54 protein-coding genes (2 of these 54 running past the window's edge) are annotated in these 57671 nt (G+C 43.5%); 17 read left to right on the top strand and 37 right to left on the bottom strand.

The features are described from left to right. A protein-coding gene (locus BS614_RS18455) for a cupin domain-containing protein (RefSeq protein ID WP_074095041.1) crosses the window boundary here: on the bottom strand, positions 1–220 show its 5' portion. The gene continues 188 nt to the left of window position 1, outside the view; only the first 220 of its 408 coding nucleotides appear in the window; it begins with the start codon at positions 218–220; its stop codon lies beyond the left edge, outside the window. A gap of 200 nt (positions 221–420) precedes the next feature. Between BS614_RS18455 and BS614_RS18450 the strand changes: the two genes are divergently transcribed. Beyond that, a complete protein-coding gene (locus tag BS614_RS18450; protein ID WP_074095040.1) occupies positions 421–981 on the top strand; it encodes a TetR/AcrR family transcriptional regulator in 561 nt (186 codons plus the stop codon). Between the two features lie 160 nt (positions 982–1141). Then, positions 1142–2110 carry a DMT family transporter gene (locus tag BS614_RS18445; protein ID WP_157116125.1) on the top strand — a complete coding sequence of 323 codons (969 nt, stop codon included), beginning with the start codon at positions 1142–1144 and terminating at the stop codon, positions 2108–2110. A gap of 105 nt (positions 2111–2215) precedes the next feature. On the opposite strand, the gene BS614_RS18440 is transcribed toward BS614_RS18445, so the two are convergent. The 5 genes from BS614_RS18440 to BS614_RS18420 form a co-directional block, all read right to left on the bottom strand. After that, positions 2216–3358, bottom strand: coding sequence for a DUF4309 domain-containing protein (locus BS614_RS18440; RefSeq protein WP_074095039.1), 1143 nt, complete (start codon positions 3356–3358; stop codon positions 2216–2218). Between the two features lie 302 nt (positions 3359–3660). Beyond that, positions 3661–4794: a serine hydrolase domain-containing protein gene (locus tag BS614_RS18435; protein WP_074095038.1), complete on the bottom strand. Its 1134-nt coding sequence runs from the start codon at positions 4792–4794 to the stop codon at positions 3661–3663. Positions 4795–5010: 216 nt separating this feature from the next. Beyond that, on the bottom strand, positions 5011–5205 hold the full coding sequence (locus tag BS614_RS18430; RefSeq protein ID WP_017688524.1) for a hypothetical protein: 195 nt from the start codon (positions 5203–5205) through the stop codon (positions 5011–5013). Between the two features lie 167 nt (positions 5206–5372). Then, on the bottom strand, positions 5373–6245 hold the full coding sequence (locus BS614_RS18425) for a YitT family protein (RefSeq protein ID WP_036670902.1): 873 nt from the start codon (positions 6243–6245) through the stop codon (positions 5373–5375). 90 nt (positions 6246–6335) lie between these two features. Beyond that, positions 6336–6692: a MerR family transcriptional regulator gene (locus tag BS614_RS18420; protein ID WP_017688527.1), complete on the bottom strand. Its 357-nt coding sequence runs from the start codon at positions 6690–6692 to the stop codon at positions 6336–6338. A 111-nt stretch (positions 6693–6803) separates the two neighbouring features. Here BS614_RS18420 and BS614_RS18415 point away from each other — a divergent pair, with 111 nt between their 5' ends. Further along, the gene (locus BS614_RS18415) at positions 6804–7577 is read left to right on the top strand and encodes an SDR family NAD(P)-dependent oxidoreductase (RefSeq protein ID WP_074095037.1); all 774 of its coding nucleotides are present in this window, start codon (positions 6804–6806) and stop codon (positions 7575–7577) included. A 210-nt stretch (positions 7578–7787) separates the two neighbouring features. Here BS614_RS18415 and nspC read toward each other — a convergent pair whose 3' ends face one another. From nspC to BS614_RS18395, 4 genes are all read right to left on the bottom strand, one after another. Continuing rightward, positions 7788–8915, bottom strand: coding sequence for a carboxynorspermidine decarboxylase (nspC, locus tag BS614_RS18410; protein WP_074095036.1), 1128 nt, complete (start codon positions 8913–8915; stop codon positions 7788–7790). Between the two features lies 1 nt (position 8916). Then, entirely contained in the window at positions 8917–10155 is a 1239-nt protein-coding gene (locus BS614_RS18405; protein WP_017688530.1) for a saccharopine dehydrogenase family protein, read from the bottom strand. Positions 10156–11093: 938 nt separating this feature from the next. Continuing rightward, positions 11094–12353: a cytochrome P450 family protein gene (locus BS614_RS18400; RefSeq protein WP_074095035.1), complete on the bottom strand. Its 1260-nt coding sequence runs from the start codon at positions 12351–12353 to the stop codon at positions 11094–11096. 216 nt (positions 12354–12569) lie between these two features. Next, positions 12570–13463, bottom strand: a complete 894-nt coding sequence (locus BS614_RS18395) for a TetR/AcrR family transcriptional regulator (RefSeq protein WP_074095034.1) — start codon at positions 13461–13463, stop codon at positions 12570–12572. A gap of 237 nt (positions 13464–13700) precedes the next feature. On the opposite strand from BS614_RS18395, the gene BS614_RS18390 reads away from it, so the two are divergent. Continuing rightward, positions 13701–14348: a TetR/AcrR family transcriptional regulator gene (locus tag BS614_RS18390; protein ID WP_074095033.1), complete on the top strand. Its 648-nt coding sequence runs from the start codon at positions 13701–13703 to the stop codon at positions 14346–14348. 19 nt (positions 14349–14367) lie between these two features. Next, the gene (locus BS614_RS18385; RefSeq protein ID WP_074095032.1) at positions 14368–16692 is read left to right on the top strand and encodes an MMPL family transporter; all 2325 of its coding nucleotides are present in this window, start codon (positions 14368–14370) and stop codon (positions 16690–16692) included. Between the two features lie 117 nt (positions 16693–16809). Here BS614_RS18385 and BS614_RS18380 read toward each other — a convergent pair whose 3' ends face one another. The 4 genes from BS614_RS18380 to BS614_RS18365 form a co-directional block, all read right to left on the bottom strand. After that, the gene (locus tag BS614_RS18380; protein ID WP_074095031.1) at positions 16810–17565 is read right to left on the bottom strand and encodes a gamma-glutamyl-gamma-aminobutyrate hydrolase family protein; all 756 of its coding nucleotides are present in this window, start codon (positions 17563–17565) and stop codon (positions 16810–16812) included. Positions 17566–17754: 189 nt separating this feature from the next. Then, positions 17755–19740, bottom strand: coding sequence for a methyl-accepting chemotaxis protein (locus tag BS614_RS18375; RefSeq protein WP_074095030.1), 1986 nt, complete (start codon positions 19738–19740; stop codon positions 17755–17757). A gap of 243 nt (positions 19741–19983) precedes the next feature. After that, positions 19984–21510 carry a response regulator transcription factor gene (locus BS614_RS18370; RefSeq protein ID WP_074095029.1) on the bottom strand — a complete coding sequence of 509 codons (1527 nt, stop codon included), beginning with the start codon at positions 21508–21510 and terminating at the stop codon, positions 19984–19986. 16 nt (positions 21511–21526) lie between these two features. After that, the gene (locus BS614_RS18365; protein WP_074095028.1) at positions 21527–23290 is read right to left on the bottom strand and encodes a sensor histidine kinase; all 1764 of its coding nucleotides are present in this window, start codon (positions 23288–23290) and stop codon (positions 21527–21529) included. 206 nt (positions 23291–23496) lie between these two features. Between BS614_RS18365 and BS614_RS18360 the strand changes: the two genes are divergently transcribed. From BS614_RS18360 to BS614_RS18350, 3 genes are all read left to right on the top strand, one after another. Then, a complete protein-coding gene (locus BS614_RS18360; protein ID WP_074095027.1) occupies positions 23497–24810 on the top strand; it encodes an ABC transporter substrate-binding protein in 1314 nt (437 codons plus the stop codon). A 68-nt stretch (positions 24811–24878) separates the two neighbouring features. Continuing rightward, positions 24879–25751 carry a carbohydrate ABC transporter permease gene (locus BS614_RS18355; RefSeq protein WP_062834362.1) on the top strand — a complete coding sequence of 291 codons (873 nt, stop codon included), beginning with the start codon at positions 24879–24881 and terminating at the stop codon, positions 25749–25751. A gap of 1 nt (position 25752) precedes the next feature. Continuing rightward, the gene (locus tag BS614_RS18350; RefSeq protein ID WP_017688542.1) at positions 25753–26583 is read left to right on the top strand and encodes a carbohydrate ABC transporter permease; all 831 of its coding nucleotides are present in this window, start codon (positions 25753–25755) and stop codon (positions 26581–26583) included. 117 nt (positions 26584–26700) lie between these two features. On the opposite strand, the gene BS614_RS18345 is transcribed toward BS614_RS18350, so the two are convergent. Then, positions 26701–27405, bottom strand: a complete 705-nt coding sequence (locus BS614_RS18345; RefSeq protein WP_074095026.1) for an SDR family oxidoreductase — start codon at positions 27403–27405, stop codon at positions 26701–26703. Positions 27406–27626: 221 nt separating this feature from the next. Beyond that, entirely contained in the window at positions 27627–30041 is a 2415-nt protein-coding gene (helD, locus tag BS614_RS18340) for an RNA polymerase recycling motor HelD (RefSeq protein WP_074095025.1), read from the bottom strand. A 369-nt stretch (positions 30042–30410) separates the two neighbouring features. On the opposite strand from helD, the gene BS614_RS18335 reads away from it, so the two are divergent. The 3 genes from BS614_RS18335 to BS614_RS18325 all read left to right on the top strand — a co-directional run bounded on the left by BS614_RS18335 (position 30411) and on the right by BS614_RS18325 (position 32966). Beyond that, positions 30411–30728 carry a winged helix-turn-helix transcriptional regulator gene (locus tag BS614_RS18335; RefSeq protein WP_074095024.1) on the top strand — a complete coding sequence of 106 codons (318 nt, stop codon included), beginning with the start codon at positions 30411–30413 and terminating at the stop codon, positions 30726–30728. 146 nt (positions 30729–30874) lie between these two features. After that, the gene (locus tag BS614_RS18330) at positions 30875–31753 is read left to right on the top strand and encodes an SDR family oxidoreductase (protein WP_074095023.1); all 879 of its coding nucleotides are present in this window, start codon (positions 30875–30877) and stop codon (positions 31751–31753) included. Between the two features lie 232 nt (positions 31754–31985). Continuing rightward, positions 31986–32966 carry an aldo/keto reductase gene (locus tag BS614_RS18325; protein WP_036608033.1) on the top strand — a complete coding sequence of 327 codons (981 nt, stop codon included), beginning with the start codon at positions 31986–31988 and terminating at the stop codon, positions 32964–32966. A 75-nt stretch (positions 32967–33041) separates the two neighbouring features. Here BS614_RS18325 and BS614_RS18320 read toward each other — a convergent pair whose 3' ends face one another. The 4 genes from BS614_RS18320 to BS614_RS18305 all read right to left on the bottom strand — a co-directional run bounded on the left by BS614_RS18320 (position 33042) and on the right by BS614_RS18305 (position 36743). After that, the gene (locus BS614_RS18320; RefSeq protein ID WP_074095022.1) at positions 33042–33413 is read right to left on the bottom strand and encodes an iron chaperone; all 372 of its coding nucleotides are present in this window, start codon (positions 33411–33413) and stop codon (positions 33042–33044) included. 267 nt (positions 33414–33680) lie between these two features. Next, entirely contained in the window at positions 33681–34934 is a 1254-nt protein-coding gene (locus BS614_RS18315; protein WP_157116123.1) for a hypothetical protein, read from the bottom strand. 105 nt (positions 34935–35039) lie between these two features. After that, complete coding sequence (locus tag BS614_RS18310) at positions 35040–35513, bottom strand: HIT family protein (RefSeq protein WP_074095020.1); 474 nt, start codon at positions 35511–35513, stop codon at positions 35040–35042. 189 nt (positions 35514–35702) lie between these two features. Beyond that, entirely contained in the window at positions 35703–36743 is a 1041-nt protein-coding gene (locus BS614_RS18305; RefSeq protein WP_074095019.1) for an NAD(P)-dependent alcohol dehydrogenase, read from the bottom strand. 192 nt (positions 36744–36935) lie between these two features. On the opposite strand from BS614_RS18305, the gene BS614_RS18300 reads away from it, so the two are divergent. Then, the gene (locus BS614_RS18300; protein WP_017688550.1) at positions 36936–37349 is read left to right on the top strand and encodes a MerR family transcriptional regulator; all 414 of its coding nucleotides are present in this window, start codon (positions 36936–36938) and stop codon (positions 37347–37349) included. A gap of 93 nt (positions 37350–37442) precedes the next feature. On the opposite strand, the gene BS614_RS18295 is transcribed toward BS614_RS18300, so the two are convergent. After that, positions 37443–38021, bottom strand: coding sequence for a TetR/AcrR family transcriptional regulator (locus BS614_RS18295; protein WP_074095018.1), 579 nt, complete (start codon positions 38019–38021; stop codon positions 37443–37445). A 289-nt stretch (positions 38022–38310) separates the two neighbouring features. Here BS614_RS18295 and BS614_RS18290 point away from each other — a divergent pair, with 289 nt between their 5' ends. After that, positions 38311–39234, top strand: coding sequence for an AraC family transcriptional regulator (locus BS614_RS18290; protein WP_074095017.1), 924 nt, complete (start codon positions 38311–38313; stop codon positions 39232–39234). Positions 39235–39748: 514 nt separating this feature from the next. Here the strand turns inward: BS614_RS18290 and BS614_RS18285 are convergent. From BS614_RS18285 to BS614_RS18265, 5 genes are all read right to left on the bottom strand, one after another. After that, positions 39749–40771 (bottom strand): NADH:flavin oxidoreductase/NADH oxidase, encoded by a 1023-nt coding sequence (locus BS614_RS18285; RefSeq protein WP_074095016.1) that lies wholly within the window; start codon positions 40769–40771, stop codon positions 39749–39751. A gap of 112 nt (positions 40772–40883) precedes the next feature. Next, complete coding sequence (locus BS614_RS18280; RefSeq protein WP_074095015.1) at positions 40884–41228, bottom strand: rhodanese-like domain-containing protein; 345 nt, start codon at positions 41226–41228, stop codon at positions 40884–40886. Between the two features lie 51 nt (positions 41229–41279). After that, positions 41280–41924, bottom strand: coding sequence for an SDR family oxidoreductase (locus tag BS614_RS18275; RefSeq protein ID WP_074095014.1), 645 nt, complete (start codon positions 41922–41924; stop codon positions 41280–41282). Between the two features lie 137 nt (positions 41925–42061). Beyond that, on the bottom strand, positions 42062–42487 hold the full coding sequence (locus BS614_RS18270) for a MarR family winged helix-turn-helix transcriptional regulator (RefSeq protein WP_036608058.1): 426 nt from the start codon (positions 42485–42487) through the stop codon (positions 42062–42064). 186 nt (positions 42488–42673) lie between these two features. Beyond that, entirely contained in the window at positions 42674–43702 is a 1029-nt protein-coding gene (locus tag BS614_RS18265) for an ABC transporter substrate-binding protein (protein WP_084174590.1), read from the bottom strand. Positions 43703–43913: 211 nt separating this feature from the next. On the opposite strand from BS614_RS18265, the gene BS614_RS18260 reads away from it, so the two are divergent. Then, positions 43914–44726, top strand: coding sequence for an undecaprenyl-diphosphate phosphatase (locus BS614_RS18260; RefSeq protein WP_074095013.1), 813 nt, complete (start codon positions 43914–43916; stop codon positions 44724–44726). 87 nt (positions 44727–44813) lie between these two features. On the opposite strand, the gene BS614_RS18255 is transcribed toward BS614_RS18260, so the two are convergent. Both BS614_RS18255 and BS614_RS18250 read right to left on the bottom strand, forming a co-directional pair. Then, complete coding sequence (locus BS614_RS18255) at positions 44814–45992, bottom strand: MFS transporter (RefSeq protein WP_074095012.1); 1179 nt, start codon at positions 45990–45992, stop codon at positions 44814–44816. Between the two features lie 144 nt (positions 45993–46136). Further along, positions 46137–46994 carry an arginase family protein gene (locus tag BS614_RS18250; protein WP_074095011.1) on the bottom strand — a complete coding sequence of 286 codons (858 nt, stop codon included), beginning with the start codon at positions 46992–46994 and terminating at the stop codon, positions 46137–46139. Between the two features lie 105 nt (positions 46995–47099). Here BS614_RS18250 and BS614_RS18245 point away from each other — a divergent pair, with 105 nt between their 5' ends. Further along, complete coding sequence (locus BS614_RS18245; protein WP_074096895.1) at positions 47100–47465, top strand: winged helix-turn-helix transcriptional regulator; 366 nt, start codon at positions 47100–47102, stop codon at positions 47463–47465. A gap of 151 nt (positions 47466–47616) precedes the next feature. Here BS614_RS18245 and BS614_RS18240 read toward each other — a convergent pair whose 3' ends face one another. After that, the gene (locus BS614_RS18240; RefSeq protein ID WP_074095010.1) at positions 47617–48087 is read right to left on the bottom strand and encodes a GNAT family N-acetyltransferase; all 471 of its coding nucleotides are present in this window, start codon (positions 48085–48087) and stop codon (positions 47617–47619) included. 218 nt (positions 48088–48305) lie between these two features. Between BS614_RS18240 and BS614_RS18235 the strand changes: the two genes are divergently transcribed. Next, entirely contained in the window at positions 48306–48971 is a 666-nt protein-coding gene (locus BS614_RS18235; RefSeq protein ID WP_074095009.1) for an MBL fold metallo-hydrolase, read from the top strand. 221 nt (positions 48972–49192) lie between these two features. Here the strand turns inward: BS614_RS18235 and BS614_RS18230 are convergent, their stop codons facing one another. Beyond that, positions 49193–49816 (bottom strand): hypothetical protein, encoded by a 624-nt coding sequence (locus tag BS614_RS18230; RefSeq protein WP_074095008.1) that lies wholly within the window; start codon positions 49814–49816, stop codon positions 49193–49195. 16 nt (positions 49817–49832) lie between these two features. Then, positions 49833–50231 (bottom strand): DUF3888 domain-containing protein, encoded by a 399-nt coding sequence (locus BS614_RS18225; RefSeq protein ID WP_074095007.1) that lies wholly within the window; start codon positions 50229–50231, stop codon positions 49833–49835. Positions 50232–50498: 267 nt separating this feature from the next. Here BS614_RS18225 and metE point away from each other — a divergent pair, with 267 nt between their 5' ends. After that, on the top strand, positions 50499–52793 hold the full coding sequence (gene metE, locus BS614_RS18220) for a 5-methyltetrahydropteroyltriglutamate--homocysteine S-methyltransferase (RefSeq protein WP_074095006.1): 2295 nt from the start codon (positions 50499–50501) through the stop codon (positions 52791–52793). A 174-nt stretch (positions 52794–52967) separates the two neighbouring features. On the opposite strand, the gene BS614_RS18215 is transcribed toward metE, so the two are convergent. From BS614_RS18215 to bshB2, 6 genes are all read right to left on the bottom strand, one after another. Continuing rightward, positions 52968–53519 carry a TlpA family protein disulfide reductase gene (locus BS614_RS18215; protein WP_244898157.1) on the bottom strand — a complete coding sequence of 184 codons (552 nt, stop codon included), beginning with the start codon at positions 53517–53519 and terminating at the stop codon, positions 52968–52970. 2 nt (positions 53520–53521) lie between these two features. After that, positions 53522–54235: an ABC transporter ATP-binding protein gene (locus BS614_RS18210; protein WP_036608081.1), complete on the bottom strand. Its 714-nt coding sequence runs from the start codon at positions 54233–54235 to the stop codon at positions 53522–53524. After that, positions 54228–55049: an ABC transporter permease gene (locus tag BS614_RS18205; RefSeq protein WP_036608083.1), complete on the bottom strand. Its 822-nt coding sequence runs from the start codon at positions 55047–55049 to the stop codon at positions 54228–54230. The genes BS614_RS18210 and BS614_RS18205 overlap by 8 nt, the downstream gene beginning before the upstream one ends. A 28-nt stretch (positions 55050–55077) precedes the next feature. Beyond that, entirely contained in the window at positions 55078–55659 is a 582-nt protein-coding gene (locus tag BS614_RS18200; RefSeq protein WP_074095004.1) for a nitrous oxide reductase accessory protein NosL, read from the bottom strand. Further along, positions 55656–57044, bottom strand: coding sequence for a right-handed parallel beta-helix repeat-containing protein (locus tag BS614_RS18195; protein ID WP_244898156.1), 1389 nt, complete (start codon positions 57042–57044; stop codon positions 55656–55658). The genes BS614_RS18200 and BS614_RS18195 overlap by 4 nt, the downstream gene beginning before the upstream one ends. 317 nt (positions 57045–57361) lie before the next feature. Next, positions 57362–57671, bottom strand: the end of a protein-coding gene (bshB2, locus tag BS614_RS18190; protein ID WP_074095002.1) for a bacillithiol biosynthesis deacetylase BshB2. The gene runs 365 nt beyond the window's last position; the window shows 310 of its 675 coding nt (coding positions 366–675); the start codon falls outside the window, past its right edge — the gene reads right to left on this strand; its stop codon occupies positions 57362–57364.

Here is a 57671-nt window from a genome sequence, read left to right as displayed (position 1 = left end):
CCCCACCAGTCACTAACAACAGCTGAAATCCACCGCGATGGATATGCCAGTTATTTCTGCATCCCGGTTCAAACGTAACATTCCCAACACCCACATTCACTTTGGGATCAGCAACCAAGGATTGGAGATAACTTTGCCCTATGAAATATTGGGAAAATGCTTCGTTTTTTTCTCCTACCGGGAATATCACTCCACCTTTAACTTCTTCATGTTTAGCCATTTCATTTCCTCCAATGTGATCTTATTGATTAATCCGTCCTGCTCCTATGTTGACCTAAATATGATTACACACTTAAGTGCGATATCGCACATTTGTGTATAATATAAAATAATTGCACTGCCTCTGCAAGGATCAAATGAACCCGATCTGTGCCTTATGGCGCAACGGAACAACATTTGTGCAATTACTCTCTGGAAAGAATGGTGATTACTATCGTTTCTATCACAGATCGAAGAATACTTAAGTCTCAGGAAGCGATCAAATCCGCTTTTATCAAACTCATGAATGAGAAACCTTTTGATACCATTACGATGCAAGATATCTCTGATCATGCAAATGTCGGCCGCAGAACGATATACCATCACTATTCGGACAAATTTGACTTGCTGGATAAATTAATTGAAGAACATATCGATGAACTACGAAGATTGTGCAAGGAAGCATCCGATCTGGATTTTATAGAAAGCAATGTACTTTGGTTCGACTATTTTGAAGTTCACTATTCATTTTTCTCGGCTATGTTACTGAGTAAAGGAGCCCCTTTTTTCCGCAATCGCTTCCTGGCTCTTGTCATTGAAGAACTGGAAGATGAGGTGAATGTAACGGAGGGCAAAAATAAAGGACTAACGAAAGAAGTTATTCTTACGTTCTTTGGTACAGCAATCGTTGGTATCGTGGAATCCTATTTCACGAATGGATTTCCCCGGCAACCTCACATTGTGGCAGAACAAGTTGGGATTTTATTAGAAAGGAATCTATAACATAGACTCCGCATGAACCGTTCCTTCTTGATATTCTTACCACCTGAGGAGCGGTTTATTAATTATCATTACAAAGATTAGCGATATGTGATATGGTCAGTGAGGATATTAATAGATTCATACATACATATGTACATGAAATGTGAGGAGAAGATCGAAAGTGATAGAGAGAAATACCCTTGAGAAACCGAGTAAATTTAGTGATCCCATTTTTGTTATGCTCGTGGCAAGCCTATGTTGCTTGTTATGGGGAAGCGCGTACCCATCCATCAAACTTGGTTATATCGCGTTTAACATTCTGCCGGAAGATATTGCTTCCAAGTATGTATTTGCCGGATACCGATTTACATTGGCGGGCTTGCTGCTCTTGCTCCTGTCTCGTATCGTTAGAAAAGAGAAGCTCCAATTGTCCAGGCCGCAGTGGACAAGCCTTATCATGTTAGGTATATTGCAAACCGGTTTGCAATATATGTTTTTCTACGTTGGCGTAGCCAATACGACGGGTGTCAAAGGCTCCATTATGAACGCAACGACAACCTTTTTCAGTGTTGTTCTGGCCCATTTCATCTATAAAAACGACAAATTAAGCAGAAATAAAATCGTTGGCTGCTTGCTCGGATTCATTGGTGTAATCATCGTAAACTTCCATACGGATCTGCTTGCTTTTTCCTTTTCATTCACAGGCGAAGGGTTTGTTATTATAGCAGCACTTGTTTTTTCCGTTACGGCCCTTTACGCAAAACGTCTCACCGCTACGATTGATGTTCTGATCATAACAGGGGTCAGCCTGTTTGTTGGGGGACTGGTACTTACGCTGTTAGGTCTATCACTCGGCGGTCGGGTTACTCATTTCACCTTGGAATCCACCAGTAACTTGATCTACCTGGCCTTGCTGTCATCCGTCGCATTTTGTTTGTGGAATATGCTTCTCAAGTACAACAAGGTCGGAAGAGTGTCTGTCTATAACTTCCTAATCCCTGTGTTTGGAGCTTTATTATCAGCGTTATTCCTGGGGGAAACGATTCTTGAACTGAAAAATCTGGCTGCATTACTGTTCGTGTCGGTTGGCATTTACTTAGTCAATCGTGTGCGTTCTGTGCAAAGCTCTAATAACACTTCAATGAAATAGACTACGCGTCCCACTTTCATGGATAACAAAAAAAGCCGCTAATCAGCGGCTTTTTTTTTGTAAATGTGATTAAGCTATGCTTTCATTTCTTTACGATGCTACACCTTAATATATACTCGTAAAGTCAATCAAGTCCTCTTCTTCCTCATAGTTGAATACAATTGCGTGATTACCTAATTGGTATACCATCTCATAACCATCAACGACTTCATTGTAGTATTCTGAGGAGGGTTTCCCCATCCATATTTTCACATTCCATGGTGAAAGATTCTGCTTTTCATTGTACAAATCAAAAACGGCAATACGTGATTTGTTGGTAAGCTCGTGCATGTATGAATCAAACCCGACACCGAATTTAGAATAATAATAGACCGCTCCCCATTCCTCATTTGAACGAGAGGTTGGTTTCCCCAGCTTTTTTTGCGCATTTTGAAGCGTCATGCCAATCTTGATGTCCGTCCGGCCCGGTAATGCACCCTTTAAAGCAGCTTCCTTCAAGCTTTTCAGGTAAGCGCGATCGCCAACACCCGAGTTCGGCCAAGCTTTTGAACGGAGGTTACGCGTATCTTCCAACCGCAACTCCGATTTGTTTACATTCAACTTAAACGTATTAACTCCATAGACGAATTGAAGGTTGTTGTAATTTTTGAACTGTACTCGGGCACCTGAAAGAGTACGGATTCCATCATCTCTGCTTGCAGAGTAGGAATCGTCGATTTTTTTACCCTTATTATCGACATATGTTACACGGCGCAATTCCCCGGAACGAACAATATAGGTTTTCACCTCATTAAAATTAGAAGTTCCCCAATCGGTAATCATCAGCATGTCTGGTGTACTAGTCTCTTTGCTTTTCACAACGAAGTTCCAGGTTTGCGGCAAAATAATCGTATTCAGATCCAGTTTTGCTGCTTGGACTGTTCCGTATACTGCACCTTTTTTCAGCAAGGCTGCGCGATACGTGCCTGAATAACTCTTGTCGCCTTTTTTATTGTTTGTCCAACCATTTTCTTCGGTCAGCGTGCTCTTCTGTTCATCATAAGCGAAAATATAAACGGTGTAAGCCGTTTGTTTGGCATCACGAAGCGTAAATGAAAGCCGGCTCATACTTTCGAGCTGTTTGGCGGAGATGTGCTCTCCTTTGGCAGCGGCATTGAGTGGAAGCAGAAGCAATGCGCTCAGAACATAGCCGATTAAAGTTAGTAGGGCCAGAGAAGCCCATTTTGATTGGTGCTTAGGGTTTATCATTGTTGACTCTCCTTTGAGTAAAAAAAATAAAAATCTAGTAGCGTTTTTCTAATTTTAAACCGTGCACAATCTCAACATTCAAACAAGTAATTGCTAGCGTGTAATCTTGATCAAACTATGTAATTAATATAGGTTCATGTTCAATAGGCATATCCTCCTACTAGTACTATTTTCCTAAGAATGATAACATACCCTATCTAATAAAGAAATATATAACAATCTGAATCAATAGTTTTCCTTCCATATAACATAAAAAAGCCGCTGATCAGCGGCTCTTCAAGTAACTTCGAATACGATATGATTTACAGGCAGGAGTACACGACATTTCGTAAGCGTCGTTGAACGTATGGCTCCTGGCTATTCAGCAAATGCTGGGCATACATAACTGTAAGCTCTGAATCCGGATCAATAATAGCCATACAACCAGCAGCGCCGCTCCATCCAAATTCGCCAATTGGACTCAGTGAGCCGCTTCCTGCTTTGGAGATATGTGTGCGAACACCCAATCCATAGCCGTATCCATACATATGATCCCAGGAATAATCACCCCGAGTCATCTCGTTCAGGTGATCCGTTCGCATCAGTTCCACTGAAGCTTGTGACAAAATGCGGACGCCTTCGGGACTCGTACCACGCCCAGTAAGTGCGTTCAGAAAACGTGCATAATCACTAACGGTTGACAATAACCCAGCACCGCCGCTCTCCAGCTCGGTACCCACACGGAATCCATTACCATCCATACGTACAGCCTTTTCAAGCTCATCATTATAAGCATACTGCGGAATCAGGCGCTTCTGCTGCTCATCGTTCAGATTAAACGCTGTATCACTCATACCCAGTGGTCCGGTGATTTCGTCCCGGAGATACGTACCAAAGCTTTTACCACTGACCACTTCAATCAAGGCTCCCAGCACATCATGGCACATGCTGTAATTCCAGTGTGTTCCTGGTTCGAACAGCAACGGTTCTTTTGCAAGCGCTCTCGCGAAGTCACGTGTCGGCAATGTTCCGTCGGTTCTTTTGACAGCTTCCTGTATGCTTGGACTACCCACGTCATAGGAGAACCCGGCGGTCATGGTGAACAAATCGCGCACTGTAATGGCTCTTGTCGCCTTTTCCAGCCGAATCTCTCCGTTCGCCATCGTTTTCTTCACGGTCATATCAGCATACTCTGGCAGATAATCGGACAGTGGATCACTTAACAGCATTTCACCTCTCTCTACCAGTTGCAATCCTGCCACGCAGGTCATGATTTTGGTCATGGAGTATAGATTGAAGATCGCTCCATCACCGATAGGTGTTTTGTCTTCCAGATTGGCGTATCCATTACGATAATGGAAAACGGTATCATTTCGATGCATAACCAGCACCTCTGCCCACGGTATACGCCAGGATGTCATGCGGTCAATAAATGAAGCAAGCGGTTTAAAATCCATTTTTTCCCGTCCTTCTATGTAAAATCGTTTATCATATTGCGATGTGGTCCATATTCAATCCCACAATCGACATATTAATAATATACGACCTTTTACAACGATTGACCACCACCTATATACTCTCCTATGTGCAATTACAATACATATTCTTTGTGCATCACACTGCTCCACACGAATAAACCGATCCATGAAAGGATCGGCTTATGTTGTAACGTTTTAGACTTCGCCGCGTCTGTTCTCAACCGATTTCATACGGTTTTGATCATCTGGTACCCGGTCAACACTGAACTCTTGACCAGCTTCAACCTCGCCATGGCCTGAAATATTTCGGGAAAAATTAGTAAACTGTCTCTTTTGCTCATCCAGCTCGTGTTTTTGCTTCAACAGCTCTTGCGGGTCCTGCTTTGTCACTATGCTAACCTCCCATACATACTTGAAGTCATGCAATTTAACTCGCACTACAGAAGTTTTCCATAAGTGAGCTGGGCTTATGCATGAAGTACAAAGTATTACTATTTAACAAGTTAAACAAAAACGCGCTGGCAAGAGTATTCCTCCTGTCAGCGCGTTTTTGTATGTTAGTGAATATCTTTCTTTTTGAAATTTCCGCCTCTTACTTCAGCTACATCGTATACGACTACAAAAGCAGTTGGGTCAATTTCGTGAATGATATCTTTAATTTTACTCTCTTCCATCCTGTTAATGACACAAGTGATTTCCTTGAATTGTTCATTAGAGTAGCCACCGTAAGCCTCAGTATACGTTGCTCCACGGCCTAAGCGGTCCCGAATGGTTTCAACCATAATCTCAGGTTGATTCGTAATAATTTTAAACGTTTTGGAGCCGCTCAAGCCCTCTTCAACAATATGTATTACTTTAGAAGCAATAAAATACGCAAGTCCTGACAAGATCGCACCTTGCAGACCGAACACGGTAGAAACGACAATAAATACAAACATGTTGAGGAACAGAATGAGATCACTGGTTCCAAAAGGTACTTTTCGCGAAAGGAGTACAGCCAGCATATCTATGCCATCCAATGCGCCACCATTACGTAATGCAAGTCCCATACCAAAACCGATAATAATCCCGCCGACAACCGTAACAAGCAAGGTATCACCTTCAATGATAGTTGGTACATGGTGCATCAGACTCGTGCTGATTGCCAGTGAAGCAATACCGATAATCGAATATAACGCAAAGCTTTTTCCGATTTGCTTGTACCCGAGCCACACAAATGGAATGTTAATAATCCCGATGAGCATCCCCAGTGGTAATCCGAACAGCTGTGATCCTACGATACTCAGACCTGTGACACCACCATCTGAGACATTATTCGGGATCAATATGGCTTCGAGGCCATATGCCGTTATAAATCCCCCAATGATAATCAATAATACTTTGGAGAGAATCTTTAACTTGTTTGACTTTTGTTTTCTATTTTGATGCATTGCATTTCCCCCTTGATGAACAACCGATAAAAAACAGTCTATAATAAAAATCACTGTTTTGGCAATAGATCGTCATTTGTGTGTGTTAGTTCATTGTCCGATGAGCGCCCGATACGACGAAATTTTATGCTCAAGCATCTCATCTGCTGTGTTAAGTATGTGCATCTGTTTTTGAATCGACTCTTTATGCTCCTCCAGCAGCTTCAAACGATCCGCCGCCGTATGCTCCCCTTCCTGAAACAAGGACGCATACTTCTTAATAATAGCAATGGGCATTTGAGTCTCTTTTAATTTGATCACAAATTGCAGCCACTTCAGGTGTGACTCGTTGTATCGCCTGTCTCCACTGGCATCTCGGAGAGGAGTTACAATCTGTTCCTTCTCATAATAACGCAACGTATGTGCACTGATATGGAGTAATTCTGCCACTTCACCAATGGTATGCATGGTTAACCTCCCCTCCATTTTCCCGCTTGACTTAGAGTAAGCTCTAATCAGTATAATCAACTCGTGGTCACATCACAATAAAAAATGAAATCAGATCCAGGAGGAATTCCCATGAAATATACAGTGATTACCGGTGCCAGTTCAGGCATTGGATATGAAGCGGCTTTAGCTTTTGCAGCTCGTGGCAAAAATATAATCCTGGCAGCACGCAGAACCGATGAATTGGAGAAGTTAAAAGCAAAAGTAGCTGAAATCAATCCTGCTCTGGATGTTGTCATTCGTACAGTGGATTTGTCCATTGCCGCTAATGTGCATGAATTCTATGAGAGTCTTCAGGCTTACTCCATTGAGACGTGGATTAACAACGCCGGATTCGGAAATTTTGCTTCCGTGGGCGAACAACATCTGCCCAAGATTGAACAAATGCTTCATCTAAATATAGAAGCTCTTACGATTCTTTCTACCCTGTATGTACGTGATTATGCAGATGTTGATGGCACACAGATCATTAATATCTCCTCTGGTGGTGGATATACGATTGTAGCCGATGCAGTAACCTACTGCGCAACCAAGTTCTATGTAAGTGCCTTTACGGAAGGACTTGCGCAAGAGTTAAAAGGTAAGAACGCAGCGATGCAAGCCAAAGTTCTCGCACCGGCTGCAACCGAGACAGAATTTGCGAAACATTCCTTTAATGTAGACGAGTTTGAATATGAAGGCAGAGTTCCCAAATTCCATACGGCGGAACAAATGGCTGGATTTTTGCTGGAGTTGTACGACAGTGAAAGTGTAGTCGGCATTGTGGATGGGTTGACGTATGATTTTGAACTAAGAGAACCAATTTTTCCGTACGCTGCACGAGCAGCCTCGAAACCACAAAATTAACCCGAAAACTGAAAAGTCGAAACTGAATTCGAAACTGAACTCGAAACCGAATCACAGGAATACGGTTAGACATCATCTAACTCAGCTAATAAACATCATTAAATCTAATCGTTAAACTTCAGTTAACGTTAAAAAGGGAACCTGTCTCCAGGTTCCCTTTTTTGTATTTATTTTCAATTCTATATTAATACTTACTATATAATGAAGTAATTATGCCAGCCTCATTTTGAAATCCTGATATCCGAATTCGCGAACAACTTCGCAATCGCCGTCTTTTCTTTTGACTGCAATCGCTGGAAGCGGCATGCCATTAAACGTATTGGTTTTCACCATGGAGTAAATCGCCATGTCCTCGAATACCAGACGGTCGCCTTCTTGCAAAGGCTGATCGAATGAATAATCCCCAATCACGTCACCGGATAGACAGGTTTGTCCACCTAGGCGATACAGATGAGCCTTCTCGCCCACTTCTCCCGAACCGATCAGCGGCGGGCGATATGGCATTTCCAGCACATCCGGCATATGGCATGTAGCTGAAGTATCCAGAATGGCAATGTCCATACCGTTCTTATGGAAGTCCAGCACAGAAGTCACCAGATAACCCGCATTCAGCGCAACAGCTTCTCCCGGCTCCAGATATACTTCCAGACCATAGTCGTTCTGCATACGCTTGATGCATGCTTCCAGTCTTGGAATATCATAATCTTCACGTGTGATATGGTGTCCACCACCGAAGTTGATCCATTCCATTTGCGGCAACCATTTTCCGAACTTCTCGACAACTGCATTCAGCGTAGTCTCCAGATCGTCGGAGTTTTGCTGACACAGTGTGTGGAAGTGCAGTCCGGAGACACCTTCCAACATCTCTGCATCGAAATCCTCCAGTTTCGCGCCAAAACGCGAACCCGGAGAACACGGATCGTAGATCTCATGTCCTTCTTGGGTAGAGCATTCAGGGTTGACGCGCAAGCCGACCTTACGGCCAGCCTGAAGCGCCTTATCCTTGAATTTTGCAAGCTGTGAAAATGAATTGAAAATAATATGATCGCAGATGGAGATAATCTCGTCGATCTCTTCTGCGCGGTATGCCGGAGCAAAGACATGATTCTCTTTGCCCATTTCCTCATGGCCCAGACGCGCTTCATACAAACCGCTCGCCGTTGCACCGCTCAGGTATTCTCCAATCAGCGGATACATCGCAGTCATGGAGAATGCTTTTTGAGCCAGCACGATTTTGGCACCTGTACGCTGCATAACACCGTTCAGGATTTTCAGGTTTTTCTCGATAAGCGCCTCGTCAACAACAAAACATGGTGTCGGTAATTGCTCGAACCGCATTTTAGCGAACAAGCTCCGATTCTTTAACTTCTTCTGGCAGCTCATCAACGAGTACCGGGTTGAAGTCTTCTACCCATGGGAGGCCCCATTTGTTCAACTCTTCCATGAATGGATCCGGGTTGAACTCTTCTACATTGTATACGCCTGGTTTGTTCCATTTGCCTGTCATAACCATTGCTGCGCCGATCATAGCTGGAACGCCTGTTGTGTACGAGATCGCTTGGGAACCCACTTCTTTGTAACACTCTTGGTGATCACAGATATTGTAAACATAATATGTTTTGTCTTGACCATCTTTTTTACCTTTGAAAATACAACCGATGTTTGTTTTACCTACAGTACGTGGTCCAAGGGATGCTGGATCAGGCAGTACTGCTTTCAGGAATTGCAGTGGAATAATTTGTTTACCTTCATATTCAATAGGCTCGATTGAAGTCATGCCTACATTTTCAAGAGCTTTCAAGTGAGTCAGGTAGCTTTGACCAAATGTCATGAAGAAACGGATACGTTTCAAACCTGGCATGTTTTTTGCCAAAGATTCCAATTCCTCATGGTACAGCAGGTACATGTCTTTCTCGCCAACTTCTTTGAAGTCGTAGACACGTTTGATTTCCATCGGTTTTGTTTCGATCCATTCACCATTCTCCCAGTATCTTCCGTTCGCAGATACTTCGCGAATGTTGATCTCAGGGTTGAAGTTGGTTGCGAACGGATAGCCGTGGTCGCCGCCATTGCAGTCCAAAATGTCGATGTACTCAATTTCGTCAAAGTAGTGCTTCAGGGCATAAGCGGAGAATACGCCAGTCACACCTGGGTCAAATCCACTACCGAGCAATGCAGTGATGCCCGCTTGTTCAAAACGCTCTTTGTAATCCCATTGCCAGCTGTATTCAAACTTCGCTGTATCATGTGGCTCATAGTTCGCTGTGTCCATGTAATTTGTTTTAGTTGCAAGACAAGCATCCATGATTGTCAGATCTTGATACGGCAATGCAAGATTCATAACGATATCCGGTTTAACTTCGTTGATCAGAGCGATCAGTTCGTCAACATTGTCAGCATCAACTTGTGCTGTTGTAATTTTTGTTTTTCCGCCGTCCAGCTTGGCTTTGAGTTCATCACATTTTGATTTTGTACGACTCGCGATGCAGATTTCCTCAAAAACTTCGCTGTTTTGAACGCATTTGTGTACTGCCACGGAAGCAACGCCGCCGGCGCCGATGATTAGTGCTTTTCCCATTTTACATTCTCCTATCCCAATATGTATTTTTTTTAATTGGTTTAATACGATGACAACAAGACAACAAAAAAAGCAAGGTGAAAAATGCTCGCAATCGCGCATCATCACACTTGCTTATCGATATACATCATAAAAAAGACGTGAAGTCTCCATGACCAAAAAAGTTCACAAGAACTCCTTTGGCGGAAAGCTCCTTCATGTATATCAATATTGGATCAGAGTCTATATAGCAAATAATTCGCCTTTACCACTCTTATTGACCGTTTCACAAGTTGATGTGCAATTGCACTGGTTGTAAAGTAACCAACTTATAAAATTTGAGCTTTGAACTCAATCAATAAAGCAACGTAAGTTGCCAATCGGCGTTTGACCCGGCTGTCCGTATGGCCTTAACTTCCTGGTGAAGTGGTCAAAATTATCTGCTGGAAAGCTCTAATTCATATTGATAAATTAACTTCCCAAAATCACAGGTCTTACACTATCAGACGTTGAAAAAAAAATCAAGCAATTATCAAAAAATAATTTTTTGTCCGGATAACGACTAGGATTGAAATTGATATCCTTCGAATACTTTTAACCCTTCTGTGTTAAGTAATTCCCTTGTTACTTCAGGCTTTTGAGGACTTTTGTCAAATACTTCTTCACACGAGATCATGATGTTGCCACCAGCAATTTCAGCTAATTGATTATGGGCCGAATGGTTCGTTTCCTTCTTTGCGAGCTTGCAGAGCAATCTCAATGGCTTTATGCATGAATTGTTCATCTTTATTCATAAGGTTTACCTCCACCACAAAAATTATGTATCCCACTTTATCTTTTACATTAAGCAGTGTTCAATCCAGTAACATGTTTCTTGTTCATTCCATTCTATCATCTATACAAATAAAGAGTATGACGAAAATTCGTCATACTCCAATGGGTCGTACTAAGTTTATCTATTAAAATTTCACAGGCAATGCTGCCAATCCCTGTGATGACAAAGCAGAATGCCACTGAATCTCTTCCTGAGGAATACTGAGTTGAATATCCGGTAGCCGACGTAAAAGCGTGGTAAACGCCACGTCCCCTTCTACACGAGCAAGGGGAGCGCCAAGACACATATGGATGCCGTGTCCAAAGGCCAAATGCCGTTTTATTTTGCGTTCGATATCCAAATCTTCGGGGTCAGTGAACTGATGCTCGTCCCGATTCGCTGATTTCAGAAGGGGAATCACAACATCTCCCTTTTGAATCAATTGTCCATCCAACTCCGTGTCCTGTGTTGCATAACGAGGACCTGAAGAAGTGGCGGGTCCGTTATATCGTAGCAACTCCTCCACCGCAGAAGGAACCAGATTCAGATCTTGTTTCAGTTGTTCCAGTTGTTCGGGATGGGTCAGAAGAAGATAAGAGCCGGTTGCAATCAGATTGGAAGTTGTCTCATGTCCAGCAAATATCAATAACGTGATCATGGATATTAATTCATCTTCATTCAGTCGATCACCCTCCTCCTCAATCGCAATCAATTGACTGATGAGGTCATCTGAAGGTTCTAATCGTTTGTTCGCCACAAGCTGTGAGGTGTACTCTGCGAATGATCGCAAGTGCTGCGCTACGGCAGGGTCCTGTTTACCAAAACCAAGACCTTTGGCAATGGCTTCAGACCATACATGGATCTGAGGTCGGTCTTCCTGAGGTATACCCAACATCTCGGAAATAACGTTGATTGGGAAAGGATAGGCATAGTCTTTTACAAGATCCATCTCTCCTTTGCCTTCAAATTGGTCAATCAACTCATCCGCAATTTCCTGAACGCGTGGACGCAGGCTTTCCATATATCTTGGAGTGAACGCTTTGGAAACCAGGCTACGCAGTCTACGGTGATCCGGTTCATCAACAAAGAGCATCGATTTTCCGGTAAAAAAAGTCTGGGGTTCCGATGAACCAAGCTCGCCTGATAGATTCTTTCGAATATCATTGCCACTATCAATAGAGTTCATATCTACCGTAAATCGAGAGTGATCTTTCAACACTTCCATAGCAACGTCCATCCGAGTTACAATCCAGGTTTGCCCTGCTCCACCCATCGGATTAGGAATAGGAACAACGGAGCCTTTGGAACGCATCTGTGCAAACATGGCAAATGGATCCTTACTATTTTCTTCGCTAAACAAATTAAATTCTACTTTTTCTGATGTCTGGTTATTCGAGTTATTCATATAAATCTTCCTTTCGAAGTGAAGTTATTCAAATCTATGGAAATATATGTTCATTTCGATTATATACTACTCGTATATTTAATTTCAAATATCATAGTTTAAACAACATGAAACAACTGTTATAACAACATTTTATTATTATACTAATAGTATATTAATAAAAAATAGGGGCATAAAAAAGCAAAAAAAGAGGTTGGCTTTGAGCCAACCCCCATATTAATTCCGTTGCTTCACCAGTTCCAAGTACCACCAACAGGCTTCGGTCATTCTATTGGCTTCAGATTGAAATGCACTGGATTTGTACTCTTTGTGAAACGCCTGAAGCACCACTTCGATTACAGGAATATTTAAATCCTCTTGATCCTGTAGTAGCGCTAAAAGCCCCTTCGAAAGTTGCTTTAATGATGCAGATTCCTTGGATTTTTGAACACGGTTGTTGAACTCATCAAATTCGATCAATACATTATCGATGTCCAGACCCATATCATGGTTACGCTCATCGGCATTCAGGAAATAGAGAGACTGAAAGTCGAAAATATGTTCATTTCTCTGGTGCATTGTTCTTAGGATCACTTCAATGTACGTTAGTACTTTTGGAACCACTTCGCTCCATACCGGTTTTTGCGTATTTAGACTTCTTGATGTGTTGGCAATCTGATGTAACATGCCGTAACACAATATTGCCCCTTCGTTGGCATATAAGCTAATGTCGTTCCCGTACACCTGAATCAAGCGTGCGGACAGCCATTTCAGGTGAACTGTGGCCAGTTTGGCTGAGTTGATCTCCCCGGAATAAAAACCCGTCCAATATAATTCCCATACTCGCTCTTTATTAGGTACAGACATAGGAATCGCAATCTGATCTACGAGCAGGTCATAATCCGATGTATAGTGATTTTGTTCAAGCTCTTTGCGAATGAAAACATCCTCTTGCATACGCTGATCAATAATCGAATATAAACAGTCTTCTTTGGAACTGAAAAATTTGTAGAATGTGCCTTTGGATACACCCGATTGATCCAGGATCATCTGGATTGTTGTATTTGCATAGCTATGCTCTAAAAATAGTGCAAGTGCTGTTTCCAATAAACTTTGTTTACGACTACTCATATCTCGTTATCGCCCCAAGTTTTTCTATTGATTTTAACATTCATTCCTCAGGAGTTGAAGCATTGATTCGTAGTATAGCCGCCATATAAAATAATTGCACAATGAGTAAATTTGCACAATGAGCAACTTGTTTGTTATGATAAACCTCACAAAGTGCATGTTCAGTAAGTGTGCTCTTCTTAAAGAGAATTAAACCATAGTCATTGGTGTTGGAGGTGAACGCATAAGCGGAGAATAATGATTAAACGAAACTTGCGACATTTGAAGAAAGAAGCCACTGAAAAAGCACTTGCTGGTGCTGCATTTGAACTTACCCTTGAACATGGGCTTGATGGCTTTACGGTCGAAGATATCGTGCATCAGGTGGGTTGTTCACGTAGAACATTTGCAAACTACTTCACATGTAAAGAGGAAGCCGTAGCAAGAGGTGCGATATCCGTTCAGAATACAACGGAACTCGAAGAGTTACTTACCGAACTGCCCGACAACGTCTCCTTGCTTGACGTACTGTATAACCTGATCAAGATGCAACTTACAACAGAACTAATTGGAAGACTTCATCAGCTGCTCTCACTATCCCAGACTTATCCCGTGTTAGAACCGCATTATCTTGGAGCCATGCACCGGATGCAGACACAGGCACAAGATACCTTATTAGACTTATCCAACGGGAAGTATGACGATATCTATACTTATCTTCTGATTAACGCACTATATGGAACGATACTGCCATTAATTGATGGAAGACTCAATGTGTTGCTGCCCGGACAAATCATGACTGAAGATACCAAGCCCGGTGCTATCACCTTTGATCAATTTTTGGAAACCACATTTAATCATTTGCGGGCAGGATTCGAACATGCCAACCATCCACATTCATCATAGAGGAGTGTAAATTAGAGACATGTCTACATTATTATACAGAGTGGGGAAAACCGCTTTTAGCAAACCTGCAACCTTCATCATTGGCTGGGTTTTAATTCTGGGAATTGTCATCTCCATGATCAGCATCAATGGTATTCACATCAGTTCTGAAATGAAGATTGAAGGCACAGAGTCACAGAAGGTACTGGATCAATTGGCAAAAGAACTGCCAGCCGCCTCCGGCGGTCAAGGAAGTGTTGTCTTCAAGGCACCCGACAACGAGCGTTTGGATACGCCTGAACGTTTGGCTGCCATGATGAAAGGTGTTAACGAAGTTTACGGATTAGACAAAGTCATTAATCCTGCGGACTATGCAGCTGAAGCGGGTAATTCGGGTGCTTCGGCGGAAATGGCTCAGAATGCTCAGGCTACCGATACGGGACAATCCGCAACAACCACGCCTCCTCCCTATGGACCTTTGATGGTCGATGGTGTTCCTGTACCTGGTATGCTGATCTCTTCGGACGGTAGTATTGCACTGTTCCAGTTCCAATTTACAATCGAGCAGTCTGCCATAACACAGGATGTATTTGATTCCGTTATTCAATCTGTTATGGCAGTAGAGCAAGGAACCAACATTACGGTCTTGCCGGGCGAAACGCTCAAAACGGTATCGATTGGGGTTGGCTCGGCTGAGATTGTCGGATTGGTGATTGCTGTCATTGTATTGCTGATCACCCTTGGCTCCGTTGTTGCAGCAGGTCTGCCTCTGATCACCGCACTCCTCGGAGTTGCCATTGGAGTTGGTGGTGCGTTCTCCATCTCCAAATTCATCGAAATGCCTAGTGTTACTTCCGTCCTGGCTCTCATGGTTGGATTGGCTGTTGGAATCGATTATGCTCTCTTCATTGTTAATCGCCAGCGTCGAATGATCATTGATCAAGGCTTGAGCGCAAAAGAAGCCACTGCCAGAGCCATTGGTACATCGGGCAGCGCGGTATTTTTTGCCGGATTAACCGTCATTATTGCACTGTGCGGTATGCTTGTCATCGGTCTCACATTCTTGTCTACGATGGCTTTGGTCGCAGCTGCCACCGTACTCATCAACGTATTTGTTGCTTTAACCCTGTTGCCTGCTTTACTCGGATTGGTAGGAGAACGCATCTGTTCCGCCAAAGCTCGTGAGAAAAGCGCGAAACATCCTAAAGCCACTAGCCGCGGAGTCGCGGACAGATGGGTGAAATTCGTTATCAAAAATCGTTGGGCTACCATTATCGCCATCATCGTCATTCTTGGTTTTGCCGCGACGCCGATTACCAAAATGGAAATGGGTATCCCTGGCGCTTCCTCAGCGAATCTGGATACAACAGCAAGACAAAGCTATGATGCCATCTCCGAAGGCTTCGGGGAAGGGTTTAACGGACCACTTATTCTGGTCGCAGAGCCTAATCAGTCTTCCTCAAAAGTTACACCGGAACTCATGGGTGGTCTGGTGATGGAACTCCAAGGTCAGAATAACGTTGCACAAGTCACACCGCTTGGTATGACAGAAGATTTAGCTATTTTCAGTCTCATTCCAAAAACGGGTCCTAACGATAATCTCACTAAAACACTGGTCACTGATCTACGCGCGGCTGATTCCAGCATCGCACAGACCTATGATGTGAAACTCGGAGTTACTGGACTCACAGCTGTTAACATCGATATGTCAGCCAAACTGGCGGAGGTGTTCCCTATTTATGTAGGCATCATCATCCTGCTCTCGCTGATCATCCTGTTACTCGTATTCCGTTCGATTATCGTTCCAATTAAAGCCACCATCGGTTTCCTGCTTAGTATCCTGGCTACATTCGGGATCACAACTGCTGTATTCCAATGGGGCTGGCTGCATTCGCTCTTTGGTTTCGATACCGGCGGCCCGCTGCTGAGCTTTATGCCGATCATCGTGACAGGTATCCTGTATGGCCTCGCGATGGACTATCAAGTCTTCCTGGTTAGCTCCATGCGGGAATCCTATGTGCATGGTCATCGCGGGACCGAATCCGTCGTTCATGGGTACAATCAGGTAAGTCGCGTGGTTGTTGCCGCAGCAGTGATTATGGTCTCTGTATTTGCAGGATTTATATTCACTGACGATGTCATGATCAAGCAGATTGGTTTCACCTTGGCGGTAGGCATTCTGATTGATGCTTTCATTATCCGAATGGGCTTGGTCCCTGCCATCATGGCTATTTTCGGAGACAAAGCTTGGGCACTTCCAAAATGGCTGGATCGCATTCTGCCAAACCTGGATGTTGAAGGTGAGAAGCTGATTGCTTCCCTGAATGCTGAAGAGCATACCAACACGAAGTCTGGGTTAAAATAATCATTCCACAACAATGGTAATATCACGATTACTATTACGACTACATTCACCAATACAAAGACCTCCTGTTTATAAATCTGTTTTTATAAACAGGAGGTCTTTTTTTCTACTCCAAATTTATGCGGTGATGTCTTCAATATGGATATTATATCGTGCGGATTGAGAAGCATTAACAAACGCTGCAAATAACTTTTGACTATAGTCATCTACTTTATAGCTGTACTCTGGATGCCATTGCACAGCCAAAACAAATGAACGGTTCGGCATGACCACGGATTCGATGAGTCCATCTTCAGCGACAGCCACGGCAGTTAACTTATCCGATAACATTTTGATTCCCTGATGGTGATAACTGTTCACTTTTATCGTATCTGTTAGCAAAATATCGTATAGGATATTATTTTTCTCAATATGTACATTATGTACAAGATTCGTATACGGCGGACTTTGCTTATGATTAACGAACTTGTTCACATGAAGTTGAAGACTAGTCGGAATGTCTTGATACAACGTTCCACCCAAAATAACGTTAAATAGCTGTAGTCCACGGCATATGCCAAAGGCAGGCTTATCAAGCTCAATTACCTTTTGTAATAACATCGACTCCATCATATCGCGCTCAATACACAACTCTCCACAGGTAACCTCTGCATGCTCATGATACAGCTCAGGATTGAGATCATGTCCCCCGGTGAACAGGAACCCATCGAACTCATCAGCCAGCGTTGCTATGATCTCGGTATCCGTTGTCAAAGGCAGCATAATTGGAATCCCACCTGCTCCTTCTATCGCGTTCATATATTCTGGAAGCATCCAGTAACTTTTTTTGTCTGTGTCGTACAAAGGCAGAACACCGATCATCGGCTTTTTCATGGGTTCCCCCTCCTATCTTTTCATTCATTTTATCAGATCTCTTCATATACAAATTCACTGAATTATTGCATTTTCCTACCTTTATAATCTGATTTGCGAATCCGTTTCTTCCGGAATACAGGAAAACTAAAATACAAAAAAGCCGCTAATATAGCGACTTGTTTTTGTGCTTTAATTTCTTTAATTGGACTAGAGCTTAAACCGGCGAACCAATTCTTGCATGTTCTCAGCTGTTTTGGAGAGCTGTGCAGATGATGCCGATATCTCCTGCATTGCCGCCATTTGCTGTTGGGCTGCTGCTGAAGTTGTCTGAGCACTGTCAGCCGACACTTTAGAGATATGACTCATCGCGGCAACTGTAGCCGAAACTTCTTCCGTACTGGCTGACAACTGTTCGGAGACAGCGGAAATATCCTGAATTTGATCCACGATATGCGTTGTATATTGTTCAATGTTCGATATGGTTGCAGAAGCTTCTTGGCTAATCCGCATTCCTTCACCGACTTGATTGCGAACTTTATCATTCATAAGAGATGTGGATTTGGCAATCAAGTCGAGCATTTTGCCAATGGTAGCGCCAATGTCGTCCGCACTCTGTTTGGATTGCATCGATAACGTGCGCACCTCACCAGCAACGACAGCAAAACCTTTTCCGTGTTCTCCTGCTCTTGATGCTTCAATAGAGGCATTCAGTGATAGTAGGTTGGTTTGCCGAGAGATATCCGCAATCGCTTCATTCATTCGATTGGCTTCGGCAGACAGACTGGACAGCTCATTAATCAATGCCGAAGTTTCTTCAACAGCTCCGAGAATATGTTCCATTTGTTCTCCGACCTGATTTATCGTTTTCCCACCATTAGCAACAGCGCGCTCCGTCTCTTCAGCCGAATCCACAATCGCACTCGCAGATTCTGCAATTGTACTGATGCCTCTCGCCATCTCTTCTACGGCATTCGCGGTTTGTTCCGAATTCTCCGCCCCAACGATAGCTGATTCCGCAGTCTGTTGCATGGTTTCAGCCACATGTTGAACCGATTGGGTGGTTTGTTCTGTACTTTCCTGAATCATTTGGGAAGAGTGGCTCAACAACGATGATGTCTGATGAAGTTCAGCAACCACCGATTGAAGGGAACTGGTCATTTGATCAAAATCATTTGCCAATATACCAAATTCGTTTTCGGTTTTCAGATTCACCCGTTCAGACAGATTCCCTTCGCTTACGCTACGGGTGGCCTTTCGCAGTTTTTGCATAGGTACGATAAAAGATCGCAGAATGAAGAAAATAATTACAACGGCAATCAATACAGAGATAGCAATGACGGTTAGACTGGATACCATAATAGGCTTCGCAGCGGCAATAAAGTCTTCATGCCCCATCAGAGCAATGACATTCCAACCCGTCAAAGCATTAACACCGTTATAAACCTCCAGATCATACGCCAGATCCGTTCTAACAAATTGGGAAAATGCCATCGGTTCATCGGAACTTGAAGCCGTATTTGGATGGACTGGAATTCCCTCGATCAGTGCTCCGCCGAGCTCTCCTCCCCCACCCTTTACAATGGCACCAGACCAAGCTGCGATGGTTCGATTGGAGTCAACCACAATGAGGCTCCCATTACCTCCTACATCCACATAAGATATTTCGTTTGCTAATCGCTCCAGATCAAGTTTAATACTTGCTACACCTTGTTGATTTGAAAGAGCCTTTGAAATTTCTACATAAATCTTCCCGGATACCGGATCTGTCATAATACTCGAAAAAAAGAGTGATCCATTGTTACTCATACCATTGGTGTACCATGTTGTGCTGCGTGGATCATATGTTACATCTTCTATTGCTGGAGATGATATAACACCACCTTGGTCGCTGCCCACAGTGATGGCAAGAAGATCAGGATATGTATCAGCTAATTGGTCGATTCCTACTTGTACTGTTTCGTTGTTCGCCTGACTGGGAGTGGAGCCATACATACTGTCTATATAACTCAATAATGCTGCTTTTTCCCCTATCAGATTGTTAATATGCTGTCCTGTCATCGTTAATATGGTATTGATGGGCTCTGTCATTTTTTGTTGCACTTGATCTTTGGCACTATGATACGAGAAATAACCGATAAGTGCAGTGGGAATAATAAGCACCGCAAGGAAAGCTGCAATGAGTCTAGTACTCATTAATCGTAAACTGGCTCCTCCTTTCCTATAAAATGACCTTTTTTTCTTTTTCTTTTCCAAAGTGAATCTTCCTCTCTTTATCCATTTTTGGTAGAATCAATCGGCAAGTAAACGCAAAAAAACCCATATATATGCACACCCAAAGAGACTTTGAGCGTAAATATACATAGGTATTGCCTGAATGAATTCAGTAACAAGCCGTATTTGTTTAGTATTATAACATAAATAAAAAGGGTTTGTTAACTATGATTGGGTCTTTATACCAGACATCTGTTGTTTATAATCGGTAGGACTTAGTCCCGTATACTCTTTGAACACCTTCGAGAAATAGTGCTGATCGCTAAACGACAGCAAATCGGAAACTTCCTTAAACTTCATGTCCGGTTGACTTTCCATCAGTCTGCAGGCTTCCTGAATGCGAAGCTGGGTATAATACTGAACAAACGTAATTTGCGTTGCATTTTTGATCACTCTGCTGACATACGACGGGCTAACGTGAAACTTCATGGCAATGTCGTTGATAGACAATGGAGAGTATTTATTTAGTTTTACGTAATCGTCAATCTGTTCGAACAGGATCGCTTTACTTTTTCGAACGTGGGATTGCAGCATATCAAAGCACTGTCCCGTCCATTCCGTCAGTTCCCGACAAAAATCGGAATAGGACTGTGCATGGGCGAATTGTCTTGACCGAAGCTCCAGACCCAATCTCATGCCCGACCCCTGTTCCTCGTACAGATGAGCAAACGTGTCTACAATCAATCCAATAAACCGCTCCACCTCGGTCATATGTACATTTTCCTCTGCCCATCGATTCAGCAATTCAGATAACTTAAGAGCAAACCGTTCTTTCTGCCGAGCCTGTATCATCTGTACAAAAGCAGATTCCTGCACGGGATCCAGACAGCCTGTCTCTGATCTGGCCATCGACACCGGATTCCCGGTATCCAGCGCTAATCCTTGTTTCAACCGTTGCTGCTCAGACAAAATGGACGACATGCGGTGATAGAGCTCCGGCAGATTACCAGACTCAGCGAATAGAAGTTGTCCTCCAATGATCGCATCGATGTCATGCGCAACCAAATGCCGTCGCAACGATTCAAGACATTCATGTACGGAAGAGTACACCTCAAGTGCACTCTTGTTAACAAAAGCAACAAATTGATATGGGGTTTGACTGGTGTACACACGACAAGCATGGAATGTAAAAAAATCCTGCACTATACCCTCAAGATCCACCTGTACCCATCGTTCATGCCCTGTGGTAAAAGGCTGTTTGCTCATAATGATCAACATCTGGCTGAATAAAGGCGGAAACTCCTCCCCCTGTTTCGGCGTAGTCTCACATTGAGGATGAATGATTTCCTGCAAATCCAGCAGTTCCTTGGACATCTGTTGATCAAGTTGGTCAATTACCCGACCCATGACTTCTTCAAGCGCCTCTCGCTCGACAGGTTTTAACAAATAGTCAAACACTTGCAGGTTCAATGCTTTTCTTGTGTATTCAAAATCGCTGTACCCACTAATTAGAATGACCTTCAGATCCGGGTTGGCAAGCTTGGCTTGCTCAATCAGGGACAGGCCATCCATTTTTGGCATTCGAATATCTGTCAACAGCAGATCAATCGGTTCCTGCTTTAACGCTGCCAAGGCTTCCTCTCCATTCGTTGCCGTAGCCGCTACACGAATCGGGAAGTTGAGCGTTTCCAGGAGCATTTTAATATTACGTAATATCGGTTTGCTATCCTCAACGATCATAACGTTATACATTGCCTATGCCTCCTAGTTAGTAAAAATCCTTTGTCAGTGAGCCGATGATTTGAATTGTTGCTCCATGTTGCTCTTCCGCATGATTGTTAAATATATTAATGAAGAGCCTGTTGTTATACATTAGTTTGAGTCGATTGACGCTATTGATAATCCCCATGTTACCAAGGGCTGTTCCACCAACGGAAGTCTGGTTCATTCCAGAACCCGATGCCTGAATATTGGCTAAAATCTCCTGGATCTTATCCGGTGGAAAGCCCTCTCCATTATCTTTGATCTCCAAAGCCCATAATCCGTTATATTGCTTCACGGTAATCTGGATACGCCAAGGCGGCGTGGTGTTGGCAAAGGCATGTTCAATGCAGTTTTCCACAAACGGCTGAATGACCAACCGCGGCAACCGGATAGCGTTCGCCAGCTCGTCAGCACAGATGTCCCACTCCAGATCCTCTTCGTACTTTTGTTGTACAAGGGACAGATAATGTCTCGTATGTTGAAGCTCCTCAGCCAAAGTCACATGCGCGTATGGTGAAGAGACAATATAACGCAGACTGTCCGAAAGATGTTTGCACATATCCGATACAACTTTGGTCTTTCCCTCTTGGGAGGCAATACTGATCAGGTATAGAACATTATGAATAAAATGAGGTGCAATCTGGGCTTGCAGCGCCGAATTACGCGCCTTTACTTCTTCATGAAGCGCCGATTTTTCCCGGTCAATGGATTGCTGCAGCCTCTCCATCAGATCCTGAAAGGCTTCATTCAGCAATAAGAGATCGTTATTCTTCGGCGTTTCATCCACTTTCAGATTCATATTGCTGTAGTTCATGCGCCAGATCTGACCGCGTAGCTTGCGGATAGGCAGCAGCAGGTTACGTGTCGACAAGAAGATATACACAAACGAAACCAGCATCAGTGCTGTAATCAGCAGAATGGACATCGTCTGAACCGAATGGATCGAGCCAAGAACAGATTTTTTGGGCGTTATGATATACGTGATCCAGCCTGTACTGGGTGAAGTGGAATGCGTGATATAATTGTCGTCTTTGTCCACATCCAGTCCCTCGTCTGATGCAGGCTTTGTCCAATTGGTAAATGTCGCACCCTCTTCCGAGCCCGTCATCTGCTCCCCTTGTTCATTCAGAATATAGACATCGCCAGCGGTAATGCCCTCCGTTAGGTTCTGTATATAGGCCTGTTCCATCTGGATGCTAAGATAACCGTACACCTTGCCGTTCTGATCATTGATCGTGCGCACAAAGGAGATCGTATCGCCTTGACGCAGCAGAACAAAACCACTTTCCGTCCAATCTCGTCCGACCTGACTACTCTCCATCATGGTGTTCAGGATTGCGGGAGGATTGCCCGAACCCAAATATGATGTCAGGAGAACCCCGTGATTGTCGTAGATGGACATGTCCTTAATATTCATACTCGGCCCGATGGCCTGAAACATAATGTCTTTGATGATCCGAATCTGTTTCAGCCTTTCATAATTACTATGCGCTGAGGAGCTCTTGTCCATGGCTGCAAATATATTTTTGCTGGATAATATTCGCTGTGACATCTGGTTCTGTTGTTCTACGTAGAGATCAACTTGCTCTCTTACCTTCGTAGCTGTAACGAGCGTATCCTGCTCTGTTTTCAGTTTGAGCGGTCGGACAACGATCACATTCACATACACGATAAAACAGCCCAGCACAAACAAAAGCAGAGCCAGAAACGTCAAAAACACCTTCGTCTGCAAACTGAATTGAGTTGCCTTATGTATGAGCTTTGCCATTCTTAGAGGTGCCCTCCTGTTCTGACATGATGTGAAATCCCTTACATTCATGTCTACTCTATCACGGTATTTCATGAAATGATAGCGATTTCAAGTTCAGAATTTTACACATCAATGTTCAAGCACAGACATGTACCGGCGAGGGAAAAGACTCTATAATCGGACTTGTAAACGGATTCACTACACGTTTTAGAGGGGGATTTGCATTGAAAACAATAAAAAGAAAAAAGGCGATTTCCATTATTCTGGCCAGTTTATTATCGGTCTCGTTAACGGCTTGTGGATCAGGAGGTACGGATTCCGGCACAGCTGCTGGCGGGGACAGCAAGAGTGGCAAAGTTACATTGGAGCTGGCCATCTCTAAAAGTTCTCAGGACTCTGCCTTCATCCAGCAGGACATTCTTGATGCATTCGAAAAACAAACGAACATTCGCGTTAATTTGCAGCTGATTCCAGCGGAACAAACGACAACTGTACTGCAAACCAAACTGGCTGTAGATGAAACGCCTGATATTATTCAGTACAATCTGGCGAGCGCAGTCACAGACCTGAACCTTGAACGTAACTTCGAGATTCTGGATAACGAGCCTTGGGCAAGCAGAATTGTGAACAAAGACGTCCTCTCTTCTGGTGGCCATCTCTACAGCTTCCATGTCAGCCAAGATACGGGGATGCAAGGGGTCGTTTATAACAAACAAATCTTTGAAGAACTCGGGTTGTCGCTTCCAACCAACTACGAAGAATTCCTGGCGATCTGTGAAAAAATCAAAGCAAGTGGCATTACACCTGTATTCATGCCTTACAAAGATGCCTGGGCTGCCAACATCTGGCCTGCTGCAGCTTTTGCCGATTTTGTAGCTAAAAATGAACCGACTTTTTTTGATGAGTTGAACAGCAACAAGAAAAAATGGTCTGATATCCCGGAATTCAAAACATTCCTGGAGCAACAATACGAGATTTACACCAAAGGGTATACCAACACGGATGTGCTTAGTGACAGCTATGACATGGCCGTAGGTAAATTCCTGAACAAGGAAGTTGCCATGATGTTTATGGGCGATTGGTTAATTGAAGGCGTTGCCGAGCAAGATCCAAATATGGAACTGGGCGTATTCCCGATTCCATCGTTGGATAATGCCAGTCTGGGCGCAAGTCCACTGGGCGGACAACTGTTCATTCCGAAGAAATCCAAACATCTGGATGAAGCCAAACAGTTCCTAGACTATATCGCTTCCAAGGATGTCGCACAACAGATCGTCGATTCCAAAGGATATGTATCCAATTTCAGTGACGTCACAACACCGGAATTGCCAGCTTACAAGCAGGATATTGTAGACAACTATATTACGCCGAAGAAAACCGTGCTGACAACGGATGCTTATATGCTGGTTGATCGCAGCGAACTGTACCGATTGTTGCAGGATCAATTTGCAGGTGGATTGTCACCGGAAGAAGTACTGAAATCCTGGGATGAGAAGTTCAGTCAGCTGATGCAGGATAAAGGTGTAGAAGGTTTCTAAAGAGTGAAATATAAGGCAGCATAACAGGATCGACCGTTATGCTGCCTAGTTATAACGGAGTGTGAGACATGAAAAGGACTAAAAATCTGTACTCGTATTACATGATATTTCCCGCACTGATTATCTACTCCATCTTTTTCGTTGTGCCTGCTCTCGCCGCTTTCTATTATTCATTCACGGATTGGCGGCTGGATCGGCTGGAGCTGAAGTTCATCGGGTGGGATAATTTCGAGAAAATTTTCTCGGACAAAACGCTTATTCTGGCGCTGAAAAACACGGCAATATTTGCGATTGTCACCGTCGTTGGCAAAAATGTCATCGGCCTATTGCTGGCCGTAGGACTTAACATGCGACTAAGAACAAAGAACCTGCTACGCGCGATCTTCTACTCCCCTTCTATTCTCAGCATCCTTGTGATCAGCATTCTGTTCACTCCCATGTTGCGTACCGAAGGTACAATCAACAATTTGTTGGAATCCGTAGGATTACATTCGTTAAGCCAAGCTTGGCTTACTAACCCATCGATTGTGATCTGGACGATTGCCATCGTCTCGATCTGGCAGAGTGCCGGGTTCCAGATGGCCATCTATCTGGCGGGCCTGCAGTCCATTTCTCAAGAGTATTACGAGGCAGCCAAGATTGATGGCGCAAGTTCGTGGAGAAGTTTTTTCAAGATCACACTACCACTCTTGCTGCCCGCGATTAACATTAACCTGATGCTGACATTGATCGGTGGACTCAAAGTATTCTCCGAAGTATATGTCATGACCGGTGGTGGCCCGGGTAACGCTTCCCAGGTCGTAGGTACGATCATTCTGCGATCTTTCGGCGAAGGCAACTGGGGACTTGGTACCGCGGTCAACACACTTCTGTTCGTGGTCGTTACCATTATTGCTATACCGCTATTGATCTTCATGCGGCGTAAGGAGGTTACGGAATAACATGGGCTATACACGCAAACTCGCCATCCGCAACTATATCGTGGAAGGTTTCCTGATTCTGGCCTCTCTTATCGTTCTGTTGCCGCTTGTCATTCTGATCTTTGGTTCATTCAAAACCAGTGCCGAAGTGCTTAGCTTCTCCCTGAGTTTTCCGGAAACATGGCAGTTCTCGAACTATGTTCGTGTCTTCCAGGAAGGCGGTCTGTCGCGAGCGTTCTTCAACAGCATTTTGATTACTGGCGTATCTTCCATCATTAATATCGTTGCCTCTTCGGCAGCGGCATTCATTCTGGCACGTCGGGAAACCAAACTATCCGGCACGATCTACATGTATTTCTTCATGGGACTGATTGCGCCAATGTCGATTATTACGACCATACGTGTTGTACAGGGATTGGGATTCTACGGCAGCATCACAAGTGTCATCCTGATCTACGCCGCGTTAAATACGGCTTTCAGTGTATTCTTGTATAGTGGATTTATCAAAACCATTCCACGAGCGCTGGACGAAGTGGCATTTCTGGAAGGAGCAAGTGTGTTCGGGGTGTTCTTCCGCATCGTCACACCGCTCATCCTGCCCGTTAACGCAACGGTAGCGATCATGGTGTTCATGTCCGTCTGGAATGACATCACGATTCCGGTGTACTTCCTGACAGACAGCTCCACATGGACGATGCCACTATCGATCTACAATTTCTACGGCAAATACAGCCGGGACTGGAACCTAATCTTCGCCAATCTTGTGCTCACTTCGCTGCCTGTATTCATCCTGTATCTATTTGGGCAAAAGTATATTGTCAGCGGCCTTACTGCCGGTGCAGTTAAAGGTTAAACCTTATATTCTCACGGTTCTCAAGGCATAGAATTGGAGTATTCATGACGTACTCAACCCCCACCATAACTGGTGGGGGTTGTTTTATTTATAGCGTGAAAATGCATCTACACTTCTCTATTTTTGAAACAATTGCGGGTAAAGGGCAGCAACACCACCAGCAAGACCCTGTTGTACATTCCGACTGGTATCATCAGCAATAATCTCGTAGAGATCCGCTTCGATGGAATCTATTGCAATTTTGGCAATATCCGTTGGGTTCGTTTTTGGTGCGTCGATACCTGCAGTCATATCCGTATCCATGAACGCCACGTGCAATCCGGCAACACTAACGTTCTTAGGGGCTAATTCCAGACGTAATGCATTCGTAATTCCCCACTGAGCGGATTTTGCAGCTGAATATGCACCTGAGTTACCAAGGCTGAGCCAGGATAGAGCGGACAGGATATTCAGTATCGAACCGCCCCCATTCTTCTCTATTACCGGTGCAAACGCACGAATCATTGAATGCGTACCGAATACATGTGTATTGAACTCCAAGTGAATATCGTTCAGCTCACCTGTGAGCAGAGAAGCACCCGTAGCGGAACCAGCATTATTAATTAGAAGGGTTACATCACTAGCTACCTCAGCTGCAGCCATGACAGATTGTGGATCCGTAATATCGAGTTGCAGTGGAATTGCCCCCGGCAGATCAATGGATTCAGGGTTTCGCGCGCCAGCATACACTTTGGTTCCCCTCGCCAGCAGTTCAAGAGCAAGTTCCTTGCCCAACCCTCGATTAGCCCCACTTACAATAGCAACTTGTTTGGAAATATTCATTTATTATTACTCCCTCTCATTGAGAATTTATTCATTTTCGAGTTGTTATGGGAATGATCTTTCTCATAATCTCTAATAACAATCTATCACATCGGGAACGATCAGTAAAGAATAACTTTTATGATTCATGTCTTTATAAAAAGAAGATGCCCGATAACATTTGAAAAAAGGCTCCGAGCATCTTTCTTTGGTCCTTCATTGAGAACGGATTTACATATGGATTATGATTTTATGTCATATAGATACGCAGGTAATGCCTGCACAAACGGTGACCAGTCACTCACTGTATATAGATGAAGTCGGTGCATGGCTCGTGTGCAGGCCGTATACAGAAGCTTGCGATCATATTCCTGGCTGTAAGCAACGGGTGAAGCATCATAGACCAGGACAGCATCGAACTCAACTCCTTTGGCGAGATACACAGGAATAACCATGATTCCTTTTTCGAAAATCTGTGTGTCCTTTGTTATGAGCTGCAACCCTTCGCCGCCTTGACTTTGCAACCTTTCATAGGCGTCACGGCTTTCAGCCGCGGTCTTTGTAATCACAGCGATGGAATCAAACCCCTCCGCCTTAAGCGCGGCGATGTCTGCGAGAATCTGCGCACCACGCATCTTTTCGTCCTTCAATCCTGTTAAAAGAGGCTTCTGATCTCCCCTTTCAAACGGTCTAATCTCTTCTCCCCCTGGTAACATCTGTCTCGTGAATTCAACAATCTCTTTGGTTGAACGATAACTGCGTACGAGCCGTATCAAAGTAGTTTCGCCTTCTCCATATAGGTGAACCAGTGGCGAGTTGGATGCTGCCAAATCCGTAGCCTGCATAAAGATCGCTTGCCCGAAATCCCCCAGCACCGTCATGCGGGAACGAGGAAACAGTTTCTTGAGATATTCGTATTGAAACGCCGAATAATCCTGGCCTTCATCGACAAAGACATAACGAATCTCTGTGTTCGTCCGGACGCCTTCGATCATCTCTTTTACATATAAATACGGAGTAGCATCCTCATGGAACAGCTTGTTCTGAAGGATCATTGCCTTGGTCTGTTTACAAATCTCAGGCCAGTGCTGTGGGGGGATTGCCCCATTCGTTTGTTCCCGATAAGCGGTCTCATCTACAAATAGTTGTTCGTATATCCCTTTCACATCCACGAACTGAAATTTCCGCACACTCTTTCTTAAAGGTTTAAACATGTCTTTCACCAATTTCTGACGAAGCAACTCCTCTTCCCGCACTCCAAAGTTAAAGGCACCCTCATCTTGCACTGCCTTGTTATTTCCGTTCTCACGGGCTGCATATTTTTCCGCCACATCAAACACAGGCTTTTCTTTGTGCAACATGCGGAAAGCTTCCACATACTCATCCGTGTCCAGATAATTCAACTCCTCCAGAACCCAGTCTGCTTCCCGTTCCAGACGTTCCAGCGAAACAAGTTCTCTCAGCAGCCATTCCTGCAAAAGAAGTATACGGTTGGACAAGGTAAGATTCTGATCCAAACTGTAAAATTGGGTCTTGATTTGATCTGAAGTGATGAATTCACGTCCCCGAAATTGAATGCCGTTGAACCGCATGCCCTCTCTTCCTAACCACTTAGCGTAGTTTTGGAGCACTTGCAGGAATGTCTCGGAAGCTTTGTACTTGATCGCCTCCAGACGAGCTTCATATCCCGGATCATTCTGAGCTGTCAGCACATATTCAATCTGATCAAAGGCATCCTCTGGTCGGATGGAGGAATCCAGCCAATAATTCAGATATTCCTGAAAAGTGGTCTGCTGCATGTTCTCTTCACCAAGTTCCGGGAGTACGGTGGAAGTATAACTGGTAAACATCGGATTCGGCGAGAAAAGTACAATCTGATCTGCTTTAACTGTCTGGCGGTGTTTATATAGTAAGTAAGCGACTCGCTGTAACGCAGCCGACGTCTTGCCACTGCCAGCTGCCCCCTGAACGATAAGCATTCGGCTTCGGTCATCACGGATGATGGCGTTTTGTTCCTTCTGGATAGTTGCTACAATACTCTTCATTTGTGAGTCTGCACCCTTGGCGAGCACTTGCTGCAACAATTCGTCACCAATCGTCTCAGTTGAATCAAACATGCTATGAAGTTGCCCATGTTGAATCTGGAATTGACGCTTGAGCTCCATCTTTCCTTCGATTCGTCCTGAAGGTGTGTCATAACTTGCTGGCCCGGGAGAGTGATCATAGTACAGACTCGCAATTGGCGTACGCCAGTCATAGATTAGAAAGTTCAAACCATCTTCATCCATGAAGGATGATACGCCGATGTAGATCTGTTCAGTCAATGTCATGCCTTTTTCCTTATAGTCGAAACGGCCAAAATACGGCGTTGGAAGCAGTCTCTTTGTATTTTTCCATTGTTGTGTTAACAGCTTGTGCCCGCGCTCCCTCTCCGCCAACACTCTCGACTGCTGATTAATGGTATAGAATGCATCTTCAAAATCCGTGTACGAACCGGTATTAATCGTCACTTCTTCCCAGAACCGTTTACGAATTTCGGCAACCTGTTCATGCATTCCGGCAACCTTCGGTTCTAACTCGTCGAGTCGTGCCTGAAGCTTGTTCCTCACCTGCACTAGTCTTTCCTCTTCCAACTTCCATTCCACTGTTTTATCCATGAATGAGTCCACTCCCTTTTCCATTTATTAGGGCCAAAAAAAAGAGCATTGACAAATCGGAATGTCGGATGTAAAATTAAATTAGGAGAAATAATGATTCATCCTTTAAATTCAATATAAATGTCAATTGCGCTATAGATTATATCATGGCTTTTTTTCACGTTCAATGCTTTTTTTCGTTCTGTCTGAGTTGAACAATAATTTATATTATATAAGGTGTCCCTCGAGCTACACTAGGGGCATCTTTTTTTGTGTCCTGGGCATGGTTCATATCCTGAATGCGCTGTAAGCTATACACCCCTTTATAAATTCGATAAAATGAACGAAACATGAAACATGAGTTGATGTTTTTGGGAGGGATACATAAACATGAATATAGAATCTGTGGAGGACCGTTGTCCTGTTGAGTTTGCAGTCAATATGATTGGTGGGAAATGGAAGTTATTAATTATAAATCGGCTCATCCGCCATTCAACAATTCGATTCAATGAATTACAGAAAATGCTGGACCCCATTACGCATCGCACATTAACCAGGCAATTACGAGAACTTGAAGAAGCTGGTTTGATAAACCGTGTTACCCACCCTGTAGTTCCGCCTAAAGTCGAATATTCCCTTACAGAAAAAGGACAAAGCCTGACTTCGATCTTGTTTCAGCTAGGTGATTGGGGATCGAAACATATGTAAAACGCCTTCCCATAGTATCCTAAGGGATACTCTATATCATTAATGTGCGTACTTACGCTCCTATTCTAAATCCGTTATGCTGAGGTCATTGTTGAGTGTTAACTCATTCATTCCAATCACATATTGAAAGGAAGTTATTGACCACTATGACACAGAATGATCGATTTTTAGTATATGGGGCATCGGGCTCCCAAGGCGGCGCTGTCGCTCAATTACTCGTTCAACACGGTTGTGAGGTTCGCACGATTACTCGAAATGAGGCAACAGCCAACACACTGAAGGAACAAAACATTGAAGCTTTCATCGGGGATCTATCAGATGTGGAACAGCTCCATACGGCGCATGAAGGTGTAAGTAAAGTCTTCCTGAACCTGCCGGTGGAGTTCAATCCGGATAAGATCAGACAATATACTAAAAATGCAATTGATGCTGCTATACAGGCAAACGTTAAATTGATTGTAGTTAACACAGGTACCTATGTTCCTGACCCTATCACCCATTCCAAAGGAATTGAATTGAAACGTGAAGTTATCCACGAATTGCAGCAAAGTGGTCTTCCATATATCATTGTGGAACCCATTGTATACTTGGAAAACTTCCTGATTCCCGGAATACTGAACAATGGCGTTTTGGCCTACCCGGTACCAGCAGACAAGCCGATCTCCTGGATTAGCTTAAACGATGCAGCTCAATTCCACTATTATGCCTTGACTCATTCGGAATTGGCAGGAAGCATTATCCCAGCACCCGGATTAGAAGCCCTGACAGGTACACAATTAGCGGAACAATTCAGTGCTGTATTAGGTGAAAAGATCAGCTTCATGTCTCTTCCTTTTGATCATTTTGAAGCAGCGATTCAGCCTTTGTTGGGAAGTGAGACAGCAGCAGGTCTTAAAGGATTGTACCAATGGATTGATGGGCATACAGATCTTCTTCCACGGTATGAAGAGTTAGATGATAATATCAAAGCCAATCTTAAATTAACCAAAATAAGCGATTGGATTCATCAAACAATGATTAAATAATATTTTATGAACAAGCCCTTTGAATCTCCAACCAGAGAAACGAATGGCTTGTTCTTTTTATATGAGAACTTTAATAGACTCAACTGATTCAAATTCAGAGATTCTGATAGGAATAGGCAAAACTTTGATAGAAATGTGGTACAGGTTGTTCCCTTCGTTATGACATAATAATGTGTATATAGATCACCCTACAGGTGGCAATAATAAACATTAGAAAGGATTTGAACATGACATGGAATATACTAAACTTGGTAATACAGGCTTGGACGTATCTCGATTTTGCCTGGGATGTATGGGATTTGGGGATGCCAGTAAATGGGTTCATGAATGGGTACTGAATGAAGAAAATTCTCGCCCGGTGATAAAGAAAGCGCTGGATCTAGGCATTAATTTCTTCGATACAGCGAATGTATACTCTCTGGGTACAAGCGAGGAGTATCTTGGTCGGGCGTTAAAAGATTATGCCAATCGGGATGAGGTTGTCATTGCAACCAAAGTACACGGACAAATGCATCAAGGACCCAACGGTTCTGGTCTTTCCAGAAAAGCCATCCTGAGTGAGATTGATAAAAGCCTGAAACGATTGGAAACCGATTATGTGGATCTCTATATCATTCATCGTTGGGACTACAATACGCCTATTGAAGAAACCATGGAAGCCTTACATGATGTGGTGAAGTCCGGTAAAGTGAGATATATTGGCGCTTCGGCCATGTTTGCATGGCAGTTCCAAAAAGCATTACATGTAGCAGAGAAAAATGGTTGGACCAAGTTTGTCTCCATGCAAAACCACTTGAATCTCATCTACCGTGAAGAGGAACGAGAAATGTTGCCTTTATGCAAGGAAGAAAAGATTGGTGTGACTCCCTACAGTCCTCTTGCTTCAGGCAGGTTAACCCGTGACTGGTCCGTATCAACACTTCGATCCGAGACAGACAAAATTCAGAAATCCAAGTACAATGCGACAAGTGATGCGGATCGGCTTGTTGTTGAACGAGTTGCATCCATTGCAGAAAAATACGGTGTCCCTCGCACACACATTGCACTTGCCTGGTTGCTGCAAAAAGACACTGTAGCGGCACCAATTATCGGTGCCACCAAAATATCGCATCTGGAAGATGCGGTAGGTGCTCTTTCTGTTAAGTTGACCTCAGAAGACGTCTCATTCCTTGAAGAACCCTATGTACCTCACCCTGTAGTAGGTGCTCAATAATCGCTTTTGCTTAAAATATAGAAGACCTCCTCTTTCCGTATCCGGAAGTTGGGGGTCTTCTTTTTATATCGCGATTTATTTACGCCAGAATGTTGAACATTCTGCCTTATCCGCTATATTGAACTCAATCATTCTCTCAAGTAACGAAAAATCAATCTCCTGTTTCCACTTCATCCGAACCAACTCTTTGGTGTGATCATAACCCGCCTGTGTGATCTCTTCCGAAAAACGATTAATTCCTGCCTTCTCGGGAGCAACAGCCAAGTGTTGCTTGGATACACTAAAGCCAATAATAAAGGTCTCATGGTCGGTAAACATCGGTTGATTCCAGGCTATTTTTTGCTTTAAATTCGGGAATTTTTCAGCAATCCAATTCAAAACTTCTTCCGTTCGTGCCTGGTGTTCCGGGTTATCGATGCGTGCTATAAATTCTGCAAAGGTCTCCATTTGTTCCCCCCTATATCATGAAATATACTACTTATATTGTCCAATTCAAACTCATTCTATCATGAATATCAAATTCAAAAACCCTTATCGGTTGTTTTAATGCAAAAAGAATTTGTAACAACAAAGTTCTCTTTAATAGGCGTTTTTTACGTTGTATACAACAGTTTAAGAAATTTAAGATTGGATTGCAAACCTGCTTCCAAATATATTGAACCTCCATAGAATATAAAAAGCCGTTGATTGTTGTTATCAACGGCACTCCAACTATTATTTAGTTACCTTGTATTTAATCAGATTATATCGGTGGTCGCTAATCACGGTGCGATAGACCACATTTTCGGACGAGTCATATGCAAAGTTACTCTTATGCACATCATCTAAAACAAAGTATTTACTAAGTATTATGTCTCCATTATCTTTCATTAAGGTATACCTCTCTCCCCATTTGTCATCAATGGTTCCAAAGCTTGTATACTCAATATAGCTATCGTTTCGGTAGGAGCTCATAAAACCATTAAAATTAAGCTCTCCTTCATACGCACGAGAAAACAGCTTTTTGAAGTTATGATCATATAAAGTGATACTGTGTTCAGATTTGTTATCGATTAATAGTTTACTTCCGGTTGAATGCATAGAAATGTTCATGTTTCTATCAAGCACGGTTTCCCATTTGAGTTTACCATTAACTCCATAAGCCATTAATTTCTGTCCACCATATGAATTGGATCTTGCATATTCTACAATTAATGTACCGCCACTTAATTGATGATAACCCGCAACGTAGAATCCACCAAACTTTTTGGAGTTAAATGTAAATAAAGGCTTTTTCAAAGAGGTTACATCTTTGAAAACCTCGATTTTATTCTCACCTACAAAATGGAGTACATAACCAGAAGTCAGTACTTCAGTTTTATAACCTAACACAGTTTCGCTTGTCGTTATTCCTTTGGAATTTAATGTGATAAAACGAGACTGATTTTTAAGATAATCTGTTTGTTGTAGAACAATTCCGTTTTTATAAGGATAGATATTTGAGAAACTTAAATCCTTCTTCTCGAATAAACGCTTTCCTTTCGAATCCAAACTAAGAATGTTAAATGTTTTCCCGTGATTCGTAGAATACTGATAGAATATACTGCCGCTCTCGTTGTAGAACCAAGCGTGATTCAAAGGGTAAAAATTTTTCACTTTATTTTTTATGTCGTACGCCCAGGCAATTTTCCCTGTCTTATTATTTATCGTGTATAGGCCGAAGTTATTACCAGACAAAGTACCCGGGTTTAGCATGACAAGCTGAGCAGCATGGTTAATACTGTCTTGAGGATTGTATCCTAGTTCAAAGTTCAGATAATTAAATTCTTTAGGAAGAGTATGTACCCAGTCTTGCTGTAGCCCTCCGTGCTCCTCTAAGCTTAATTCGGTAAATTCTGCATACATCTGATTTGTGCTACCTACATACAAAGTTAAAACTACGAAAATTGCTAGCAATCTTTTAGATATCTTACCTTTCAATACTGGCACAGCCCTTCTCTTATCTTATGATTTTTTCGTTACAAAGAATATCCTAATGTAGCTTACTTCTGATCAAATATAACATAGGGTCTCAGATTCATCTCCTTCTAAACCTTAAATGTTTTCCTTTATCCAAGATCGCAACTTATCCGCATAGAAAGCGCGTTCATCTGGATCGGACGGAGAACCATTTGTCAGATACAGTTGATCATTCACGTATCTGGGGTAAACATGCAGATGATAATGCCACACGTCTTGATTACCAGCAGGTTCATTATGTTGCCGCGTCGAAATCCCATCGCATCCATATGTATTTTTCATTGCAAATGCTGTAAGCTGAGCCGCGAGGTGAATTTCAACAGCGTAATCCGCAGGGAGTTCAAAGATGTTCTCGAAATGTTGATTCGGAACAATAAGAACATGTCCTTTATTGTTTGGCCACCATTTGCCCGCTATAAATGCCGTTACCTTTTCATTCTGATAGATGATATCCCTTTGTTTTGTTCCCTGATCAGGTCGCTCGATACCCCAAATACGACAAAATGGACATTCGTAACCTTCCGGCTGATGTGAAAATGATACTGTCATCTTTCTCATACCGCTCCTTTCATATTTTTCCAACTTGTTATTAGACGCAGGTATCTTCTGTTCGTTGCGAAAAGAGCGCGGGTTGTAGAATGATCAGCAATTAACAAACTGAAAAACAGAAAAGCAGCTAACCTTGGCGGCAGCTGCTTTTTTTTCTATCTTTAACTATCATTATTGCACACTTCACAATTACATGGTGCTGATATCAATAACAAAGCGATATTTCACGTCAGAAGCCAATACACGTTTGTATGCTTCGTCAATTTGGTCTGCGGAGATGACCTCAATGTTAGGCGCAATATCATGTTCTGCACAGAAATCAAGCATTTCCTGTGTCTCACGAATGCCACCAATCATGGAACCTGCGAATGAACGGCGATGACCGATAAGAGAAAAAACGTTAACAGCTAAAGGTTCTGCAGGAGCACCTACGTTCACAAGTGTACCATCCAGCGTGAGCAGTGAGAAATAAGCGTTAATATCAATATTAGCACTTACTGTATTAATCATCAGATCGAAGGTGCCTGCAAGTTTCTCGAATGTTTCCGGTTCGCTTGTGGCAAAGTAGTGATCTGCACCAAATTGCAGTCCATCTTCTTTTTTGCTTAAGGATTGGGAGAGAACCGTTACCTCGGCACCCATCGCATGTGCAATTTTGACAGCCATATGACCAAGACCACCCATACCTACAACGGCAACCTTCTTACCTGGGCCAGCTCCCCAGTGATGCAGTGGTGAATATGTCGTAATACCGGCACAGAGCAAAGGTGCAGCAGCATCAAGTGCAATGTTATCAGGGATGCGAACGACGAAATTCTCTACGACAACAATATGAGTTGAATATCCACCTTGCGTAGGCTCACCGTATTTGTCTACTCCAGCGTAAGTTTGAATATTTCCTTTGAGACAGTATTGCTCTTCACCTTTGCGACAGTTAACACATTCACCACAAGAGTCCACCATACATCCGACCCCTACTCGGTCACCGACCTTGTATTTGGATACTCCGGTTCCTACATCCGTTACAATCCCGGCAATTTCGTGTCCAGGAACGAGTGGATAATTCACAGGTCCCCATTCACCGTGGGCAGTATGGATGTCAGAATGGCAGATACCTGCATATTTAATCTCGATTAATACATCATTGGTATCCAGATCACGTCGTTTAATTTCAGCACTTCTGAATTGTTGGTCTGGTCCGTCAACGGCTCTGGCTTTAGCTATAATCAATGGTATAACCTCCTAGTAATTTAAAGTTCAAAATAATCTTACCCCCTCTAGTTAACTCTAGGTCAAATGTTTATCTTATTTTTTTATCTCCAACGTACTTTGACATCCAGTAATCCAACATGTTAGAATTCACTCGGATCAATCCTAGAGCTAACTCGAAGTCTACCCCTATTAGAAAGGAATTCATTCTAAATGACCTATTCAATCGGTGAAGTTGCCAAAAAATTAGACCTTACGGTATATACATTGCGTTATTACGATAAGGAAGGACTCATGCCTTTTGTGGAACGTACCACGAGCGGAACACGCTTGTTCAAAGACTCCGACATTGATTTTCTAAAGATCATCCAATGTCTGAAGCTGACCGGCATGCCTATTAAAGACATTAAGGACTTTATTGAATGGTGCTCTGAAGGGGACTCCTCGCTGAAGCAAAGATATGACATGTTTACGGAGCGAAAAGCTATTGTCGAAGCACAAATGGAGGAACTAAGAAGAACCATGGAAGTCATCGAGCACAAACGCTCCTACTACGAAACAGCTTTGGAAGCGGGAACCGAAGAGATTCATAAAATTAAACCAATGGAAAATGCCATCACCAATTGATGGTTCATGCATTTTCTAAAATAGCGCACAAAAAAAGTAGCTTGAAGTCCTCTAACGGATTTCAAGCTACTTTTTTGGGTATGTCTCTACTCATCATTTTTCCAAAAGTTTCATCGTTACATGGATAATCCGGTTTAATTTTTCCTTATCCGTCGAGGTTCTTGCCATGGCTCTGATGCCGACAGAAATATTATGCAGGTACTCTGCCATTTCCTTCGCATCATGATCAGAAGAGAATTCTCCCTCTCGCTGCCCCCATTGAATAATCTGCTCGAACATTCGCTCAGCTTCGTTAAACGATTCAAGAGATCGGTTGTCCACTTCCTGATCACGTGTGCCTAGCTCCACAGCCGAGTTCACGATCAAACAACCCGATGGTGTCTCTTCTGCTTCACTGATCATAACATCAAAAATTTTATGCAGTGCTTCCACTGCCGTCTTGGATGCCTTGATTTCTGCAAGTAATGTGGTGCTGACCTTACCTCTGTAACGATCCATTGCCTGCAAAAACAGCGAATGTTTGTCGTCAAATGTATCATATATACTTCTGCGATGAATTCCCATATGCTCAACCAGGTCACTCATCGACGTTTTCTCGTAACCTTGTTCCCAGAAGATCTTCATTGCTTTATCCAATACTTCGTTCACTTCAAACTCTTTACTTCTAGCCATTCGACTTCCCTCCCAAAATCAATCTAACACATCGGGAACGATCAGTAAATAAAAGATGTAGATACCCTTTTCATTCTCATCTGATCATGTATTAGCTGAACCGTAAGTGTATATCTTCTGTACTTGTTGTATATCATGACCTGTGTACTTGTGATTATGTAACCAGCAATCAGAATGTCTTATCCATTCACATCAAATGTTTGCCTATTCCTATCCGTTTTCTACCGCCTTCGGTCAATATACGATAGAATGTGTTTATTATGTTGTGAGGAAAAAAGGAGAACTTTGCATGTCTGATCAAATACACGAACAACAAAACGAATTAGCCACACTCATTGACCGTTATTCCAACAAGGATGGGGTGCACCCGACGGCAATCCCTTCATTATCTCTAATCCGTGAATCGGTCGTTACTGAACCTATATTTAGAGTGAATGAACCATCCTTCTGCATTATCGTTCAGGGTGAGAAAGAGGTCCTGCTGGGACAGGATCGTTTCTGGTATGGTCCAGGAAGTTATATCGTGGCAACCGTTGACTTGCCGGTTAGTGGACAAGTGATTCAAGCCTCGTCTGAGGCTCCCTATCTGGCCCTCAAACTTGAATTCACATCCAGTGAGATTCTGGAGGTATTGAACCATTCCGATTTCCCAGCAAGACCGCGGAAAACGACGAGACGTGCGATGTTTGTCAGCCAAGCCGAGCCGTCTCTGCTGGATGCAGTCGTCAGGTTAGCCCGTTTGTTGGAAGATCATTCGGAAGACATCCCTCTGCTCGCTCCTTTGTTCAAAAAGGAAATTCTCTACAAAGTTCTGAAAGGCCCACATGGGACTGCCCTGGAACAAGCTACCATGGAAGGCAGCCATACCTATCGAATCAGAGACGTTATTGAATATATTATGAATCACTCTGAGCAAAATTTTCGGGTTGAGGAATTGGCGGATTTGGCAAATATGAGTACTGCCTCGCTGCACAGACACTTTAAAGAAGTGACTGCCATGAGTCCGATTCAGTTTCAAAAACAACTTAGGCTGCAAGAAGCGCGCCGCTTGTTATTATCCAAGTCCACCGATGCAGCAGATGTAGCATTTCAGGTAGGTTACGAGAGTCCCTCCCAATTCAGTCGTGAATATTCTCGCATGTTCGGATTCCCGCCCAGAGAAGACATTAAACGCCTGCGAGGCAGAGCCGATGAAACGACTACACTCTATTGATGAAGACTGGCTATTATGTTTCTTTACCTCCTCTAGAGCGTATCTTCAAACCTGCCGAAAGCCGGAACGTAACTGAACGTGTTTGGAGCAGAGCATGGAGCGGGAGCGCTAACGAACCTTTGACGTCTTATTCAGCGATTTGAAGCAGCCGCAGCAATCTAAGGAATCTGAAACACGCTATATTGGAATAACCAGCCGGTTACAGCGTGTTTGTTAGGTGAATTTGGTAAATAACGTGTCTCAGGTTCCTTACAAAATAAAAGGAGGACTTGAAGGCTAAATAAGACGTACTCGGTTCCTTAGAAAATCGTCTTGACAATTCGCTAGGATCAGCGAGCCTGGCGAATTGTCAAGACGTTGGACCCTGACATCCTTCAACGTATTGCATGCCTGAGTTTGAAGACACACCCTAGTTTAACCCAAAAAAGGACTCCTTCTGTTTTGTCAGAGGAGTCCTTTCTTATTCATGTATTAATGAAGATCTCTAAATCATCAACATTAAATTATCAATACATTAAAAGCCAGTTGTATATTGTTTTGGAACGTCCGTTGCCTTACGCAAAGCAGACGCTGCTTCCAAGGCCCAGTAAGGATTTCTTAACAGACCTCTGCCAACTGCAACGAGATCGGCTTCTTCATTGCCGATGACTGCATTCGCCAACGTAGGATCATCGAGTCTTCCAACAGCGATCACGGGCACATCAAGAGCCTCTTTGATTGCTTTAGCGAGAGGTACTTGATAAGCCGCGTGAGTTCCTGGTCTGCCCCATGCAGCGATAGGTCCTTCGCCACCAGATGAGATGTCAAATACGTCAACGCCTGCCTCTTGATATGCCTTGGCAAACTCGGAACTTTCGTTAATGCCATAGCCGCCTTCTACATATTCTTTGGCTGAAATACGCATCATCAAAGGCATATCCTCGGGCATCTCTGCCTTAGCAGCCTGAATAATCTCCCGGCCAAATAACGTTAAATCTTGACCGTATTCATCTTCACGCTTGTTTGTTAGTGGAGAATGGAATTGATGAATTAAGTAACCATGTGCACCATGAATCTCAATTGTATCAAATCCCGCTTTAACAGCACGAGCTACAGCACTCCGGAATTTTTCAACCATTCCTTTTACTTCATCCGTTGTGAGCGCTCTAGGTTGCTTGGAATTCTCATCAAAGGCAATCGCGGATGGAGCAACTGGAACTTCGGCATCTTCTGCTTTGCGGCCCGCATGAGCAATCTGAATGCCAACCTTGGCCCCATAACTGTGACACGCATCTACGATCCGCTTCAGAGCTGGGATCTGTTCATCTGACCATAACCCAAGATCATAATCTGAGATCCGGCCATCCGGCTCCACATCTGTCATTTCAATGATAATGAGACCTGTTCCTCCCACGGCACGACTAACGTAGTGCATATAATGCCAATCTGTTGCAATACCATCTTTTTGCTCAACTGAATATTGGCACATTGGAGCCATTACGACACGGTTTTTAAGCTCTAGGCTTTTAAAAGAATATGGACTAAATAAATCTGTCATCAAAATAAAACTCCCCTTTTCATGAATCATGAATAATAAAAATGCATGCGCAAGCATCGAATAAATGCCTACAATTAATAACTCCGTATGATTTGGAACTCATGTATATCTTTTACTTCATCACGTAAAGACATTCAAATCCATGCTTTCGCAAAATACGAACAGCCTTTTTGGATTGAAGCATACCAGGTGACATTATAATTACGTTATCTTCTCGAAGAAGGTATTTTTCCCATGTGAAAGCAAGACGCCCCAATGAGATGTTAATCGTATCCGGAGTAGGATTAGCCATATAATCCGTCGCATCTCGAATATCAATTACTTTATACTGCCGAAAATCACGCTCTTGTCTGAGAAATACTTGATAATCTATATATTCAAGATTGCGCAGTGGCCAAAATTGACGTACAACGATGAAGATACCTAATATGAAGGTCAAAAGCATCCACATAATCATTGTATAGCCCTCTCTTAACTGATCAGATATCGTCGAAAATTTTGTTTTGGATCAGAGCCCACTCAATGCCTCAGATATTGTATCCTCACCAGCGATTAGATCAAATGAACGCTTGTAGGTATTCTCCTCACTCAAACTGGCCAAAATCACATGAGCTACATCTTCACGAGCAATATTACCGGATGTGATATTCTCAGCAGCAGTAACTTTACCTGTTCCCGGTTCATTCATTAGAATCCCTGGACGTATAATGGTATATGTTAATCCACTGATCTCTAACAATCTATCAGCATAGTGTTTCGCTGCATAATATGGAAGGATGTTATCATGCCAGTTCTCACGATTATTGGCTTGGATCGCACTCACCATGATAAATCGATCAATACCCGCTTTTTGAGCCGCTTCAATGGTTTTCCCGGCACCATCCAGATCAATCAGGAGTGTTTTATCATATCCCGTTGTACCGCCAGAACCAGCTGCAAATACAATGGCATCACAACCCGTTACAGCAGCTACAAGTGAGTCAACCGTACCTTCCAAGTCGGCAAGCACCGTTTCCACACCCTGTGCTGCAAATGAATCTACCTGTTCTTGTTTTCGTACCATGGCAAGAACGGTGTGTTCTTCACTATTCTTCAAAAGATGAATAAGCTGTTGACCAATCTGTCCATTTGATCCTACAACGAAGACCTTCATGTTCAATACCTCCTTTATACAAAATCACCGCATCCATATTAAATTCATGCGCATGCATTTAATTTAACGGATATATTAATGAGTGTCAAGTCTTCTTATAGGGTAAATGACTACATTACCCTATATTTCCCCTAGCCTTAGAACAATTCTTTAGTGAGGTTCTCTAATCGAGTCTCAAATCCATCCTGTTCCAATTCAGTTTGCAAGACCTGATTAAACGTTTGAAGTGCTCTCTTGTATTTATTCTCTCCAAGCTCCGTAATTCGAGTGTAAATGCCACGCCGGTCATCTTCACATGCATGTCTTTCCAGAGCCCCACAGTCTTTGGCTTCCATCCTAACGACGAGCCTGGAAGTAGCACTTTGGCTCAACCCCACTAGTTCTTGAAGTTGCTGTAGGCGTAATTCCTTACCCTCCGCATTATATATGAAGTTTAACACATAAAATTCCTTCAAAGATAAGTCATATTGTTGAAGCAGAGCTTGTTCCAGCTTCTCGTTCAGATGGGTATGAATGTTAGAGAAAGCCAACCAAACATTCAAACGTTCACTCTTTTGCTGCAATCTAGATCACCCCACTTGATATTTAATGTTCATCAGCTGTTATCCTATTGTATCAAGCTTAATTACATTGGTCAAAATCCATCCAAGTTCGACATATATAACATTCTAATCTCATAAGAAGAGCATTTCCCCGTCTTGTAACGACATTTGGAAATGCTCCAGTATTACCATTTATGCAGTCTAATCTTACTTCGCGGCAAGCAGGCTATCGGAAATAAATTGCAGCTGACCTTCCAACGTTAACGGATCGTTGTACGAGTCTGAAGTTGGGTCAAGTTGGAACACATGATTTGCCTTCACCGCAGGCAAGTTCTTCCATAATGCATTATCATACACGATCTTGGGATCGGTTGTATCTCCCGACCACGGGCTGGTGAAGATGATATCACCCGCATACTCCGGTAATAGTTCCATGGAGATCGAAGCCCATCCAGTTCCGCTGTCAATAGCTTCAGCTTGGGCCTTGGCTGGTGCTTTGAGACCAAACTCCCCGTAAATAATTTCACCGCCTCGACCATAGTTATGACCGAATACAAATAATCCTTTGGCATACGGATTCAGTATGGAAACGGTGCGATCGCCTACAGCTTCCTGAACTTTAGGCTTCAGTTCGTTGATCTTCGCTTCCCATTTCGCATTCCAAGCTTTCGCTGCGTCTTCTCTATTGGTGAGCTTACCCATTTCGAGCATCAAATCTTTGAAATCGCGCTTACCAAATGTAATCTGTACGACAGGTGCAATCTGCTCCAGCTTATCGATGCCCTCTGTGCCAGTGTACACGATAAAGAGGTCAGGTTTTAAGCTGATTAATTTTTCTGGGGTAGGCTCTTCACCCAGATCGCTGGTGCCTGCTGCTGCAAGTTGGTCCTTGATATACTTGTTGTTCATCGCACCTGATAAAGCGCCGACTACCGGTGCATCCAAGGCAACAAAGTACCCCGTCGAAAATGATGTCAAATCAATAATGCGCTTAGGATTCTTGGGCACCTGTACTTCGCCTGCATCCGATTGATATGTAACAAGTTCCTCTTCGGCAGTTGCCGCTTTATCAGCGGAAGAAGTTGAATCCGAGTTCGTCTTGGTTTCTGTCTCCGCAGCTGCACTCGTGCTGTCCCCGGTTGTACTATTGGTCGTAGCAGACTGACCACATGCACTAAGTACAATCAGGAAGATGAGTGCTATCATGATCCATATTGATTTTATCTGTTTACGCAAAATAAACCCACCTTTTCGTTGATATTGATAATCGTTATCAACGATATCATGCTATGCAGGATTTGACAAGCTATGTTTATTTCACCCCCTATATGAACTCTAACTTGCAAGTCACCAAGTTAAACAGCTATCATCAATAGAGTAGACAAGTCACTTTTATTAAAAAGAGAGATCATTGGAAAGCCAATGAAACGTATTCAAGGAGGACAACATGGAAGATATTATATTGTGGTTAAAGTATTTGTTTTTAGGTATTATTCAAGGTGCGACGGAGCCGATTCCCGTCTCCTCAAGCGGTCATCTGATCATCGCTCAGAAACTCATGGGCATCAAGCAGAATGGATTGTCATTTGAGATTTTAACAAACACAGCATCACTTATCGCTATTATTTTTATTTTCCGGGAAGATATCAAAAAGTTGATTATTGGTGCATTAGGTTACCTGCGTACTCGTAAAGAAGAATATCGAGCAGACTTCATGTTTTGCTTATACATAATTATTGGTACGATCCCTGCTGCTGTCGTTGCAGTCCTGTTCAAGGACCGAATTGAAGAAATTTTCTCGTCCGTATATACCGTTTCCATCGCGCTATTAATCACCGGAGTTGCCTTGTGGCTTATTCGTAATCTTCGTGGTCGCAAGCAAGACGGTGATCTGTCTACGAAAGATGCATTGTTGGTAGGTCTGGCTCAGGCGGTCGCTCTTATTCCGGGCATTAGCCGCTCAGGGGCAACTGTAATTGCGTCCATCGCTGTTGGCATGAAACAGGAAACAGCTCTGAAGTTCTCCTTTATGCTGTACATTCCCATAAGTATTGGTGGACTCATTATGGGTGTATCCGACATTGCCAATGATCCGAATCGATCACAACTCGCTATCCCTTATCTGATCGCATTCATCACGACGCTCTTCGTCACCTATTTCTCCATGAGATGGTTTATGGGCATTATGGCCAAAGGCAACCTGAAATACTTTTCGTATTATTGTTTTGCCGCAGGTACATTGTTACTGATCTTCTTATAAAAAATAGCCCACACACCAAAAGGAACAACCAGCGATGGTTGTTCCTTTGTTGTATAGTGGCAGAACCTTAATGACCTATAGCAAGAGCTAGACGGTCAGACGTGTAGCCTTGTTGCTTTTGTTAACCAGCTCTGTAGCCGCGAACATGACACTGAACAGAATCAGCAGGATCAGGGGTACCATTGACATTCCCCATTGGCTGGCTAGGAGTCCCATACCTAACGGGAGGAGTGTTGAACCTGTATAGGCACTGGCCATTTCAAGTCCAATTACACTTGGGGATGCCTTCTCACCGAAACGTTCCGGTGTCGCATGAACAATACTCGGATAGATCGGTGCTCCGCCCATTCCCACGATAAATAAAGCCCCTGCGGCAACCCAGTAAGGAATCGGCATAACCAGGATAACTAATCCGAAGCATCCAACGATTCCACCATATCTGATGAGATTTTTGCTGGATATATGAGTCGAAAGAAAGCCTGAGATTACACGTCCCAAGATAATGCCAATGAAAAATAGAGAGGATAGTGCTGCGGCAGTGCCTGGAGAAACTCCTTTGCTAACAATGAAGAAAGAAGCCATCCACAGACCGGCAGCAGTTTCGGAACCATTGTAACAGAGCATCGCAAGCATCGACATTTTCACGCCAGGGATACGTATGGCCTCACGGTTGCTTACGCGTTTCTTCTCATCGCCTGAACCCTCTACTCTTCCCTTCTCAAAAATCTTCCATAGAGACAAAGTTGATAATAAGACTACCACGATCCCAAGCAAAATCAACCCCACAGTAACGTATCCTGCACGCCAGTTGTTTGCTTGATTCAGCCAATATGCCATAACGAGTGGGCCTGTCACTGCGCCAATTCCCCAGAAACAATGCAACCAGTTCATATGCTTGGCCTTGAAATGCAATGCTACATAATTACTTAGTGCCGCATCCACCGAACCTGCACCTAAGCCGAGAGGGATCGCCAGAATTAGTAAAAACACAAAATTCTCAGAGAATGAGAACCCCAACAGTGCGATCGTTGTTGAGAGGATACTAAATAATGTGACTTTACCCGTTCCGAATCGGTGTAACAATCGGCTGGCGGACAGACTGGACACTACTGTACTAAATGAAATGAATAGCGATATGTAACCCGCCATTTCTGTTGTCGCATGTATATCGTTTTTCATAACGGACCAGGCACTGCCAAGTAAAGCATCCGGTAATCCCAGCCCTATAAATGCGAGATAAATAATGATTAACAATAACGTGACCATCTGGGTGTCTCTCCTCAGTTTGTTTAATTTCTGATTCTCGTCGAACCACCCATATAATAATATTGATATTTTTATCTGTAATCTTCCTATATTTTGACTCCTTATATCAGTATTCTGATTTATTCTGGCGACTTATTACCTATATCACTGGTTCAGGATAGGTATTTCTCCAAGCAAATTCTTCAAGTTAATGGCATCCCACGGCATATGCTCAGTTATCCCTAATCCAACTACATCTGTTTCTTCAGACAGTTCTTTGATTAGATGAAGCAAGTGAGGTATTTGCATGGTTCCCGCTGGTGAAAACACATAAGGTTCCCCTGGTTTGGCGAATAACAATGAACGGAACATGTTGGGATCAAGCACATCCAGATCAAGATGAATTGCCAGATGTTTGATACCAGTCTCTTTAATCCACTTCTTAATCGAATCCATGCCATGGGTTAATTCTTCAGTTCCAGCCGTTCGGATACCTAATCTTTGAATCACTTCGGTTTCCTGTTCCGTGGCGGTTGTCAACCCGGCCATGAAGACATGTTCAGGCTTCAAGGGGACACTCACATGTTTAGCAAACTCCGGATCGCCTTCCCCAAGAAGGTTCCCAAGCGGTAAAGTATGACCGTTGTCATAGCCCTCGTATCTAACCAGATCACCATGTGCATCAATCCATATCAAACCAAGTTCTCCGCCATATCGTTCATTTAAATAAGCAAACGGGGCTTGTTCAACCAAACAGTCACCGCCAAACATGACAATGCGATCGGGCTGGTGAGCTTGAATAATATGCTGGGCAGCCTGCAATTGCTGAAGTAACTGTGCTCTGCCTTTTATCCCTTTCTCGCTTACCAGAGATGTTCCATCATAAGCCTCAACAGGAACATGAATGAGAGGTTGATCATTGTCAGGTGCGAGCCATGCAAGCAACTCCGCTCCAAAAGAGTAGTTAGGATTATCTCCACCTTGCCATTGTGGCATAAGCAGACGTATTGTTTTTTGAGTCATCGTAAATCCCCTTTACTTCAAAGTAAGGTTAGTATAAACTGAGCCCAAACAAATAAATAGTACGGTCTTTTATGATAGGTACTACCCGGAAGGATAGTGTAAATGATGAGTATGGCTGAATACCACGGTAAAGTTAAAAATATTCAAGATACCCCTTTTGGATATACGTTGTCTGTCATTGGTGGCAAATGGAAAATGGTGATTATGTATCTTCTGGCTGATAACCAGCCTGTCCGCTTCAATGAACTTAAAAGACAGATCGGCGCTATCACGTATAAAACGCTGAGTTCACAGCTCAAAGAATTGGAAGCAGATGGTATGGTGGAACGGAAAGAATATCCCCAAGTCCCTCCTAAAGTCGAGTACCGTCTGACAGCCAAAGCTGAAACGTTATTGCCCGTTTTGGAAGGACTATGCGAATGGGGTGTCCAACATCAGGAACCTTCGATCAATACTAGCGCAACGGATTGAACACTTTTGTCTGTATTTTCAGATGAGATAATTGGAGTATATGGAGTATATGGAGTATGTTAAAATGCAAAAAGTCGCCAATCGGCGACTTTTTTACTTTTATCTTGTGTTCCTCTGTCCGTTCAGCAAATAAAAGCTGTGATGCGTATAATTATACTTTTTCGTGTACCAGATCTTTCTGGTAGGCCAACACTCTGTCCCAATTTCCACTGAAAACAGGAATCCGATAATACCCTACACGCTCATACAGCGCTGCAGCTTCTGGTTGCAAGGGACCTGTTTGCAGTTTCAGATTGGTATAACCAAGTTCGTTCGCAAGACGCTCTGCCTCGGCCAATATCGCCTGGGCAATCCCTTTACGGCGGTAACCACTGCGTGTATACATGCGTTTAACTTCTACAGATGTATCATCAAGGGGTCTAAGTGCTCCGCAACCGACCGGATACCCGTCGATCCTGGCAACGATAAAAGCCGCACGTGGCACTTCAACGTCTGACAGTTGAAATCCCGCCGTTCCATCACCGCCATATAACAAACCGAGTTCTTCACTCAGTTCCTTGATCAATAGCAGCGAATCCTCGCTCCGAATATCTTCAGCTGCTGCATGCACGATATGTGTCATCCCACATACCCCCTTTATCTTATTGGACTTATTGGTTTTAATGATATATCTAAATTATCATTCCCAACATCAAGCGTCAATTCCCTCATTCATTGAATATTTCTATAAGTACACCCTATAAATACAAGAACGTATCTTATTGCCGTCTTTATTCGTTTACATAAGAAATATAAAGATCAACGATGTATATGAATTTAAATTCTTGGAGGTCTGATATTATGGAAATTTCAAAGGGAATAGCGATGCTTCAGCTTGATTTTGAGGGGAATATAATTCACCCTGTTCTGATATGGGATGAAGAAATGGTTGTGTTAATTGATACAGGATTCCCTGGACAATATGACGATTTACTTATCGAACTCGAAAAGGTTGGCGTGCCGATCAACCGACTTAAAACAGTGATTTTGACGCATCAGGATGTGGACCATATCGGGTGTCTTCCCGAGATTTTGCAGGAGTGTGGCTCACAAGTCAAGATATATGCACATGAGCTGGATAAACCGTATATTGAGGGACAGCTCCCTCTACTCAAAGACGGTCACCTTGAGCATCCTCCAATGGGCAAAGTAGATGAAACTCTAATTGATGGTCAGGTACTGCCGTTTTGCGGCGGAATTCGTGTTATTCATACACCTGGTCATACGCCAGGTCATATCAGTCTATATTTGATGGACAGCAAGACGCTCATCGCCGGAGATTCAATGTACAGTGTAGACGGCATGCTTGGAGGCATTCATGAGCCAACTACACTGGATATCGAAACGGCTCGTTGCTCCTTAAAGAAGTATATTGAACTCGACATTACATCTGTGATTTGTTACCACGGTGGACTAAGCCAGGGGAATGTAAATGAACAGATCTCAGGGCTAGTTAAAATGAACTAACGAATATTTACACTGGACACTCCGATGACAGAACAACCTTCCGATCGCTGTTATCCCCAGATTTTTTTAATTCTTTTTATAAAGGGTAAATCCGGGGATAACGTATGCTTCCGATGTAGCTTTCTTGCAGAAAGCTTGTAGGCGAACGCTCCGCTTCTTCAGGTTCTTTCTGTCCTCTCCGTTTTGTGTAAATGTTTAGTTCAATTTATATAGTTAAGGGTTTATGGTTTGGCATACTGCAAAATGGCTGTAGCCGCACGAATTCGCAGCTCTTCTTCTTCACTGTGTAACGCTTCTCTCAGCACCTGGAGAGCTGTCTGAATTGTGGCTTCATCTACCCCTGTTGTGAGAGAGTTCGTTGCTTCGGCTGTTATGCTGACTGCAAGACCTCGATCCAGCTGTGCTTGTGATATAGGATACTCAAACTTCGCAAGGATGGCTGAATCATTTTGCAGTGCCTGCACTTTGTCATTCAGCTCAGCGAGAGGAATACGACCCAACCATGTAACTCCGCGACGGTGACAGATCAAGTCGTTTTCTGTGCCAGCGGAATCGTCGTAATAATAATCCCCGATATCCCCAACATACGTCCATTCATCATCGCTAATTAATACATAATCTCCATCCTGCATGAGGTTACCAAACATATGTAATGTCGCGAGTGTGCTCGCCAATTCTGCTTCATCCAAGGGATAGTGTTGAACCAACAGTTCCTTCCATAGTTCCGGGGGCGTTTGCTCCAGATCCCCTGTACTTGACCAAGCAATACCAATATAATTGTCTTCCAGAAATGATGTTACTCTGTTGATTCCGTGCACGGTGGACTGGATATGATACAGATTCATGCGTACCGCCTTCCTTTCAATCATTCGTATGAACATAGTTCACCATTGTAACATTAGCGGGGTCTATTTCAAACGTAATGATCTCTTTCCCATATGGCGGGTTATGTGGACCGTAGAACGTTCTGACTTCCAGAACGGTTCGAAAGTTATAACCACCTTGTATGCGCCTTTTAAGTTCCAATACATGGATATCATATAGACCGTAGCTAGGGACCGGCATATGATTTGCCTGATAATAGCTGGTAATCTCACGGGAAATGTATGGGTTGAAAATCGTAAGTGCCAATGCCTTATAGTTTTCTTCCTGTACGCTCTCAGGATCTGCATATGTAACATCTGTGGATAGGAAAACACTATTTAACATTAATGTGATAGCTGCAAGTATTGAGAGAAAAATTTGTTTTTGAATTACCATACTCATCCACCTTTTTACTTTCTATTATCCCGAGCGAATGCAAAAGCATACAAAATATGATTATGATCTATTTTTTATCCTTAGCTGAGTTGGAAGGTTATTTTGTCATCGGAGTGGCAACTGTAAATACTCGTTAGTTCAACTTATATAGCATACACCTTTGGATATAGCCCTAGGCTATAACTAGGTATAATTTAATGGAATTACATTATAACTCCGGATCTGTGATAAATTTTGTGTAACATAAAAGCAGAGGGGTTTTAAACGATGACAAAAAGTAGTGTATTGGGATATCCGCGTATTGGTGCTGATCGGGAATGGAAGAAAGCGTTGGAAGCGTTCTGGGCAGGCAAGCTGGAGGAATCAGAATTTCACGCACGTTTGCAGGAGATCCGCATCGATCATTTGCGCAAGCAACAAGCAAAAGGCATCGACATCATTCCGGTTAATGACTTCAGCTATTATGATCATATCCTGGATACGGCCGTGATGTTTGGCATTATTCCTAAACGTTTTGCTTATGATGGTGGCTCGGTTCCGTTGTCTGTATATTATGGCATTGCCCGTGGAACGAAAGATGCCGCAGCAAGTGAAATGACAAAATGGTTTAACACCAACTATCACTACATAGTACCTGAACTGGACGGGGCTTCCCCAACTCTGACGGAGAACAAACCACTTCTCGCTTATCGTGAAGCAAAAGAAAAACTCGGCATTGAAGGGAAACCGGTTATTGTTGGACCGCTAACCTTCCTGAAGCTCTCCAAAGGCTATGATAAATCCGAGACAGACGCTTGGTTAGACCGCTTGCTTCCACTCTATACTCAATTGCTTCAGGAACTTGCGAGCGAAGGCGTTCAGTGGGTGCAGGTCGACGAACCTATTCTGGTAACCAAATTAAGCGATGAAGACGTACAGCGTCTGAATAAAATATATCAAACATTTGCCGCAGCCGTTCCAGGTCTGAATATCATGCTGCAAACGTACTTTGAATCTGTCGAAAACTACAGCGACATTGTTGCACTGCCAGTTCAAGGTGTAGGACTTGATTTTGTACACGGACTCTCTGGTAACACACAATCCATTCGGACATCCGGTTTCCCGGCAGACAAAGTGCTTGGTGCAGGTATTATTGATGGACGTGGGATCTGGAAAGCTTCCCTTCAAGCAAAACTGAATTTGCTGAATGAATTGACTGAGTTCGTGACACCTGAACGTATCATCGTGCAATCATCTTGCAGCCTGCTGCATGTGCCAGTTACAACAGAACGTGAGACAAAACTTACATCTGAACTGAAAAATGCTCTTGCATTTGCAGATGAAAAGCTGGATGAGATCGTTCTTTTGACTACAGCCTTATCTTCACCGAGTGCAGAGATTACCGCCAAAATAGACGAAGCTGAGCTTACCCTTCAGGCGCTTCAGCAATCCGAAGATCGGAACCGTACCGCTGTACAGAAAGCCGTTGCGTCCATCAGTGTTCAACAGCCAGAGCGATCCCGTCCTTTTGCAGAGCGTCATGAAGCCCAACAGGCCAAATGGCAATTGCCACTCTTCCCGACAACAACGATTGGTAGTTTCCCACAATCTGCTGAAGTCAGAAAAGCACGTCAGTTGTGGCGCAAGGGTGAGTTGAACAACGAACAGTATGCTGCCTTCATCCGGGATCAGATTGATATCTGGATCAAGATTCAAGAAGAGATCGGAATTGACGTACTGGTACATGGCGAGTTTGAGCGTACCGACATGGTTGAATTCTTTGGCGAGAAACTTGCCGGTTTTGCCTTTACACAGTTCGGCTGGGTACAATCATATGGTTCCCGTTGCGTGAAGCCACCTATCATCTTCGGAGATGTTGCGTTTACTGGTGAAATGACGGTTGAAGAAACGAAATATGCCCAATCGCAGACTGAGCGTCCTGTCAAAGGCATGTTGACTGGCCCGATTACCATCATGAACTGGTCATTCGTACGCGAAGACATTGCTCGTGAGCAGATTGCCTATCAATTGGCGTATGCGTTGAGACAGGAAGTCGAAGCACTTGAACAGGCAGGCATTGGCATGATACAGGTTGACGAGCCGGCTGTTCGTGAAGGGCTTCCGTTGAAAGAAAATGAACAAGCTGATTACCTGGCTTGGGCAGTCAAAGCGTTCCGTATCTCCACGTGCACGGTGCATGAAACGACTCAAATTCATACGCATATGTGCTATTGCGAATTCCATGACATGATTGATTCCATTGAAGCTATGGATGCGGATGTTATCTCCATTGAGACATCCCGTAGTCACGGTGAACTGATTCATAGTTTTGAAGAAAATACGTATGAGCTCGGTATCGGTCTTGGCGTATATGACATCCATAGTCCACGTGTTCCGAGTGTAGATGAAATGAGCAGCATGATTGAACGTGCCCTGCGTGTTCTTGATCCGAAGCTGTTCTGGATTAACCCGGACTGCGGATTAAAAACCCGTGGACAGGAAGAAACGGTAGCTTCTCTGCGTAACATGGTTGACGCAACCAGAATCGCTCGTAACAATCACGCTTCAGCTGCTGTATTGTAATCGGCTGCGAAGCAGCATATCTTCAAAAGTAAAGCCGGACACCCCTTCGTTAAATGGGTGTCCGGCTTTTTATCTGGTTACTTTTTGTAGTTACTTTTAACGCAAATTCATTTCACTTGTAACATGGCGATCTCTGGCGTTCCTGCCCCTTTTCTCACCATCCAACGCTTACAACTAGATACTATCTTTCAGCCATTGCTGCAATGGTGTATCTTCAGTCAGTTCACCGAGCAATATATGACGGAACTCTCCGTCCTTATCAATAACCATTGTTGCGGGCAAACCCGTTATACGATACATACCTGATATGTTGCCCGTCACATCAATGATCACCGGGAAATCAAACGCCTGCTTATCCATAAACTCACGAATCGTACCCTTCGATTCTCCCACGTTAACAAACAGGGTTTCCACGTCGGTCTGATAGTCCTGAGCAATCTGGTGAACGAGCGGCATCTCCCTTACACAAGGTGTGCACCATGAAGCCCAAAAGTTAATCATGACGGCTTTGCCCCGATAATCCGACAGTCTGACTTGTTCGCCTGCTGAATTAACCGCTGTGAACTCAGGGGCTTTTGCACCTGCTTCAATGGCGTTTCCACGCCCAGACTCGGGTGTAGATACATTTTCGAAAATGGCCCATGTACCTGCTAACAATGCGATTACACCAATCAAAATTGTAAGTGTACGTCTGCTTTTAAAACTTTTTTTCTGCAATAAACTCACCTTCACTTTAAACCAAGACTTTGATGGAATGCTGCATGGAGCGAACCGAATTGATCACAAAAGTCGTGAGTAGAGCCCTCTCCAACATTACGTCCATGATTCATGAATATCACCTGATCCGCAATGTCGTCTGCAATCTCCAACTGATGGGTCGAGAACACGACCATGTGGCCTTCCTGTTTGATGCCCTTGAGCAGCTGAGTTAATTCCTGCATCCAGAATGGGTCCAATCCATTCGTTGGCTCATCCATGATGAGCAGTGGAGGTTTCGACAGCACAGCCTGGGCGAATAACACACGTTGGCGCATGCCTTTGGAGAAGGTCGTAACCCGGTTTTTCTTTTGATCCTCCAAACCTACCATGGTCAGTACTTCCTGTACTCTCTCCTTGGGAACTTTCCTCAGAGAAGCCCAGAACAGAAGCATTTCCTCCGCACTCAGTCCTTGATTAAATTGATAATCGTCCGGCATATATCCAATCTGCTCTGAATAACGCTTGCGCTCCTTCAACCATCGTACATTGTTCACTGCAACCTCACCGGAGGTAGGCCGAAGAATTCCTGCGATCATACGCAGCACCGTGCTCTTTCCTGCACCATTCCCTCCACAGAGGGCAAGCACTTGGCCTGAAGTAATGCGAAAGGAGATATCCTCAACAATCGGTTGCTTTTTAATGGATTTGCACAATCCCATCACTTCGAGTCCCATCTTATCCATGAGAACGCCCCCTCTCCCAGATCGCATATACCGCCAAGACAGAGAAGGCAATCCAGAATAGGCATATCCCGATGAAGATCCAACTGCCACTTGGTTGTTGCACCCACTCCACCCATCGATAATATTCTGGTCCAAGAATGGAGCCGCCTCCCAGTTTGATGACTACAAACAATCGCACCAGCTCGGCCGGATTGATGAGCGTTAGTATAATCAGCAGCGGTTTCACCCATAGATAAGGCATCAGTCCCAGCACAGAGAGCAATAAGGTCGGCCATCCAATGACTGCAAAAAACCATACGGTCACGGATATGGTTAACGCCTGCCACCGATTGCGCGACAACGAACCGATAAATAGCGCCAACGTCAGGAATAACAACACCAGTCCACAAGAAAATGCCAGAAAGAGAAGATATGTCACGGCATCCAGTGGATTCCCGATTACTCCGCTAATAACCCCCATCAGGCCGTATCCAAACGCAACAATGGTAATTAAAACAATCGACAGCCCAAGATACTTGCCCACAATAAAAGACATCGTGCCAATGGGATACGTGGACAGCAGTTGCCAGCTACCGTCTTCCTTTTCGGATGTTAGTGAGAAGGAACCGAGGAACAGCGTCATTAATGGTAAGAGGTAAAGAATGAGATTCAACATCGAACCTGTTGTGCCCGAATATCCTTCAACCAGATTCTGCGAATTCAGAAGTAACAAGCTTAAGCTAAATGTGCAAAAAAGGATCAGAAACGAATACGCCCAAGGATTGCGAAATCCCATTTTCACTTCTCGTCTTGCAATCTGTATCATATCTGACATCATTGATCACCATTTTCTATTGTCATACTTAGTGGCCTGACTCTTCTTTCATCTCACCTTCCTGATGCATCTCGTTACCGTCTCCTTCTTCACCATGTCCGTGCTCATCATGCCCATGTTCACCCATCATGTCCATATTCTCTGTGTTCTGTTTCCAGTCATGAGAGGCAAGATCCTCAGCGGTCATAATGGTTCCTACACCTTGCTCTGCAATGAAAGCTTCAGCCGAGGGCTTGTCCTTAAAGTTAAGAATTCCATAGGCCATAGGTGTACGCAATGAAGCGTCGTATACATACGTGGCTTTGCTGTATTCAATCCATTCCTTGTCATTATAGTCACGTACATAGTCCATGCCGATGTTATCTGTGCCATTTTCTGTTTTCCACTGGTTCATGCAGCCGATATCATCGAACTTGTAATTTTGGCCGTCTTTCGTAGTGAGCTGTGTTGCATATGCATCGTCCTTCACCTGCATTTTACAGATCGCACAGATATCCACGTCTTCATTGATCGGCAATGCCGCGTATTTTGTTCCGCAAGCGCTTAACAGCACCATGCCAAACATAAGTACCATGAGGAATGTCCATCTTCTGTTCAAGCTTTTGTTCATTTTCGTAATACCCCCATATAGATGATTATAAAAGTTGCCATACCCAACAGAATTAACCCGAACAACCACACCACATTGGAATCTGTAGCACTTTCTACTGACATGTGCAGATCAGATTCCGTATCCATACTCATTCGTGGCGATTTGTCGGTAGTCCATTGTTCTCTGCCTTCTGTAAACAACTCACTCAGAAAGACCATACCCGGTGATTGGAAAAAGAGCTGATACGCTGAATTTCGACTGACCAGTTGCTCATAAAAAGGATTGATGGCATAGGATATTTCACTGATCCCATCCCGATTCAGATCGAGCCCCTGAAAGGAGTCCCAGTAGTTCTCCATCAGGACATTATTCGGGCTATCCAGCGCCGAAGCTTCAATGACATTAGACACCAATTGGTTACGTGTAAACTCATTAGCTTCTGCCAGAACAAGCTGTATGCCAACAAAATTCCGAAGCACCGCATTGTCATGGATCTCATTGCCCGATGACTCTGCAATATTCATGCCGACACGATTACCCTCCACCACATTGTTGTGAATTGAGGATTGATGCACGTCATACAACAAAATCCCTTGAGAATGAACATTAGTACTCTGTTTGCGAAAAGAATTGCCCGATATGACCGTATTCTTGACGCCCATAATCATGGCACCTGTCATGTTCTCCTCTCCGATATTGTCCATGACAGAAGAGCCGTCAATGTACATACAGTGGATGCCGTACCTTGTATGTAACAGCCTGTTATTTTGCACCGTAGACTTGCGACTGTTTTCCAGATAGATTCCATCCCTCATGCCAGTGATCTCATTGGCTTCAATGAAGCTATCATGGGAGTTGTACAGATCAATGCCATTGCCCTTCTGGCCACTGGAAGCAGAATCAGCCCCGGCCCACGTAATGTTGTTCCGCTGAATCGTTGCCTGACTCGAATTCCGGATGATCATCCCATACCCTTGGGTCTGAATATGAAAATCCGTGATTTCACTGTTTTTCCCTTCAACCTGAATCGCTGCGGTCTGTTCATTCGCATTATGCTCAATCGTAAACCCCCTTAACTTCACCCCATCCGACTGAATAGTTATTGTAGAAGTGGTTTCCTCATTCACGACTATGACCGTAGGATCACCCTGAATGGTGATGTTCTTATCAATCGTTACAGGGCCTGAATATCGACCTGATGCAAGTACAATGACTTCTCCTGGCGCAGAACGGTCAATCATAGGCTGAAGGGGAATGAGATCACGATGTCCGGAGGAGGCAATGACTGCACCGTGTGGAAGGGATAGCAGGAGCATCATCATTCCGATTAGAAAAATGAAACCCGTAACCCGACTCTTCTTACAACTGTTGAATACACTCAAGCCTGCCCAAGGATTACTCATAATTCAAACCGCGCAATTCCGGCTTCTTGTTACAGTTGCTTATTGCTGTGGCAATGTATTCAACGGGTCTTACGTTAATCCAAAATATACGTTGATTGTACACACCATCCCTCCATTCCACTTAAAATCAACTCTCCATGTTCCTCATCCATTGAAGCAACGTAATAAATGAAGCGTTATCACAATCCTGATCATAGTGTACTTAAAATGATATTTATTCCATATAGCTCAATTAGGCTATAGACGCTCCATTTTTGTGTCGATATTGTGATGTAAATCAAAAAAAGCCGCCATATAGGCGACTTCTAAGTAATATATTATTCAAATGGATAGGTCCAAAATGTTTCTCTGCCAAAACGTTTCTTGATTTCTTCATTATTCAGCTCACGATTTCCTACAAGCTCTGCTGCCTGGAATTGTGAACGATGGGCACGAATGGACGCCATTTTTCGATCCAAAAATTCGGATACGTCAACAAATACATCCGGTTTGCCAATGTACTGTTCCTGATTATTAGCGAACGCAACGCAGTGAACAATCGGACGTTCATCCACAGGAAGTTTAGCGATTGTACGTATAACAGCGGCTCCCGTTGCATCATGATCGGGATGAACACTGTACCCCGGA

The sequence above is a fragment of the Paenibacillus xylanexedens genome, assembly GCF_001908275.1.
Lineage (GTDB): Bacteria > Bacillota > Bacilli > Paenibacillales > Paenibacillaceae > Paenibacillus > Paenibacillus xylanexedens_A.
The sequence above is the reverse complement of the archived record's forward strand: the minus strand, read 5'-3'. Positions and strand labels throughout refer to the sequence as shown.

Bases quoted from the DNA above. Each gene is read 5' to 3' on its own strand.
- BS614_RS18450 (WP_074095040.1), top strand. From the start codon at position 421: ATGGTGATTACTATCGTTTCTATCACAGATCGAAGAATACTTAAGTCT.
- BS614_RS18440 (WP_074095039.1), bottom strand. From the start codon at position 3,358: ATGATAAACCCTAAGCACCAATCAAAATGGGCTTCTCTGGCCCTACTA.
- BS614_RS18435 (WP_074095038.1), bottom strand. From the start codon at position 4,794: ATGGATTTTAAACCGCTTGCTTCATTTATTGACCGCATGACATCCTGG.
- BS614_RS18425 (WP_036670902.1), bottom strand. From the start codon at position 6,245: ATGCATCAAAATAGAAAACAAAAGTCAAACAAGTTAAAGATTCTCTCC.
- BS614_RS18420 (WP_017688527.1), bottom strand. From the start codon at position 6,692: ATGCATACCATTGGTGAAGTGGCAGAATTACTCCATATCAGTGCACAT.
- BS614_RS18415 (WP_074095037.1), top strand. From the start codon at position 6,804: ATGAAATATACAGTGATTACCGGTGCCAGTTCAGGCATTGGATATGAA.
- nspC (WP_074095036.1), bottom strand. From the start codon at position 8,915: ATGCGGTTCGAGCAATTACCGACACCATGTTTTGTTGTTGACGAGGCG.
- BS614_RS18405 (WP_017688530.1), bottom strand. From the start codon at position 10,155: ATGGGAAAAGCACTAATCATCGGCGCCGGCGGCGTTGCTTCCGTGGCA.
- BS614_RS18400 (WP_074095035.1), bottom strand. From the start codon at position 12,353: ATGAATAACTCGAATAACCAGACATCAGAAAAAGTAGAATTTAATTTG.
- BS614_RS18395 (WP_074095034.1), bottom strand. From the start codon at position 13,463: ATGAGTAGTCGTAAACAAAGTTTATTGGAAACAGCACTTGCACTATTT.
- BS614_RS18390 (WP_074095033.1), top strand. From the start codon at position 13,701: ATGATTAAACGAAACTTGCGACATTTGAAGAAAGAAGCCACTGAAAAA.
- BS614_RS18385 (WP_074095032.1), top strand. From the start codon at position 14,368: ATGTCTACATTATTATACAGAGTGGGGAAAACCGCTTTTAGCAAACCT.
- BS614_RS18380 (WP_074095031.1), bottom strand. From the start codon at position 17,565: ATGAAAAAGCCGATGATCGGTGTTCTGCCTTTGTACGACACAGACAAA.
- BS614_RS18375 (WP_074095030.1), bottom strand. From the start codon at position 19,740: ATGAGTACTAGACTCATTGCAGCTTTCCTTGCGGTGCTTATTATTCCC.
- BS614_RS18370 (WP_074095029.1), bottom strand. From the start codon at position 21,510: ATGTATAACGTTATGATCGTTGAGGATAGCAAACCGATATTACGTAAT.
- BS614_RS18365 (WP_074095028.1), bottom strand. From the start codon at position 23,290: ATGGCAAAGCTCATACATAAGGCAACTCAATTCAGTTTGCAGACGAAG.
- BS614_RS18355 (WP_062834362.1), top strand. From the start codon at position 24,879: ATGAAAAGGACTAAAAATCTGTACTCGTATTACATGATATTTCCCGCA.
- BS614_RS18350 (WP_017688542.1), top strand. From the start codon at position 25,753: ATGGGCTATACACGCAAACTCGCCATCCGCAACTATATCGTGGAAGGT.
- BS614_RS18345 (WP_074095026.1), bottom strand. From the start codon at position 27,405: ATGAATATTTCCAAACAAGTTGCTATTGTAAGTGGGGCTAATCGAGGG.
- helD (WP_074095025.1), bottom strand. From the start codon at position 30,041: ATGGATAAAACAGTGGAATGGAAGTTGGAAGAGGAAAGACTAGTGCAG.
- BS614_RS18335 (WP_074095024.1), top strand. From the start codon at position 30,411: ATGAATATAGAATCTGTGGAGGACCGTTGTCCTGTTGAGTTTGCAGTC.
- BS614_RS18330 (WP_074095023.1), top strand. From the start codon at position 30,875: ATGACACAGAATGATCGATTTTTAGTATATGGGGCATCGGGCTCCCAA.
- BS614_RS18325 (WP_036608033.1), top strand. From the start codon at position 31,986: ATGGAATATACTAAACTTGGTAATACAGGCTTGGACGTATCTCGATTT.
- BS614_RS18320 (WP_074095022.1), bottom strand. From the start codon at position 33,413: ATGGAGACCTTTGCAGAATTTATAGCACGCATCGATAACCCGGAACAC.
- BS614_RS18310 (WP_074095020.1), bottom strand. From the start codon at position 35,513: ATGACAGTATCATTTTCACATCAGCCGGAAGGTTACGAATGTCCATTT.
- BS614_RS18300 (WP_017688550.1), top strand. From the start codon at position 36,936: ATGACCTATTCAATCGGTGAAGTTGCCAAAAAATTAGACCTTACGGTA.
- BS614_RS18295 (WP_074095018.1), bottom strand. From the start codon at position 38,021: ATGGCTAGAAGTAAAGAGTTTGAAGTGAACGAAGTATTGGATAAAGCA.
- BS614_RS18290 (WP_074095017.1), top strand. From the start codon at position 38,311: ATGTCTGATCAAATACACGAACAACAAAACGAATTAGCCACACTCATT.
- BS614_RS18285 (WP_074095016.1), bottom strand. From the start codon at position 40,771: ATGACAGATTTATTTAGTCCATATTCTTTTAAAAGCCTAGAGCTTAAA.
- BS614_RS18280 (WP_074095015.1), bottom strand. From the start codon at position 41,228: ATGATTATGTGGATGCTTTTGACCTTCATATTAGGTATCTTCATCGTT.
- BS614_RS18275 (WP_074095014.1), bottom strand. From the start codon at position 41,924: ATGAAGGTCTTCGTTGTAGGATCAAATGGACAGATTGGTCAACAGCTT.
- BS614_RS18260 (WP_074095013.1), top strand. From the start codon at position 43,914: ATGGAAGATATTATATTGTGGTTAAAGTATTTGTTTTTAGGTATTATT.
- BS614_RS18255 (WP_074095012.1), bottom strand. From the start codon at position 45,992: ATGGTCACGTTATTGTTAATCATTATTTATCTCGCATTTATAGGGCTG.
- BS614_RS18250 (WP_074095011.1), bottom strand. From the start codon at position 46,994: ATGACTCAAAAAACAATACGTCTGCTTATGCCACAATGGCAAGGTGGA.
- BS614_RS18245 (WP_074096895.1), top strand. From the start codon at position 47,100: ATGAGTATGGCTGAATACCACGGTAAAGTTAAAAATATTCAAGATACC.
- BS614_RS18240 (WP_074095010.1), bottom strand. From the start codon at position 48,087: ATGACACATATCGTGCATGCAGCAGCTGAAGATATTCGGAGCGAGGAT.
- BS614_RS18235 (WP_074095009.1), top strand. From the start codon at position 48,306: ATGGAAATTTCAAAGGGAATAGCGATGCTTCAGCTTGATTTTGAGGGG.
- BS614_RS18230 (WP_074095008.1), bottom strand. From the start codon at position 49,816: ATGAATCTGTATCATATCCAGTCCACCGTGCACGGAATCAACAGAGTA.
- BS614_RS18225 (WP_074095007.1), bottom strand. From the start codon at position 50,231: ATGGTAATTCAAAAACAAATTTTTCTCTCAATACTTGCAGCTATCACA.
- metE (WP_074095006.1), top strand. From the start codon at position 50,499: ATGACAAAAAGTAGTGTATTGGGATATCCGCGTATTGGTGCTGATCGG.
- BS614_RS18210 (WP_036608081.1), bottom strand. From the start codon at position 54,235: ATGGATAAGATGGGACTCGAAGTGATGGGATTGTGCAAATCCATTAAA.
- BS614_RS18205 (WP_036608083.1), bottom strand. From the start codon at position 55,049: ATGTCAGATATGATACAGATTGCAAGACGAGAAGTGAAAATGGGATTT.
- BS614_RS18200 (WP_074095004.1), bottom strand. From the start codon at position 55,659: ATGAACAAAAGCTTGAACAGAAGATGGACATTCCTCATGGTACTTATG.
- BS614_RS18195 (WP_244898156.1), bottom strand. From the start codon at position 57,044: ATGAGTAATCCTTGGGCAGGCTTGAGTGTATTCAACAGTTGTAAGAAG.